The sequence below is a fragment of the Spirosoma aureum genome (genome assembly GCF_011604685.1).
In the GTDB taxonomy this organism is placed as follows: Bacteria; Bacteroidota; Bacteroidia; order Cytophagales; family Spirosomataceae; genus Spirosoma; species Spirosoma aureum.
The window spans coordinates 230,685-288,355 of record NZ_CP050063.1 but is presented as its reverse complement, the minus strand read 5'-3'; the positions used below and the strand labels follow the sequence as shown (position 1 = coordinate 288,355).

Annotated in this window: 50 protein-coding genes (2 of these 50 cut by a window edge); 30 read left to right on the top strand and 20 right to left on the bottom strand. The window is 46.9% G+C overall.

Features of this window, described 5'->3' with window-relative positions:
• Positions 1–890: the 3' portion of a nucleoside hydrolase gene (locus tag G8759_RS01210; RefSeq protein ID WP_167204458.1), read on the top strand. Its footprint begins 67 nt before the window's first position; the window shows 890 of its 957 coding nt (coding positions 68–957); the start codon falls outside the window, past its left edge; it ends in the stop codon at positions 888–890.
• A gap of 42 nt (positions 891–932) precedes the next feature.
• Here the strand turns inward: G8759_RS01210 and G8759_RS01205 are convergent, their stop codons facing one another.
• Positions 933–3,362: a TonB dependent receptor gene (locus G8759_RS01205; protein WP_167204456.1), complete on the bottom strand. Its 2,430-nt coding sequence runs from the start codon at positions 3,360–3,362 to the stop codon at positions 933–935.
• A 137-nt stretch (positions 3,363–3,499) separates the two neighbouring features.
• On the opposite strand from G8759_RS01205, the gene G8759_RS01200 reads away from it, so the two are divergent.
• From G8759_RS01200 to G8759_RS01190, 3 genes are all read left to right on the top strand, one after another.
• Positions 3,500–3,676 (top strand): hypothetical protein, encoded by a 177-nt coding sequence (locus tag G8759_RS01200; protein WP_167204454.1) that lies wholly within the window; start codon positions 3,500–3,502, stop codon positions 3,674–3,676.
• 82 nt (positions 3,677–3,758) lie between these two features.
• Positions 3,759–4,739, top strand: coding sequence for a pyruvate dehydrogenase complex E1 component subunit beta (locus tag G8759_RS01195; protein WP_167204452.1), 981 nt, complete (start codon positions 3,759–3,761; stop codon positions 4,737–4,739).
• A gap of 196 nt (positions 4,740–4,935) precedes the next feature.
• Positions 4,936–5,295 carry a hypothetical protein gene (locus tag G8759_RS01190; RefSeq protein ID WP_232074090.1) on the top strand — a complete coding sequence of 120 codons (360 nt, stop codon included), beginning with the start codon at positions 4,936–4,938 and terminating at the stop codon, positions 5,293–5,295.
• Positions 5,296–5,454: 159 nt separating this feature from the next.
• Here the strand turns inward: G8759_RS01190 and G8759_RS01185 are convergent, their stop codons facing one another.
• The 5 genes from G8759_RS01185 to G8759_RS01165 form a co-directional block, all read right to left on the bottom strand.
• On the bottom strand, positions 5,455–6,855 hold the full coding sequence (locus G8759_RS01185; protein ID WP_167204450.1) for an MBL fold metallo-hydrolase: 1,401 nt from the start codon (positions 6,853–6,855) through the stop codon (positions 5,455–5,457).
• A gap of 31 nt (positions 6,856–6,886) precedes the next feature.
• The gene (locus G8759_RS01180) at positions 6,887–7,690 is read right to left on the bottom strand and encodes a sulfite exporter TauE/SafE family protein (protein WP_162388587.1); all 804 of its coding nucleotides are present in this window, start codon (positions 7,688–7,690) and stop codon (positions 6,887–6,889) included.
• A gap of 109 nt (positions 7,691–7,799) precedes the next feature.
• Positions 7,800–9,299: an APC family permease gene (locus G8759_RS01175; RefSeq protein ID WP_167204448.1), complete on the bottom strand. Its 1,500-nt coding sequence runs from the start codon at positions 9,297–9,299 to the stop codon at positions 7,800–7,802.
• Between the two features lie 165 nt (positions 9,300–9,464).
• Positions 9,465–12,545 (bottom strand): protein translocase subunit SecDF, encoded by a 3,081-nt coding sequence (gene secDF, locus G8759_RS01170; protein WP_167204446.1) that lies wholly within the window; start codon positions 12,543–12,545, stop codon positions 9,465–9,467.
• Positions 12,546–12,697: 152 nt separating this feature from the next.
• Positions 12,698–13,084 (bottom strand): hypothetical protein, encoded by a 387-nt coding sequence (locus G8759_RS01165; RefSeq protein ID WP_167204444.1) that lies wholly within the window; start codon positions 13,082–13,084, stop codon positions 12,698–12,700.
• A gap of 210 nt (positions 13,085–13,294) precedes the next feature.
• Here G8759_RS01165 and nadC point away from each other — a divergent pair, with 210 nt between their 5' ends.
• Entirely contained in the window at positions 13,295–14,128 is an 834-nt protein-coding gene (nadC, locus tag G8759_RS01160) for a carboxylating nicotinate-nucleotide diphosphorylase (RefSeq protein WP_167204442.1), read from the top strand.
• 51 nt (positions 14,129–14,179) lie between these two features.
• Here the strand turns inward: nadC and G8759_RS01155 are convergent, their stop codons facing one another.
• From G8759_RS01155 to G8759_RS01145, 3 genes are all read right to left on the bottom strand, one after another.
• Entirely contained in the window at positions 14,180–15,934 is a 1,755-nt protein-coding gene (locus tag G8759_RS01155; protein ID WP_167204440.1) for an amidohydrolase family protein, read from the bottom strand.
• 165 nt (positions 15,935–16,099) lie between these two features.
• The gene (locus tag G8759_RS01150; protein ID WP_167204438.1) at positions 16,100–16,846 is read right to left on the bottom strand and encodes an ABC transporter ATP-binding protein; all 747 of its coding nucleotides are present in this window, start codon (positions 16,844–16,846) and stop codon (positions 16,100–16,102) included.
• A 74-nt stretch (positions 16,847–16,920) separates the two neighbouring features.
• On the bottom strand, positions 16,921–17,652 hold the full coding sequence (locus G8759_RS01145) for an MlaE family ABC transporter permease (protein ID WP_162388580.1): 732 nt from the start codon (positions 17,650–17,652) through the stop codon (positions 16,921–16,923).
• A gap of 165 nt (positions 17,653–17,817) precedes the next feature.
• Here G8759_RS01145 and G8759_RS01140 point away from each other — a divergent pair, with 165 nt between their 5' ends.
• A complete protein-coding gene (locus G8759_RS01140; protein WP_167204436.1) occupies positions 17,818–18,492 on the top strand; it encodes an SDR family oxidoreductase in 675 nt (224 codons plus the stop codon).
• Positions 18,493–18,649: 157 nt separating this feature from the next.
• Positions 18,650–19,564, top strand: a complete 915-nt coding sequence (locus G8759_RS01135; protein ID WP_162388578.1) for an ROK family protein — start codon at positions 18,650–18,652, stop codon at positions 19,562–19,564.
• 61 nt (positions 19,565–19,625) lie between these two features.
• Here G8759_RS01135 and murB read toward each other — a convergent pair whose 3' ends face one another.
• Together murB and G8759_RS01125 are read right to left on the bottom strand one after the other, a co-directional pair.
• A complete protein-coding gene (murB, locus tag G8759_RS01130; protein ID WP_167204434.1) occupies positions 19,626–20,651 on the bottom strand; it encodes a UDP-N-acetylmuramate dehydrogenase in 1,026 nt (341 codons plus the stop codon).
• 603 nt (positions 20,652–21,254) lie between these two features.
• Entirely contained in the window at positions 21,255–21,797 is a 543-nt protein-coding gene (locus G8759_RS01125) for a hypothetical protein (RefSeq protein WP_167204432.1), read from the bottom strand.
• A 408-nt stretch (positions 21,798–22,205) separates the two neighbouring features.
• On the opposite strand from G8759_RS01125, the gene G8759_RS01120 reads away from it, so the two are divergent.
• Both G8759_RS01120 and gmd read left to right on the top strand, forming a co-directional pair.
• Positions 22,206–22,799 carry an SPOR domain-containing protein gene (locus tag G8759_RS01120; RefSeq protein WP_167204430.1) on the top strand — a complete coding sequence of 198 codons (594 nt, stop codon included), beginning with the start codon at positions 22,206–22,208 and terminating at the stop codon, positions 22,797–22,799.
• 81 nt (positions 22,800–22,880) lie between these two features.
• Positions 22,881–23,993, top strand: coding sequence for a GDP-mannose 4,6-dehydratase (gene gmd, locus G8759_RS01115; protein ID WP_162388552.1), 1,113 nt, complete (start codon positions 22,881–22,883; stop codon positions 23,991–23,993).
• Positions 23,994–24,074: 81 nt separating this feature from the next.
• Here the strand turns inward: gmd and G8759_RS01110 are convergent, their stop codons facing one another.
• From G8759_RS01110 to nadA, 7 genes are all read right to left on the bottom strand, one after another.
• Positions 24,075–25,598 (bottom strand): Do family serine endopeptidase, encoded by a 1,524-nt coding sequence (locus tag G8759_RS01110; protein ID WP_167204428.1) that lies wholly within the window; start codon positions 25,596–25,598, stop codon positions 24,075–24,077.
• A gap of 219 nt (positions 25,599–25,817) precedes the next feature.
• Positions 25,818–26,264: an Hsp20/alpha crystallin family protein gene (locus G8759_RS01105; RefSeq protein WP_167204426.1), complete on the bottom strand. Its 447-nt coding sequence runs from the start codon at positions 26,262–26,264 to the stop codon at positions 25,818–25,820.
• A 250-nt stretch (positions 26,265–26,514) separates the two neighbouring features.
• Entirely contained in the window at positions 26,515–27,276 is a 762-nt protein-coding gene (gene rnc / locus G8759_RS01100) for a ribonuclease III (protein WP_162388549.1), read from the bottom strand.
• Positions 27,277–27,279: 3 nt separating this feature from the next.
• Positions 27,280–28,530 carry a beta-ketoacyl-ACP synthase II gene (gene fabF, locus G8759_RS01095; RefSeq protein WP_162388548.1) on the bottom strand — a complete coding sequence of 417 codons (1,251 nt, stop codon included), beginning with the start codon at positions 28,528–28,530 and terminating at the stop codon, positions 27,280–27,282.
• Positions 28,531–28,588: 58 nt separating this feature from the next.
• Positions 28,589–28,828, bottom strand: coding sequence for an acyl carrier protein (locus G8759_RS01090; protein WP_009284998.1), 240 nt, complete (start codon positions 28,826–28,828; stop codon positions 28,589–28,591).
• A 374-nt stretch (positions 28,829–29,202) separates the two neighbouring features.
• Positions 29,203–30,789, bottom strand: coding sequence for an L-aspartate oxidase (gene nadB / locus G8759_RS01085; protein WP_167218603.1), 1,587 nt, complete (start codon positions 30,787–30,789; stop codon positions 29,203–29,205).
• A gap of 226 nt (positions 30,790–31,015) precedes the next feature.
• A complete protein-coding gene (nadA, locus tag G8759_RS01080; RefSeq protein WP_167204424.1) occupies positions 31,016–32,005 on the bottom strand; it encodes a quinolinate synthase NadA in 990 nt (329 codons plus the stop codon).
• A gap of 229 nt (positions 32,006–32,234) precedes the next feature.
• On the opposite strand from nadA, the gene G8759_RS01075 reads away from it, so the two are divergent.
• The 3 genes from G8759_RS01075 (at position 32,235) to G8759_RS01065 (ending at position 35,094) form a co-directional block, all read left to right on the top strand.
• Positions 32,235–33,290: a ferredoxin--NADP reductase gene (locus G8759_RS01075; RefSeq protein WP_167204422.1), complete on the top strand. Its 1,056-nt coding sequence runs from the start codon at positions 32,235–32,237 to the stop codon at positions 33,288–33,290.
• 66 nt (positions 33,291–33,356) lie between these two features.
• Positions 33,357–33,926, top strand: coding sequence for a DUF1349 domain-containing protein (locus G8759_RS01070; RefSeq protein WP_232074089.1), 570 nt, complete (start codon positions 33,357–33,359; stop codon positions 33,924–33,926).
• The gene (locus tag G8759_RS01065; protein ID WP_167204420.1) at positions 33,919–35,094 is read left to right on the top strand and encodes an MFS transporter; all 1,176 of its coding nucleotides are present in this window, start codon (positions 33,919–33,921) and stop codon (positions 35,092–35,094) included. The genes G8759_RS01070 and G8759_RS01065 overlap by 8 nt, the downstream gene beginning before the upstream one ends.
• On the opposite strand, the gene udk is transcribed toward G8759_RS01065, so the two are convergent.
• Complete coding sequence (gene udk / locus G8759_RS01060; protein ID WP_167204418.1) at positions 35,063–35,683, bottom strand: uridine kinase; 621 nt, start codon at positions 35,681–35,683, stop codon at positions 35,063–35,065. The genes G8759_RS01065 and udk overlap by 32 nt on opposite strands.
• 51 nt (positions 35,684–35,734) lie before the next feature.
• Positions 35,735–36,460 (bottom strand): MIP/aquaporin family protein, encoded by a 726-nt coding sequence (locus G8759_RS01055; RefSeq protein ID WP_167204416.1) that lies wholly within the window; start codon positions 36,458–36,460, stop codon positions 35,735–35,737.
• 131 nt (positions 36,461–36,591) lie between these two features.
• On the opposite strand from G8759_RS01055, the gene G8759_RS01050 reads away from it, so the two are divergent.
• From G8759_RS01050 to G8759_RS00965, 18 genes are all read left to right on the top strand, one after another.
• Positions 36,592–37,566 carry a zinc-dependent alcohol dehydrogenase family protein gene (locus tag G8759_RS01050; protein WP_167204414.1) on the top strand — a complete coding sequence of 325 codons (975 nt, stop codon included), beginning with the start codon at positions 36,592–36,594 and terminating at the stop codon, positions 37,564–37,566.
• 214 nt (positions 37,567–37,780) lie between these two features.
• A complete protein-coding gene (locus G8759_RS01045; RefSeq protein ID WP_167204412.1) occupies positions 37,781–38,491 on the top strand; it encodes a MotA/TolQ/ExbB proton channel family protein in 711 nt (236 codons plus the stop codon).
• A gap of 85 nt (positions 38,492–38,576) precedes the next feature.
• Positions 38,577–38,969 (top strand): ExbD/TolR family protein, encoded by a 393-nt coding sequence (locus G8759_RS01040; RefSeq protein WP_162388541.1) that lies wholly within the window; start codon positions 38,577–38,579, stop codon positions 38,967–38,969.
• Between the two features lie 313 nt (positions 38,970–39,282).
• Complete coding sequence (locus tag G8759_RS01035) at positions 39,283–40,863, top strand: FAD-dependent oxidoreductase (protein WP_167204410.1); 1,581 nt, start codon at positions 39,283–39,285, stop codon at positions 40,861–40,863.
• 104 nt (positions 40,864–40,967) lie between these two features.
• The gene (locus G8759_RS01030) at positions 40,968–41,789 is read left to right on the top strand and encodes a 3'-5' exonuclease (protein WP_167204408.1); all 822 of its coding nucleotides are present in this window, start codon (positions 40,968–40,970) and stop codon (positions 41,787–41,789) included.
• Positions 41,790–41,949: 160 nt separating this feature from the next.
• Positions 41,950–42,294, top strand: a complete 345-nt coding sequence (gene nuoK, locus G8759_RS01025) for an NADH-quinone oxidoreductase subunit NuoK (protein WP_020597411.1) — start codon at positions 41,950–41,952, stop codon at positions 42,292–42,294.
• Positions 42,295–42,373: 79 nt separating this feature from the next.
• Positions 42,374–44,287, top strand: coding sequence for an NADH-quinone oxidoreductase subunit L (gene nuoL, locus G8759_RS01020; RefSeq protein WP_167204406.1), 1,914 nt, complete (start codon positions 42,374–42,376; stop codon positions 44,285–44,287).
• A gap of 72 nt (positions 44,288–44,359) precedes the next feature.
• A complete protein-coding gene (locus tag G8759_RS01015; protein ID WP_167204404.1) occupies positions 44,360–45,838 on the top strand; it encodes a complex I subunit 4 family protein in 1,479 nt (492 codons plus the stop codon).
• An 89-nt stretch (positions 45,839–45,927) separates the two neighbouring features.
• Positions 45,928–47,346: an NADH-quinone oxidoreductase subunit N gene (locus G8759_RS01010; protein WP_167204402.1), complete on the top strand. Its 1,419-nt coding sequence runs from the start codon at positions 45,928–45,930 to the stop codon at positions 47,344–47,346.
• 136 nt (positions 47,347–47,482) lie between these two features.
• The gene (locus G8759_RS01005; RefSeq protein ID WP_167204400.1) at positions 47,483–47,977 is read left to right on the top strand and encodes a GtrA family protein; all 495 of its coding nucleotides are present in this window, start codon (positions 47,483–47,485) and stop codon (positions 47,975–47,977) included.
• A 164-nt stretch (positions 47,978–48,141) separates the two neighbouring features.
• A complete protein-coding gene (locus G8759_RS01000; protein WP_167204398.1) occupies positions 48,142–48,336 on the top strand; it encodes a PG1828 family lipoprotein in 195 nt (64 codons plus the stop codon).
• 64 nt (positions 48,337–48,400) lie between these two features.
• Positions 48,401–49,015, top strand: coding sequence for a SprT family zinc-dependent metalloprotease (locus G8759_RS00995; protein ID WP_167204395.1), 615 nt, complete (start codon positions 48,401–48,403; stop codon positions 49,013–49,015).
• Entirely contained in the window at positions 49,012–52,458 is a 3,447-nt protein-coding gene (gene porU, locus G8759_RS00990; protein WP_167204393.1) for a type IX secretion system sortase PorU, read from the top strand. Before G8759_RS00995 ends, porU begins: the two co-directional genes overlap by 4 nt.
• A 113-nt stretch (positions 52,459–52,571) precedes the next feature.
• Complete coding sequence (porV, locus tag G8759_RS00985) at positions 52,572–53,822, top strand: type IX secretion system outer membrane channel protein PorV (protein ID WP_167204391.1); 1,251 nt, start codon at positions 52,572–52,574, stop codon at positions 53,820–53,822.
• 133 nt (positions 53,823–53,955) lie between these two features.
• Positions 53,956–55,236, top strand: a complete 1,281-nt coding sequence (locus G8759_RS00980) for a M16 family metallopeptidase (protein ID WP_167204389.1) — start codon at positions 53,956–53,958, stop codon at positions 55,234–55,236.
• Between the two features lie 160 nt (positions 55,237–55,396).
• The gene (gene plsY / locus G8759_RS00975) at positions 55,397–56,053 is read left to right on the top strand and encodes a glycerol-3-phosphate 1-O-acyltransferase PlsY (RefSeq protein WP_162388529.1); all 657 of its coding nucleotides are present in this window, start codon (positions 55,397–55,399) and stop codon (positions 56,051–56,053) included.
• A gap of 139 nt (positions 56,054–56,192) precedes the next feature.
• Complete coding sequence (locus tag G8759_RS00970) at positions 56,193–57,554, top strand: dipeptidase (protein WP_167204387.1); 1,362 nt, start codon at positions 56,193–56,195, stop codon at positions 57,552–57,554.
• 66 nt (positions 57,555–57,620) lie between these two features.
• Positions 57,621–57,671: the 5' portion of a DUF1207 domain-containing protein gene (locus G8759_RS00965; protein ID WP_167204385.1), read on the top strand. The gene runs 1,395 nt beyond the window's last position; the window shows 51 of its 1,446 coding nt (coding positions 1–51); its start codon is at positions 57,621–57,623; its stop codon lies beyond the right edge, outside the window.

The following is a 57,671-nucleotide window of genomic DNA, read 5'->3' as shown; positions in this document are numbered from 1 at the left end:
TGATCGGTATGAAAGATAAAACGCCCCGCGAGGTCGATGATGCCATCGCGCTCATTATGGCGCTTGAACATCCCGATAAAGTGGAGATCGTTGGAATTAGTACGATTACCTACGCCAATTATGCCTATGAGGTAACACAGAAAATTCTGGGTTGGTATAACAAAACGGGTCGGACGATTCCGGTATACCGGGGCTCTGATACAGCCAACGATGTTGGGGTGGAAAATGATGCTACGCGTGCGCTGGCTAATGCACTACGAAAGGAAAAAATGCCCATTCTGGCCATTGGGCCGGTCACGAATGTGGCAACGTTGATCAAAAATCATCCGGAACTGATCCCTCAGATTGAAGAAGTCGTCGTGTGTGCAGGCCGGACGCCGGGGCTACCCTTCAAGCCGGGCTTAGAGAAGCTTTCAGTCGGGGACTATAATTTCGAAATGGACCCGGAGTCCTTCCGGATTTTGTTCAATGCGGGCGTTAGAATGGTATTGTCGGGTTATGAGTGTAGCATTTATACGTTTCTGGGCAAAACAGACATCGATTTTCTGGCTAATGGTTCCGCAGATGACCAATGGGTTTATGATCAACTACGTCCCTGGCAGCAATTTAATGAAGAACTCTTCGGCGTAGATGGATTCGTTCCGTGGGATACCACCCCGCTCGGTTACCTGACTCATCCGAATTACTTCAAGTATTATCACGACATCCCGGTTCGGATCAACGTCCGCCAAAGTGATACGGAGCCTACCGGAACGAAACCTTATTTAGAAGTTTCTTACGATTACAACGACACGAACTGGCGGGCGATCTACGCTTATAAAACGCTGCCCGGCTTTGAGGAAATTGTAATCGAAGATTTAAAGCAGGCATCGTTGAAGAACCGGAGCTAATGCGTTTTCCTGGTTTCTCTAGTTGATCAGTAACCGTCGGTATCACTTCTTGTCATCATTACTAATTTTACGGCTTTGTTTTCCTCCCGAACTCATTTGCCCGAATTTGTAGCTGAGTGTCAGTCGGATAGAACGGTTTACGAATAACGATGTATTCTGGGCAGTGAATGAAGGCGCAAACTGATCCCCCGTTATTTTAACTGTTCGGTTAAATGGGTTGTTGAGGTTCATGGTCAGGCTGACTTTCTTGTCCATAAATTCCTTTTTGGCCGATAGACCATAATAATACCAGCCGGAATTTCTGCTCTGGAGCGATATCCAGCCTGATCCAACGTAACCATTGGCCTGTAGTGTTAAATCTTTGGGTAATTTATAGGAGATATTTGGGCTTGTACTCCATACCCAACCACTCGTGCGCTGATTGAGAGCAACGCTTGTGAGATCGACGTAGGTTAAATCGGAGCCAATGCTAAAATTGAGATTTTTGTTGGGCTGAAGCGTTAGATTGAGATTGGCCCCATAGCTGGCATTGCGGCCAATGTTTTGCGGTGACGAGAGTGCCGCGCCCTGTCCGTCGACCACGGCGAGCCATTCAATGGAATTGTTAGTCTGCCGCCAGAAAACGGCCGCGTTGAACGATGAACCTTCTTTGCCAAAGGTACTGTACGACAGCTCTGTCGCGTGAGTTAGCTCTGGATTTAGAAATGGATTACCTGTCTGAACGTTCTTCGGATCACTGTAATTCTTATATGGATTCAGATACCAGATGAGCGGTCGTGAAATCCGTTGGGTATAGCTGACTTTAAACGTGTGCTTCTTCCAAAGCGTTTTGGCAAGCGTAAAGCTGGGAATCAGATTCTGGTATTGATTGGTGAATCGACTTTGGTTTGTCACAAAATCACCTTCGATACGGGTGTGTTCCAGCCGTGTTCCGGCGGTTAGGTTCCATTTGCGTTTGGTGTCTATTTTCAGAGATGCGTAACCAGCCACCACCCGCTGGTTGTAGGTAAACTCATTAGATCGACCAGGGTCAACGGCATAATCGCCTTCCAGACCGGTCAATGCCTGCTCAATAACAAACTCACTGCCAATATCACGCAGGATCGCTTTTGCACCAGCCTCTGCCTTAAATGTCAGTGTGTCCCGCTTTGTTCGAGCTGTGAACGGGTGGGAATAATCCGTCTGGAAGGTATATTCGTTATTTCGACTCAGGTTAGTGCTGCGTTCCAGATACGTCGGCACTTCCGACGTCATATCCGTTTGCGTAATGGTGTAATAGTAGTTATCGGGCATTCGCGCATATTGAGTCAGAACAGCCAGCTCCTGTCCTGGTTTTTTGAATGATTTGGTCCAGCCGAGGTTAAACTCCGTATTCCCGTATGGATTTCGGAACCTGATGTCACGGTGATAGTTCTGCGATACGTTACCCTGCATATCAACCAGGCGACTGTCGAGCGTGCTATTCATCGGGAAATTACCGCCCCAGGCATTACCCGAAAAATTGATCCGGTTCGTTGAATCCGGGTCATAATCAAGACTCATCTCGCCAAAACCTCCCGTACCGGTGTTATCGCGGCTTGTACGCTGACGCAAAATACTCGTAGGCTTCCCATCTGTTAAGGCCGTACGCGTACTGCTATTTTCGCCAATGTTTCGGTACTGATAACCATTCAGAGAAATGGCCAGCCCAAGCTTTTTGCCTTTTACGTTCAGATTGCCGCCCAATGAACGGTTCATGTTACCACCCGTTGCATTCACCGTTCCATTTGTGCCCTGCACTCCTTTTTTTGTAATGATATTTATAACACCGGCTGAGCCTTCAGCATCATATTTCGCGCCGGGGCTGGTGATTACTTCCACCGATTTAATGATATTGGCTGGCATCTGTTTGAGGGCATCGGCCAGATTTCGCGCCATTATTGACGACGGCTTCCCGTTGACCAGTACTTTAATGTTGCCACTACCACGCATCTTCAGATTACCATCTAAATCGACCGTTAGCATCGGCACTTTGCGTAGTACATCTACGGCTGTTCCGCCGGTATTCGACACATCTTTTTCCGCATTATAAACAAGACGATCGCCTTTATCCTCAACCAGCGCTTTTTGCCCAACTACATTTACTTCCTTCAGATTGTGGCTGTCGGGTGATACAACGACTTTTCCTACATCTGTAACTGGCTTTTCGTTTGTGATCGCTACATTATTGAGCACACTCGTTCGATAGCCAACAAATGAGAAAACGAGCTTATAGGCGCCTATAGCCACTTTATCAATAGTAAAAGCTCCGTTCTCGTCAGTTGTTACACCAGTGATGAGTTTACTGTCGGCCGTTTGTAAAGCGACCGTTGCAAAGGGGATTGGTTTCGTTGTAACAGAGTCGGTAAGGAAACCGGTAATGCGTCCTGAATTTGATTGACCGAAGGCTATTAATGGAAAAGTTAAGAATAAGACCAGGAAAAGGTTTTTCATAACGAAGGGAAAGGAAAGATCACTGGTTTGTTGTGGGAGTAGTAGGGCAAAGCTAAGTCGTCACAAAAGAAGGTTACATGCCGTTATGGAAATTTAACATTTCGACCAACGCCCGATTTCTCTCGACTAACACTACAATGAAAAAGGCCAGCAGTAAAAGCGTGCATATGGAGTCATCGATTCAATACGATGATGCCGGAAACGGGAAGCAGGTTGCCCTCTTATGCCTATTTAACATGGGTGTAAGAGGGCATCTGATTAATATTGAAAGAAGCCGTAAACGATCATTTGACGAATCAGGGCATTTTGCCTAATTTTGATCAGTTTTTTAGCCAATGTCATCGATTAGTCGTACGATTGATCGAAGTGACATAAAACGAAATCAACCGATTCAGGATGAGAGAAATACAGTTCCGCGAAGCCCTGCGGGAGGCCATGTCGGAAGAAATGCGCCGGGACCCGAAAGTCTATCTGATGGGCGAAGAAGTCGCCGAATACAACGGAGCCTACAAAGTCAGTCAGGGAATGCTGGATGAATTTGGCCCGGAACGGGTGATTGATACGCCTATCGCCGAATTAGGTTTCGCCGGTATTGGCGTTGGTTCCGCGATCAACGGCCTTCGGCCGATTATTGAATTTATGACCTTTAACTTCTCGCTGGTGGCGATTGATCAGGTCATTAATTCAGCAGCTAAAGTAATGTCAATGTCGGGCGGGCAATATTCCTGCCCGATTGTGTTTCGGGGCCCCACGGGCAATGCCGGGATGCTGTCGAGCCAGCACTCGCAAAACTTCGAGAACTGGTTTGCCAATACATCGGGCCTGAAAGTTGTTGTTCCGTCAAATCCTTATGATGCCAAAGGATTACTCAAGTCCTGCATTCGTGATAATGACCCGGTCATTTTCATGGAATCGGAGCTTATGTATGGCGATAAGGGGCAAGTGCCGGAAGAAGAGTACCTGATTCCAATTGGGCTAGCTAACATTGTTCGTGAGGGCAATGATGTAACGATTGTATCCTTCGGTAAAATTATGAAGGTTGCGTTGGCTGCGGCTGAAGAGTTGGCAAAAAATGGTATTTCTGCCGAAGTAATTGACCTGCGCTCCGTTCGTCCGATCGATTATGCAACGATTATTAACTCGGTGAAGAAAACAAACCGCTGCGTCATCGTTGAAGAAGCATGGCCGCTGGCCGCTATTTCGTCGGAGTTGACGTACAATATTCAGCGGAATGCATTCGATTATCTGGATGCACCCGTCGTTCGGGTCAACAGCATGGACTTACCGTTGCCATACGCACCAACACTGATCGAAGCGATTCTGCCGAACGTTAAACGGACGTTGCAAGCGGTGGAGACAGTGATGTATAAAAAATAGAGCAACTCCCTGATGGCAGGGAGGCATAAAAAAGCATCGGTCGTTCGGGCCGATGCTTTTTTATGCCTATAAAAAAAGCCCGACCGTATTTTGGGGGAGCGTCTGTATTGGCGTAGTTGTTGTTATAACGACCTTACCTGGCAATTAGTTTAGGCTACGAAAAATAGTTAAATAATTTTTCGTAATATTCGTATCAATGAAGGAGATGCAGGAAAAAGTAGAAAAAGTGCCTAGAATTCGCCCGACAGGACGAATTATCTACGAAGTTACCATTCAGCATGTTGGTTCATTGAATGCGCTTCGACAGCGAGAGTCGAAGGTTATCTTCTTTTCGAATTTACGTAAAGCGGTTGATGCCATTACCGCTGAGTTGGCGCTTACGAATTGGCCACCCCGGATCAATTATACCGCAGTCTATAGGGGAATTAAGCAGCGGGAGTTTTACAGCTGCGACTTTGATGTGGCAGGAACACGTGTGTTTCGCATTAAAGTAGTAGCCCGCGTGTTAAATCCGGCCCTACCACGATTGGGAATCGATGACAATCCAACTAAATGATTTCTTGTGCCTAAAGCCGTGCCCAATATTGACACGGCTTCAGAAAAGAAGGCCACGATGAATTGTGTCTTTATCAGGGATTTTGCGAAAGCCCGTGCCACGGTTACTAATGAAGTGAAAGCAAACCGTGGCACGGCTTTCGCAAAATCCCTGTTTATATTACTTTCCAACGGGTTGCTCACTGACAACCGGAACAGTTGTCTTTTTAATCGCTGCCAGCCCACCTTCTACATTAACGACATTATCAAAGCCGCGGGCTTTCAGGATTGAATTGGCTACCATTGATCGATAACCACCGGCGCAATGAATGTAGACTGGTTGGTCACGACTAAGTTCAGCCAGGTAGTCATTCAGGTTATCAAGTGGGAGGTTTTCGGCACCATCGACATGTTCACTGGTAAACTCACTTGACTTGCGTACATCCACAACATGTGTTTGATTGGCCTGCCATTCAGCCGCAAACGCTTCCGCTGAGATTGAGTTGATCGTATCAACTTCTTTCCCTGACTGTTCCCAGGTATCGAATCCGCCGTTGAGGTAGCCAATACAATGGTCATACCCTACACGAGCTAATCGGAGAATTGTTTCCTGTTCGAGGCCTGCGGGTGTTACAAGCGCGATAGGCTGCACCAGGTCGGGAATTAAAGCGCCAACCCAGGGGGCGAATTGCCCATTTAAGCCAATATTGATAGCGTTCGGAATAAATCCTTTCGCAAAGTCAACGGCGTCGCGAACATCAAGAACCAAAGCCCCTGTTTCATTGACTGCTGTCTCAAAGGCATCGGCAGAAAGTGCATGACTACCACGCTTGAGTACTCGATCGAGGCTTTCGTAACCTTCTTTGTTGAGCCTGGCATTCTCCGCAAAATAAGCCGGAGCCGTTGTCAGGCCATCGAGAACCTGCTCAATAAATTCATTTCTGGACTTAGCCCGAAGCGCGTAATTGAATCGTTTTTGGTTGCCAAGGGAGTCCGTCGTTTCCTTACTCATATTCTTACCGCAGGCCGATCCGGCTCCATGAGCCGGATAAACGATAACATCATCGGCAAGTGGTATGATCTTGGTTTGCAGGCTGTCGTAAAGCATGCCCGCAAGGTCTCGTTCGCTTAATTCACCTTTAATCGCGAGGTCTGGCCGACCTACATCGCCAATGAACAGCGTATCACCCGTGAAGATGGCATGATCTTTCCCGGCTTCATCGATAAGCAAATAGGTAGTCGATTCGGGCGTATGGCCAGGAGTATGGAGTACCTTGATACGCACATTACCAAGCGTAAATGTTTCACCATCCTTGGCATGATAAGCGTTATAACTCGTATTGGCATTAGGGCCATACACAATGGCAGCCCCCGTTTTTTTTGCCAGATCAAGATGACCCGACACAAAATCAGCATGAAAGTGGGTTTCGAAAACGTACTTTATTTTCGCGCCCGCTTTTTCCGCTTTTCGAATGTAAGGAGAGGTTTCACGAAGCGGGTCAATGATGGCTGCTTCGCCATTGCTCTCGATATAATAGGCTCCCTGGGCCAGGCAGCCCGTATAGAGTTGTTCAATAATCATGGCCACAATTTTATCCAGGCTTATAGGCTATTCAGAGTGTAGATAATTCTTTCAGAATCATATAGCAGGCTACCAACAGTACGAACCAACCAAAGCCTTTTTTGAGTCGGTCGGGCGCAACAAAACGGGCTAAGTACATTCCGACGAAAATCCCAACAATGGATAAACCCGTAAATGGTAGTAGAAAATTCCAGTCCAGGTCGGTATGATGAATATCGCCCATAAACCCGACAAAGGAATTAACGGCAATAATCAGCACTGAGGTGGCCACTGCCCGATGAATGGGTAGGCCTGCCATCAGTACCAGCATCGGTACAATTAGAAAACCACCCCCGGCGCCGATCGTTCCGGTTAGTAAACCAACGGCTAATCCATCGAGGGCCAGCGCCCCATAGCGTGGATTTCCGTCGGCTGCTTCACCCTGTTCGGGCCGGGCGCTTTGAATCATGGCACGGGCCGCCAGAATCATTACCGTTGCAAAAAAGTATAAAATGGCGTCACTTTTAGGCAATACAAAGGTGTTGAACTGAAACAGCGGATCGGGTAGGGCAGGGACTAAAAAGCGACGACTTAAATAGATTGAAACAAACGAAGGAAGGGCAAATGTGGCCGTTACGCGCAAATCAACCTTTTTTTGCCAAATGTGATTTAGCGATCCAACCAGCGATGTTGCTCCAACCACGAATAGCGAGTAAGTGGTTGCCAGCACCGTTGGAATGCCGAATACGTATACAAAGATTGGTACTGTCAGAATAGAACCTCCACCGCCGGCCAGTCCAATAACCAGTCCAACCAGCAGTGCCGATGCGTATCCAATAAACTCCTGTCCACTCATTTCAGGGCAAAGGTACGCGTCCTGTTGAGATGTATAGTCTATAGACTAATGAAAAAGTCCCTTGGCAGCGTTACCAAGGGACTTTTTGAGGAGTATTACAGCGAAGAAATTAGTCCTGATGATTCAGATGACTATTCCGACGGCTGTAGGTGAAATAAACGATCAGACCCAATGTACACCATATGACGAAAGATATTTTGGTATCTGTCCGAAGATTATACATCAAATACAGATTAGCACAGATACCTAACGTGGCAATGACAGGCAAAGCGGGTGTCCGATAGGGGCGCTCCAGATTTGGTTCACGCACCCGAAGTAGCCAGACCGCTCCGCAAATCATAGCAAAAGCCAGCAGAGTACCAGAGCTACAGAGTTCGGAAACTTTATCGATAGGTGTCAGCGAAGCAACCGTTGCAACGATCAGACCGACCAGGATTGTGCTTTTCCAGGGCGTTTTGAAGGTTGGGTGAATAGAGGCAAACATGTTTTTTGGTAATAGCCCATCTTTAGCCATACCCAGGAAAATACGAGTCTGCCCAAGCATCATCACCAACATTACAGAAGTAAGTCCGCCCAGGGCTGCAATTGTGATGATATAAACGGCCCATGTTAATCCCTTATCCGCAAATGCCTGAGCTACTGGAGCTTTCAGGTCAAGATCTTTGAAAGGCACCATGCCTGTCAGTACGAGCGAAACGAGAATGTACAGGATTGTGCAAATGATAAGCGAGGCAATAATAGCGAAGGGTACGTCTTTTTTTGGATTGATAGCTTCTCCCGCCTGGGTCGACACGGCATCGAACCCGATATAAGCGAAAAAGACAATACTGGCAGCTGTGACAATACCATTAAAGCCATAGTGCTGCTGCCCTGAATTATCGATAACTGGTTGTGGAATAAATGGAGTCCAGTTGGTTGTATCGATATAAAATGCCCCTACAATAATGACGAAAATAACGACCGCCACCTTTACAATTACGATAATGTTGTTTGTGCTGGCGGCTTCTTTGATACCCCGTACCAAAATATAGGTAACGACAAGTACGATCAAAAACGCGGGCAAGTTTACAGCAAATGAAAAATCCGGGATAATTTCACCCGCAGCCCGTAGTTTTTCGGCTTTTTCCTGTGCCGTAATAGGGTCATTCATTAAATAGATAGGAGGGGTTATTCCAAACAGATGGAGTAACTTTTCAAAATAACCAGACCAGCTTACGGCAACTGTCGTGGCTCCCATCATATATTCCAGAATAAGATTCCAGCCAATAAGCCAGGCAAAAATCTCGCCCACCGTGCCATATGAATAAGCATAAGCAGAGCCTTCAACGGGTAGAATGGATGCAAACTCAGCATAGCAAAGAGCTGCGAATGTACAGGCGACACCGGCCAGTACGAACGAGAGCGCCAGCGCGGGGCCAGCCCAGTCGTGAGCGGCAATACCAGTGAGCACAAAAATTCCACCTCCAATAACGGCTCCGATCCCAAGCGATGTTAGCCCCCAGCGGGTTAACACACGTTTGAGTTCACTTTTTTTCATATCAGCTTCGTAAGCCGCAAGGGGCTTCTTACGCCAAACACTGGTATCAACTGGTTTTAGTTTGGTTTCCATGCAGGAAAAGAGAGTTTGGTGATTGTGTCTTTTAGAGAAATATTCTTAGGTTAAAACGTCTGGAAAGATACAAAAAATAAAGAGTGAAAGCGTAAAAGAGTGAAAGAGTGAAAAAATCTATTGGATTGTTCCGCTCTTTCACTCTTTTACGTTTCACTCGTTACCTTATGATTGCGATGGACGAATCAGAGGTGTTTTTACTTTCTTTTCTTTTTTTGCCGTAAACTCTTCGGGCGTGGCAGGTGCTGCGCTCGTAAAGTCAGACGGAATGGCATCGAATCCGGTTTTCTTTTCAATGGTGGCAGTTGGTGTTCCGTTATCTTTCTCCTGATCTCGGCTCAGCGCATCAACCACAATCGGGGTGGCCACAAACAACGACGAATAGGTACCGACAATGACACCAATCAGCATAGCGAACGAGAAACCCCGAATGGTTTCTCCACCAAAGATGAAGAGTACAAGTAATACCAGAATCGTTGAGAAACCAGTTACGGCCGTGCGACTCAATGTGCTGTTCAGGGCGTTGTTGATAATGGTCGGGATGCTTTCTTTTTTGCCCCGGTTTTCACTGAGGTATTCACGAACCCGGTCAAATACAACAACAGTATCGTTCATGGAATAACCCATAATCGTCAGCAAGGCACCCACAAATGCCTGGTCAACATCGAGCGAGAAAGGCAGCAGGCCGTTGAAGATCGAGAAGATAGCCAGAATGATCAGTACATCGTGGAACATGGCAACAACAGCACCATAACCAAACGCCAGTCGCTTAAATCGGATCAGAATATAAATAAATACGACTGCGACGGCCAATAAGATAGACCATAATGCCGATGTCAGAATATCGTACGCAATAGTTGGTCCGACTTTTTGCGAGCTTTCGATACGAGCCGGATTGCCGGTCAGGCTGCTTAAGCCTTTGTAGATAGCGGCTTCGGCCCGTTTGTCGGCACCCTGCGAATTATCATCAACCAGATAGGGCGTCGTTACTTTTACCTGATTGGCACCAATACCCGTGCCACCATAGGTTTTAACTTCGGGCGACGAACCTAATACACCTTCGAGCGAGTTACGAACGTCGTCGGTACTTACCGATTTTTCAAAGCGAACGACATACGACCGGCCACCTTTGAAATCGACACCCAGTCCGAATCCTTTGAAAATAACGGAGATGATACCGGCAGCAATGATAACGGATGAAACCGTGTAGTACAGTTTCCGCCGGGAAACGAAATCGAAGTTAGAATCTTTGAACAGGTTCTTTGCCCACGACGAGGTAAACGTCAGCGTTTGTCCATTCCGGATATAATATTCCAGAATGATACGGGTGATGAAAATAGCTGCGAATAATGAGGTCAGAATACCGATGAGAAGCGTTGTCGCAAAACCCAGGATTAAGCCCGTACCGAAAATGAACAGGACAATACCCGTCAGGAATGTCGTCACGTTCGAATCAATAATAGACGACATTGCATTCTGGAATCCATCCGTAACAGCCTGTTTGAACCCCTTGCCCAGCGCCAGTTCTTCTTTGATACGCTCGAAAATAAGTACGTTCGCATCCACAGCCATACCAATCGACAATACGATACCCGCAATACCCGGCATGGTTAACACCGCACCCAGTGATGCCATTACGCCCATCAGGAAGAACAGGTTAATAATCAGCGCTATGTCAGCAATAAATCCGGCCCGGTTGTAATAGAACACCACGAAGCCCAATACCAGCAGAATACCGACAATCGACGAAAGCACACCAGCACTTACGGCTTCTGAACCCAGCGTCGCTCCGACAACATTTTCTTCTACGATTGTGGTTGGCGCAGGGAGTTTACCAGCTTTCAGCACGTTGGCCATGTCTTTGGTCTCTTCAACGGTGAAGTTGCCTGATATGCTCGAACGACCATTTGGGATCTCGTTCTGCACGTTTGGCGCCGTATAAACCAGGTTGTCGAGCAGAATAGCTACCGGCCGACCAACGTTGGCAGCCGTCAGATTTTTCCATTTGCGACCACCTTCAGCGTTCATGTTCATCGTCACTTCCGGACGGCCACGGTCATCATAATCGTTGGCGGCATCGGTAATAACATCGCCTTCAAGCGGAGCGCGACCGCCTGGTTTTTTCAGGAAGTAGAGCGGCAGAATTTCTTTGCCATCCGTTGCTTTGAAGGTCTTACGATCCCAGGCGAAGATAGCGTCGGCTGGGAACAAGCTGCGCACTTCAGGAGCATTCAGAACGGCATTGGCGCGAGCTGTATCTTTCAGGTAAACACCTAGCTGATCCTGGCCAACTGGCAGGAACAATTGAGTAAGAGCGGTTCCCTGAGCAGCTGCAGCCGCAGTATCACTTTTAGCCGTCGAGTCTTTCTTTGACCCCTGAGCCAATTGCGATTCGAGGCTGTTTCCTTTGGTGGCCGTTCCGGCAGCAGGTGTTGTGGCAGTTGTTTTTATGGCTGCTTTACGGGCGGCCTCTTCGCGTAACAGATAAGCGCCCATTCCTTCGATGGCAGGAGCCAGTTCGTTCAGGCGGTAAACTTCCGTGAATTCGAGTTTGGCAGCACCCGTCAACAGACGACGAATCCGCTCGGGGTTATCAACGCCCGGCAGTTCGATCTGAATCCGGCCCGAACCGGGTAACCGTTGAATGTTTGGGTTGGCTACACCAAACTTATCGACCCGCGCCTGAATGATCTGGAATGCTCGCCCGAAAGCGCCATTCACTTCATCATTCAGTAATTTCCGCACTTCCGTATCCGACGACTGGAAGTTGATTTTGCTCCGGTTTGCACTCGTCGCAAAAACACTCGCCAGTTTGGTTTCTGGAGCAAGCTTCTTGAAGTTGTCAGCAAACAAGTCGACAAAGCTTGTATTACTTGTCTTCTTATCTTCAGCCGCTAGTTTCAGCGCTTCATTGAATTTCGGATCGCGATTGTTTCCCGACAGCCCACGTAGAATATCGGCAGGCGATACTTCCAGCACTACGTGCATACCACCCTGAAGGTCGAGGCCAAGGCCAAGCTCCCGTTCGGTAACTTCCTGAAGTGTGCTACCCAGATAGACGGGTTCTTTCCAGAGCGAATCAAGGTAGTGCTGCTTTTTAGAACGGTCGACCTGACCTTGCTTGTTAGTTGCGTAAGCCTCAGCATCGTCTTTGATGCCCCGCGAGACAAACGTAAATGACAGGAAGTAAACGCAGATAGCTGCAATTACGCCCGTCAGAATGAGTATTCCGGTTCGGTTTTGCATTGATTTCCACGGATTAGTGTCCGTGATTAGGATAAGTGGTACTGATAGATGAAAAAGAATATGTTATCTGGCATGAAATCCAGTAAACACGGTAGAGACGCGCGGGCTAAAACTGAAAAATCAGTCGGGTAAAGCACCTGCCCACCCGTACGTTAGGGCGCATTTGTGGCAATATGATGCCCAAAGACGAATTTGAAGTAAGAAAAATAGAAATGCGGGAGTGTAAAATGCCGGAGCAGGGGAACGCTCAACAGCAATAAAATCACGAGCGTCGGAGCTGGAAGCAGAAACGCAGTCTGGCTGCCTCCATCTAACGTAATGGCTGGGGTAACGACCGCTTCGAATTGGGCCGCACTCAGTTGGACATCCGACGAGTGAGAATCAGTCGTTTTGCCCGCTTTGCTTTCTTGAGCAATCGCTTTCGTTGTCGCTAGCGTCTGATGATTGACCAGACCACCACGTCCCCAAACTGCCGTGAATAGCAGTAATGAAGCCAGTAGAAGGCTCGAAAGACGTTGTATGACGCGTGGTTGCTTCATAAATTTCCTTAGCGGATGACAAATTTCGTACCATTTACGGAACAATGCAAGTGGTTCTTACAGGATTAGCCGTATTTACAGGAATAGAAGCTACCTGAACGCAAAATAAGTAATGACTCCAGGCACATAAAGGCAAACTACCACGCAGGAATGAGCGAAAAAGACATGGTTTCGATCCTGATGAAAAAATAATCTTGCTACCTTGCGCCCATGAATTTGCACGAATTTATCCGGCTGGCTCTGGCCGAAGACGTCGGCGATGGCGACCATACATCATTATCTACAATTCCGGCTGATGCGCAGAAACGCGCCCGGCTACTGGTTAAAGAAGCGGGTATTCTGGCAGGAGTGGAAGTAGCGCAGGCCATTTTTGCAGAAGTCGATCCGTCCTTTCAGGTTGATGTTCTGATGCAGGATGGAACAACGATCGAACCCGGCGATATTGTTTTGACGGTGAGCGGTAATGCCCGAAACATTCTGACTGCCGAACGGTTAGTGCTGAACTGCATGCAGCGTATGAGCGGCATTGCTACGCACACGCGTCAGCTCGTCGATTTGCTCGAAGGAACGCGGGCAAAACTGTTGGATACCCGCAAAACCACGCCCAATTTTCGTATCTGCGAAAAAATGGCGACTAAAATTGGTGGAGCCGTGAATCATCGGTTTGGCTTATATGATATGATCCTGATCAAGGATAATCACGTTGACTACGCCGGGGGTATTGAAGCGGCCATTACAAAAGCTGTTTCTTATTTGAAAGAAACCGGCCGGACACTGCGGATCGAGATCGAAACCCGCAATCGGGCTGAAGTAGAGGAAGTATTACGGGTCGGGCAGGTAGATATCATTCTATTGGACAACTTTGAGCCGGATGGTATTCGCGACATGGTAAGGCTTATCAATGGCCGGTTTATCACAGAAGCTTCGGGAGGCATTGATGAAACGAACCTGCGTGCGTATGCTGAAACCGGTGTTGATTTTATCTCGTCCGGAGCGCTGACGCATCAGGTAAAAAGCCTGGATTTGAGTCTGAAAGCGTACTGACAAGGATTTGCTACTACTCTTCGGATAACTAACTACCCGAAGAGTAGGCGTTTATCTTGTGAAATAAACTTTCGCAATCTTTCCTGCTTCGACCTTATAAATCGCTACAGCTTTTACGGGATCTTTGTCAGCAGCGAACGTAACACTTTCGTGGTCAATCAACGTACTGCCAACCACGATCCGGTTAACGAGTTCGCAATGCAGGTTCCTGGTCTTCTCAAACATGCCACTGTATTGCTTGCGCATGGCTTCTTTGCCTTTATACAATAGCTTATCCGGGAAGGTATAAACCTCTACATCGTCTGCGTAGGGCTCCAGAAACGCATCGATGTTGCGGGCGTTATAGGCGTTAAGTTGTTTCTGAACGAGATTTTCGGGCGAGTCCGGCAGGATTTTTTCCGGTGTTGTAATGAAACCCCGATTGACAATCGTTTCCAGACTTGTCAGCGCGTCAATATTCTCCAGCGGACTCTGTTTCAGTATCAGCACATTGGCCAGTTTACCTTCTGCCAGACTACCGATCTGAGCTTCTTTGCCGAAAATCTTCGCTCCATTGATTGTTGCTGATTTCAATACATCAGCGGTTGAAAGACCGGCACCCTGCATTGCTTTCAATTCATCCAGAAATGACGTACCATGAAACGTGCCGGGATTACCGGCATCCGTTCCGGCCACGACATTGATACCTGCATTCCAGACTTTTTTTAAGTTAACCCGCTTAATGGAATCCCTTTTGCTCGAACGTGCCTGAAATTCCGGGCTGGCCAGTAAGCTGGTATATCGTTTGCGGATTTCCGGCTCGGGTAAATGTTTGAAGTCAAATAGGGTACCCAGGACGTATGGATTGGCATTCGCAAATTCATAAGGAGTCAGCTTCCGATCGTCGCTGAAGAAACCTGTGATACCCCGGTTTACAATCATGGTTGGACCGTAACTTACCTTGTTTTTCCGCATCAGATCGATCAATTCAGCGTCGATAATGCCGTCTTCAGGACTATGAACCAGGAAGTCGGCACCGTATTTCACCCCTAGTTTAGCCGCCAGTAACTCCTGCGTATGAATAGCCAGCTTGAGTCCGTTTTTATGCGTTTCATCAATCGCAGCCTGCACAATTGGGATCATCTCTTCGCCCGGCTTCCCCATTCCCCGAATGATGAACCAAACCTTGATAAAGTCAGGTTTGTAGGCCAGCTGCCGGCGTACTAACTCGCGGGCTTCTTCGGGGGTATTGGCTTTGATGATCGGCGAATCCTCGACTTTAAACGCTTCCGGCTGGTAGGTTGAAACGAGCGGCCCGGTCATCAAAATCTGCGGGCTGGTGTAGAGTTTGTTGAAACGGTCGCGATAGGGGAACTGGTAAAGCGGTCCGCCAATGTCGATCACGGTTGTGATTCCACATGCCAGATACCGACGGAGCAAGTCGCCCATATTGTCGCGGAGCCATTGTCGTTCGGTTTCGTAAGGGCGGTATTTGGCCAGATTGATACCATCGGGCCGGGTATAAATGCTTCCCGATTGAAACAGGTGGATATGGCTATCGATTAGTCCAGGAAGCAGCCATTTGCCTTTGGCATCAATGACCGTCGTATTGTCGGGTACTTTTAGATTCTTACCAATCTTTTTGATTAGTCCATTCTCGATCAGCAGGCTGCTATTTTCGCGCACGTTGCCCGTCTCGACATCAATTAAATTGCCACCCAGAATTAAAACCGGTTGTTTGGGTAATAGTATACTATCAGAAGTACTGGATTGGCTGTTTGCGGCTATCGTTCCGAATAGGAATAGGCTAAATAAAAAGTATTTCATTGATTTGCCCGTATAAATCAAGCTTTAGCGATAATCCAGATTGCAGTCTATTATCCCAACTATATTTCCCCGCATAATTGCAGTGCGGTTTCCCAAATCGGCTTACATTTACCCTACTGCGAAAACTCGCTTTACAAGTATGTGATCACCGTATAAGTGCAGCATTTATTTTTCCATTTCACGCAGCAGCTTATTGGCATAAATGAACTCATTCAATTCGGCTACGTCAGATTGAGTGATTGTATTACTATCTCCTTCCCAAAGTTTTTTGCCTTTATAGAGGAACATAATCTTTTCGCCAATTTCCATCATCGAGTTCATGTCGTGGGTAATAACGACGGTTGTGATCTTATACTCATCCGTGATCTCTGAAATGAGTTGGTCGATCTTGATGGATGTAAGCGGATCAAGGCCCGAATTAGGTTCGTCGCAGAACAGATATTTAGGATTAAGGACAATGGCGCGGGCAATACCGACCCGTTTTTTCATACCACCACTGATTTCTGAAGGCATCCGATCCCCCGCTCCTTCCAGCCCTACGCGCCGTAGGCACTCCTTCGCCCGATCTACTTTCTCGCTTTCCGACTGTTCGGTAAGCATATCGAGTGGAAAGCGAACGTTTTCAAGTACGGTCTTGGAGTCGAATAAGGCCGAGCCCTGAAATAATACACCCATTTCCCGCCGGATCGTCTTTTGTTCTTCCAGATCGCCGGTCAGAAAGTTGCGTCCATCATAAAGAACCTCACCCGAATCAGGCTTGATCAGCCCAATCATACACTTTAACAAAACACTTTTGCCAGTACCGCTACCACCAATAATTAAGCTAGTATCACCCGGTTTAAACGAGCCACTAATACCCGCCAACACCTGCCGGTCGCCAAAGGTCTTCGATATATCTTTGATTTCAATCATGGGCAATGAGTGAAATCGTCAATGCGTAAACGACCGCAACGATTTATTGCGACACGCATTCACGCTTTCGCTAATTAGGTCAACAATACCTGTGTCAGAATAAAATCAGCTGCTACAATAGCAATACAACTGTTGGTTACGGCGGCTGTAGAAGCAGCACCTACTTCCAGTGCTCCACCTTGTACATTATACCCCTGAAACGCCGAGATTGTCGATACCAGAAACGCAAATACGACGGTCTTGATCAGGGCGAACGTAACACCAAATGGCTTATATTCAAGACGTAATCCGGATACATATTCTTCAGGAGAAATAACGCCCGCCAGAACCCCGGCAATATAGCCTCCCAGAATCGACAGGAATCCGGCCATAATAACCAGCAACGGAATCATGAGTATGGAGGCAATTACTTTGGGGAGTACCAGGTAAGAGCTTGAATTGATACCCATTACCTCTAAAGCGTCAATCTGCTCCGTTATGCGCATTGTGCCTAATTCGCTGGCTATATTAGAACCAACCTTACCGGCCAGCACGATGCAGGTCAATGTGGGAGCCAGTTCCAGAATCGTACTATCACGTACAATGAGTGCAATGATGTTGTGCGGCACAAAGGGGTTTGTGAGGTTATACGCCGTTTGAACGCAGGTGACGGCTCCAATGAACGAGTTAACAAGCGCCACAATAAAAACCGAACCGACGCCAATCGACGTACACTCGTTCAGAATAAGCCCCAGATAAACCCGCATTTTCTCCCGATTACGGAAGAGTGAACCCAGAAAAATGAAATATTGACCTAACCGTGACATAAATGCAAGATGCGAAGCAACTAGCCGCTCCAACTGCCGGACGCGACAACATCGAGAGAACCCCGGCAAAGATAGAATGGTTTCTAACGTAACTTGCGCCGTATCCTAAACCAACCGGGTTTATACACCGATACGAGTTATAATAAAAGAGTTTTATCCGTTTTTATGAATCCACTGATTGTTGTAACGGGTGGCACTAAAGGTATAGGCCGCGCTATTGTCGATCGATTTGTTGCCGAAGGGTTCGATGCCGTTGTGTGTGCACGGTCAATTGATGGGCTTCATGGTCCTGGTTTACTGCCTTTTACGGCTGATCTGTCAAACCGCACGGGTGTTAATGCTCTGCTGGACTATATTCACTCCCTCAACCGCCCTGTCGATGTGTTAGTTAACAACACAGGATTGTTTCTACCGGGGCAGATTCAGGACGAAGCTGAGGGTACGTTTGAACAACTGATGAATACAAATGTTGGTAGCGCCTACCATCTTACACGTGGCCTGGTTGGCAATATGGTATCCCGGCGTCAGGGGCATATTTTTATGATGTGCTCAACCGCCAGCATTACAGCCTACACCAACGGGGGTTCTTACTGCATCTCTAAATTCGCTTTATTGGGGATGAGCCGTGTTTTGCGGGAAGAACTGAAACCGAACGGGGTTAAAGTCACGGCTATTTTGCCCGGTGCAACGTTCACGGCAAGCTGGGAAGGAACCGACTTGCCAGAAGATCGCTTCATGAAGCCCGACGATGTTGCCAATAGCGTCTGGGCCGCATATTCGTTGTCGAAGAGTGCCGTAGTTGAAGAAATTCTGATCCGCCCTCAACTAGGAGATATTTAGTAAGCGGCACTTAAGGCCACTAATTAGAATTAATCAGTTGCTAATGGACGAGTGTTGACCACACGAGCGGGTCCCCGTAACGACTTTTTTGTATCTTGCGGCCCACTTCATCCATCCTAAACAATAACTGTTCACTGTTAACCGATTACTGTTACGAATGTCTTCTGTTGAATATTTGGGTATTGACGTCGGCGGAACGAACGTCAAAATGGGTATTGTTGATGCCAACACCGGCAAAATCTCCAATTTCTACAGCCACGATACCATTAGCTGGCGGCAGTCTGGCCACTTCGTTGAGCGGTTTGGCGATGCAGTTGCACTGCAATTATTCTCTAACAAGGATGTCAAGCAGGTTGGAATCGGTCTGCCGGGTATGCTTAGTCGGGATAGAACTGTGCCACTTGAAATTACGGCCATCCCCGAAATCAATGGAGTTCCACTGGTTGAAATGCTATCCAAACGGTTTGCGGGCGTTCAGTTTTTCCTGGAAAACGATGCGAATGCCGCTGCTTTAGGGGAGTATTACTTCGCAGAAGAAAAAATAACGGAAAATTACATTTTCATCACACTCGGTACGGGTGTTGGCGGAGCGGCCATTATCAATAAGAAAATCTTTACCGGTGGCGATGGTAATGCCATGGAGCCTGGTCATATTCCGTCGCGTCATGGGCGGGTGCTGGAGCGAAATATTGGAAAGAAAGAACTGCTCGATCTGGCTATCGAACGCCGGAAGGAATATAAAGGCGAAACACACCTACCCGATGATGGGGATATTTCTACGACTGGATTGGTTGCTGCGGCTGCTGAGGGTGATGAACTGGCCCTTCAAATCTGGACGGAAGTAGGCGAGATTTTAGGCGAAGGCCTCGCAGCTCTTATCAAGATCCTGGACATTAAACAGGTATTGATCGGTGGTGGCCTGTCGGCTTCCTTTGATTATATCCTCCCTGCTGTCGAAAAAACACTTGATTACTGGCTCAATGATTACTACAAAAACGGGCTGGCCATTAAGCGGGCAACGTTAGGCAACGATGCCGGGTTGCTCGGGGCAGCATCACTCTGTTTTGAATAAAGAAGACTGCATAAATAGGAAAATGGAGTGTAGTCCCACTTCTTGTGCATGTAGTAATTTTCTATACAACATTTACCTCTGGCGAAATTTTTATACCAAACAAGTCCAGGACTGACTTCTGGATTTGTTTGGCAAGGGCCAGAACCTCATTCCCTGTTGCGTTGCCGTAATTTACCAGGACCAGAGCCTGTTTGGCATGTACGCCCACATCGCCTGAACGATAGCCTTTCCAGCCAGCCTGTTCAATAAGCCAGCCAGCCGGGACTTTTACGAGCGTATCGCCAATTGGGTAACCTGGGAGTGTAGGGTATCGTAGTTTAAGTGAATCGAATTGTTCCTTTGGAATTTCTGGATTTTTAAAAAAACTACCAGCATTACCAATTTGGACGGGATCAGGAAGTTTACTGCGCCGGATCTGGATAACTGCGTCACTGATGGCCTTGATGGTCAGCCTATCTTGAGAAACGCCCATTTCGGTGAGCGTTTCCTGAATGGCACCGTACCGTGTATGAAATGTGGGGTGCTTGTCTAGTTGAAACGTTACGCCCGTAATAATATATTGGCCTTTCAGCTCCTTCTTAAAGATACTTTCCCGATAGCCGAACGCACAATCTGCATGATTGAAGGTGCGTTTTTGGCCTGTCAGGACGTGAACGGCTGTTAGTGATTCAAATACCTGCTCCAGCTCGACTCCGTAAGCGCCAATATTCTGCATGGGCGCAGCGCCAACGGTACCCGGAATAAGCGATAGGTTCTCTAGCCCTGCATAGCCCTGCTGAACACAAAACACAACCAGCTCATGCCAGGTAACACCAGCTCCTGCTTTCAGATAAACATGGGCATCATCTTCGCCAGTGACGTTGATACCCTGAATGTTCATTTTGACAACTAATCCGTTGAAATCATGGCAGAGTAAGACATTGCTGCCTCCGCCGAGAATCAATTTAGGTGTATCAACGAAATCAGTTAATTGTAAGAGTGTCTGAATATCGTCTTCGTGATTAATTTCAACCCAATACCGCGCAGAAACGTCAATCCCGAATGTATTATGGGGCTTGAGCGACACGTGGCTTTCTATTGTCAGCATGTGTTGTTCGTAATAAGCTGCCAAAATTAACCAAAATATATGTCAGGTTAGCGTACAGTTGCCGGGCTTGCACTGGAAGAATAACAAAAGTTCTATTTTTCTTTACTCCGGCCTTCCAAGCGAATGACTGCATATCGAGACCGTATGAGAGAGCCTATCTCTAGCAAGCAATAAATGAGCATTGCTCACTTTTTAGCTCATGCGCAGATGTTTACTAAACAATTACACCCGGAACCAGACGAGAAACATTTGACGATGATGGCTCGAATAGCATGAAGGTTTCTAACGAGAGACCGGTAGCGATATTAGGTCATACGACAACAGGAAAGTAAATAAATACAGATGAATGTCAATAAATCGAATAATTGTAGAGTGTAAAGAATAATCATTCAGGCACATTAATGACCCTCCGTAATAATGAAGAATAACGCTTTTATACACTCCTGTTCTATTAGGTTCAAATAGCTGTAAAAAGGGCGAATCCAGCCTCGTTTAAACAAAAACAGAGCGGCATTAATTGAGCCGCTCTGTTTTTGCTGAAAAAATGTTTATCGCTTTATTCAATTCAGAACCGACATCCCATACACTCAGTCAGGATTGGCCTCAATGAAATCCCTGCTGCGACAAGTACACTTTATCGGCCTCATCCCGAGGATGCACTCCGACGACAATACCACCGCTTTTCAGCCCCGATTCATAGGCCTTGGCTGTTTCCTCCGGAATTCCCGAATTTACTAAAGCCCCTATCAAGCCGCCAGCTAGACCTCCTGCTCCAGCACCGGCTAAACCAGCTGCCAGCGGACCAGCAATCAGTAAACCCAAACCAGGTAAGGCCAACGTTGTACCGATGGCAGCTATAGCCGCAGCTACCGCTCCCACTGTACCGCCAATGGCAGAACCTTTGCCCGCACCCTCCATTGCTTTATCTGTTAGAGCAGAATTATCCGAATCACTGTGGTCAAAATGCTGTTTACGGGTTTCATCAGTCATAACGATGTTCACATCATCTTTCGCAAAGCCATGAGCTAACAGCGCGTTGTATGCCGTCTCAGCCGCGTCACGATCGGTAAAGATAGCCGTCATTAGGGTAGATGATCCGGTAGTTGATGAGCTATTGAAGCTGGTATTGTCTGTTTGATTTGTCATGGCACTTATTTGGTTTTGTTGTGTAAACCAACCAAGATAACCTGGTTGGTTACAAACTAACCCTGCAAGCAAGAGCTATGTTTAAATAATGTGAGGGAGTGGTAACGGGCTGGCACTGGAAGGATCTTTATTCAGTGTCCACCAACTGCTAATCCTCAATTACACTCTCTCACTCCTTAATCATAAGAGCTGATAAATAAAGATTCCTTCAATTGAGGTGCGTTTAAGGTCGTTTAATCACTTTGCAATGTATTTTTTATATTTGAATGGGTCATTCTCGAAATAGTCACTGAATAATTTGTTGCCCGGATGATAATCCTCTAACTCACCTTATTTAAGAATTTCACCATCAATTTTCTCATCTATTGAAGCAATACGATATTTTTGTTGCCTAATTCAACTATGCCTATGCGTTTCGGACTGAGTGGAATTTCTGTGATCGCTTTTCTGATTTTGACAGGTTGTGCCGCAAGCCGTCCGACAGTGTCAACCAAATCATCTGTAGACTATAATAGCTACGACGAAGATCTATCGTCTTCTCGGCCAGTATATAATTCGACCACTACTAACCGACCATCAACGACAACCCGGCCAACTACATCTACACCGCCCCCAGTAACGACCCCCGCCCCTCGTAAGAATGAGCCTGTTAAGCCACCTGCTCCAGTAGAAGCGTTGCACGTGAATCGTAAGCTGGATGCAGTAATGGATACAATTGCCGTTAAAAATCGTGCTGTGCGCTATGCCGCCGGTTATCGTATTCAGGTATATGTAGGAAATCAACGACAAGAAGTGGAGGCAGCTAAGTTACTGATTTATCAAAATTTTCCCGAACTTAGCCCATATTTGAGTTACAACCAGCCAACTTATAAACTTAAAGTAGGAGACTTTATGCGCCATATTGATGCGGAACGCTACTACTCATCAATTCGTCAATTATTGCCATCGGCCCAGCTGCAAGCAGACAAAATAGATGTTCGGCGTAGCCTGTCAATAAAATAATTTATATGTTTTACGTGTTTTAATGTAGCTTTGGTGAGTTTTGTACAATTCAGACGGCAATTTTTCTCCGTGTAACGAACTATGAAAAAAGCATTAATAACCGGTATAACCGGACAAGATGGAGCCTATTTGACCGAATTGCTCTTAGCTAAGGGATATGAGGTACACGGCATCAAGCGCCGGAGTTCGCTGTTCAACACACAGCGGATCGACCACATGTATGAGGATCCACACGAAAAAAACGTGCGCTTCAAACTGCATTATGGTGATCTGTCCGATTCTACCAATATCATCCGGATCATTCAGGAAGTACAGCCCGACGAAATTTATAACCTCGGAGCTATGTCGCACGTGCAGGTAAGTTTTGAGGAGCCTGAATATACAGCACAGGTAGATGGAATCGGAACGCTCCGGATTCTGGAAGCTGTTCGTTTATTAGGTCTGACGGAGAAAACCCGTATCTATCAGGCGTCGACTTCAGAGTTATATGGTGGAGTTCAGGGCCATGCGCAATCCGAAACAACACCATTCTATCCACGTTCGCCTTATGCCGTAGCCAAACAATACGGTTATTGGATTACAGTGAACTATCGCGAGGCTTACAACATGTATGCCTGCAACGGTATTTTGTTCAATCACGAATCGCCCCTCCGTGGCGAAACGTTCGTGACTCGCAAAATTACTCGTGCTGTAGCCCGTATTGGCCTGGGACTTCAGGATAAAGTTTATCTGGGTAATCTTGACGCGCAGCGCGATTGGGGCCATGCTAAAGATTACGTTGAAGCTATGTATCTGATTCTCCAACAGGAGAAACCGGAAGATTTCGTTATTGCTACGGGCGTTACGACTCGTATTCGTGATTTCGTACGTATGTCATTTGCTGAAATCGGTGTAGAGCTTGAATTCAAAGGAGAGGGCGCATCCGAAACGGCAGTAGTCGTTAGCTCATCCAATGCAGATTTCCCCGTTGAAGTCGGCAAAGAAGTGGTTGCTGTTGACCCTCGCTATTTCCGTCCAACAGAAGTTGACCTGCTTCTTGGCGATCCAACCAAGGCAATGACTCAGCTAGGCTGGACACCCAAGTATGATCTGCCAGCACTTGTTAAGGATATGATGACGGCAGATATTGACTTGTTCCGCCGTGATCAATTGCTTGCTCAGAGCGGCCATCAGGTCCTGAACTATTACGAATAGGCATAAGACTATAATTAGTTATAATGCAGAAAGGCCATCCTGTTGAGGATGGCCTTTCTGCATTATAACTATTAGCCCTTATTAAACAGGAACAGCGTAGTAGTACATCCGTGAACTGTTGGGGTACATGCCAATCAACATCAGCCCTTCGCCTTCTTTTACAGAAGACAGAATCGCTTGCAGATCTTTCGTCGTTTTGACGTTTTTGCCATTGGCCTTAACGATTATGAAACCTTCTTCAACATCGGTTTCGGCCAATTTACCATCCACAATTTTCTTTACCCGTACACCACCTGTAACGCCTAATTGCTTGGCATCCTGAGCGCTAAGCTCTTCGAAGTCGGCACCTAATGAGCTAAGAGCTGCATTTGCCGTTGAAACGTCAGCTTTCTTGATGACATCGCGGCCGCCATTCCGATTACGAAGCTCAATCTTAACATCGCGTTCGGTGCCATTGCGGTTAATGGTAACGTTCAGAATATCTCCCGGACGACGACGACCAATGATTTCACGCATTTGAGCGTCTGAATCAAGGGGCTGACCTTCCATCTTCACGATTACATCACCCTTCTCTAGGCCGGCAGTTTTGGCAGCACCGTTATCAACTACGCTTTCTACGTAGATACCACGGCCAACTTTAGAACCTTTTTCTTTGGCAACCGTACTGTTCAGTTCGATGGGTATAATACCCAGATAGCCGCGTTGTACGTTACCATATTTCAGCAGGTCGGCCGATACTTTTTTCACAAGCGATACAGGAACGGCAAAGCCATAACCACTGTAGTAACCCGTTGCCGATGCAATGGCCGAGTTAATTCCCACTAACTCACCACGAAGGTTTACCAGTGCACCGCCCGAATTACCGGGGTTGATGGCCGCATCGGTTTGAATAAAGGCTTCGATTGGCGTATCGGCTTTTGGGTCGTTTTGCTGACGGGCATTCTGATTCAGAATACCAATGCCACGTCCTTTAGCACTAACGATACCAGCCGTAACGGTCGATTCGAGATCGAGTGGATAACCCACAGCTAAGACCCATTCGCCCAGTTTCAGCGCATCGGAGTCGCCAAGCGTAATAGCAGGCAGGTTATTCGCTTCTACCTTGATAACGGCTAAGTCTGTCAGTGGGTCGGTGCCGATAACTTTAGCTTTAAAGCTACGTTTATCAGTCATAATTACTTCCACTTCGTCAGCATCCTGAACAACGTGGTTGTTTGTTACGATGTAGCCATCTTTGCTGATGATAACACCCGAACCTGAAGCCTGACCTTGCTGACGGCGTGGGCGCTGGTTTCCACCAAAATCATCACCGAAGAAATCCCGGAAAATATCAGGTACCTGTTGCTGGCGAACGGTTCTGGTCATGGTTGTGCGAATATGAACAACCATTGGTGTTACGGCTTCGGCTGCGGTGGAGAAGTCGCCGGGAGTGGCCGTTGGACCATTACCCGTTAATGCGGCTAACCTCCCCGTAATCGTCGGTGTTGGCGACGATTCATTGAAAATTACGTCCCGCTTATTGAACCCCAAAAGGTTATAAGCAGCCAGCGTGACTACACTCGATAAGAGTGCCATCAACGCCAATAGTTTCCAGTTGCTTTTCATGATTAATTTGGGAAAATCTAAAATTGCTGTCCTTATGTGTAAGACGTGTACTAATTTACTTCTACTTGTCGATATAACGGAAACTTAGTAACGAAAAATTCGGGGTTTATCCTCCTTAACATATTTTAACAACGCTTTGTTAGGGTGGGCTTTTGGCAATGAAAAGCCCATGAGAACCTACCTCACAGGCTTTTGCCGTCTCTGTACGTAAACAGCCGATTAACCACCAATTTCGATCTGGCGGGGGGGCTTTACTTTGGCCTCCTCACGTTTGGGAATCTCGATTTTAAGTACGCCATCTGTGTATGATGCCTGTATATTATCTGCATCTACCGATGTTGGGAGCGTAAACGTCCTTTGGAAAGAGGAATAGCTAAATTCCCGACGCGTGTACTTTTCATTATTCTTATCTGACTCTTCCTTCTTTGTTTCCTGATAACCCGAAATGGTCAGGTTGTTGTGATTCAGGTTGAGCTTGAAATCGTCTTTTTTCAAACCAGGGGCTGCCACTTCAATACGAAAGCCATCCTGATGCTCGACTACATTTACTGCTGGAACGTTGCTTACTGACGCAGCATTCGCATTAAACAAGTCATTCACGTCGCGACCGAAAAAGTTCTCGATCAACGACGGTAGGTTGTTGTTCGTGCGCATTAACGGATTCATGACTATTTGTTGGGTTTTGTGTTAGAAAATAAGTTAACATGTTATGCTACATTATTTTTCAAACTTTGTGCCACGTCAATAGCTCCTCAGCAATAACGGCCATAATGTCATTATTCTGACTTTTTATAGGCTTGAAATTGACAAAATGGCGCGGGAGCATGTCATAATTTGCTCCTAAAGCAAATGCTGGCAAGGAGACAATTAAGCTAATGCGGTAAAGAGTCTACAGATGATGGGGAAGAACGACGACTTATTTAGCGTCTAAAAGCTCAAGGGCTTTCTCGGCGGCTGCCTGCTCAGCTTTCTTTTTGCTATAGCCGCTACCAGTAGCAAATTGCTCTTCGTCGATCGTGACCTGCGCAATGAATTCGCGGAAATGGCTATTGCCTTTTTCGGACAAAATTTCGAAACGGATTTCTTTGCCCGCCCGTTGCGCCCACTCGATCAGGCGGCTTTTAAAGTTTACGTTATTCTGAACGACCGAATCAATGTCGTAATGAGAAAGCAATTCTTTCAGAATAAACCGGCGTGAAAACCGAAAGCCTTTGTCCAGATAGACTGCGCCAACCAACGCTTCCAGCGCATCACCGTACATGGATGTACGAGCAGGAAGACTACGTGTTCGGCTACCGTCGTACTCAATGAGGTGATCGAGACCTATTTTTCGCGAAATTCCGTTCAGCGTTTCGCGATTGACAATTCGTGAGCGAATCTCGGTTAAGAAGCCTTCGTCTTTGTAAGGATATTTTTTGAACAGGAACTCTGCAATAACCATCCCTAAAACAGCATCGCCCAGGTATTCTAACCGTTCATTAGATTCACGAAAGCCCTCAATAGCTGTAGCCTTCGAAGCCGAGGTATGCCGTAATGCCAGTTGGTAAAGGCCTATGTTTGACGGACGTTCCCCAATGATATGAGCGATCGACCTCCGCAAATTTTTACGGGGGTTAGCATCGCTTGACCGGAACCAGTCGAACGGATTGAACAAACTACGGGGCAGCGCGAGTTGCACGACTCAACTTAGTTTACGGAAAATAACGATGGCATTATGACCGCCAAAACCGAACGCATTACTCATCACAGTGGTCAGTGAACGAGTCTGTGCTTTTAGCGGTGTCAGGTTGAAACGAGAGTCTATCTCCTCGTCCACATTAAACAAGTTAATGGTAGGCGGTACAAGCTGATGCTCCAAAGCCTTAATACTGGCAATTGCTTCAACGGCTCCAGCCGCCCCCAGCAAATGGCCCGTCATAGACTTGGTGGAGCTGATATTTATCTTAAACGAATGATCACCAAACAATTGATGAATCGCTTTCAGTTCCTGCGGATCACCAACAGGGGTCGATGTACCATGCGTATTGATATAATCAATCTCCGTTGGCGCAATACCCGCATCGTCGAGTGCATCTTTCATGGCCAGGTAAGCACCGAGTCCTTCTGGATGGGGAGCTGTGATGTGATAAGCGTCTGACGACATACCACCGCCGATCAGTTCGGCATAGATCTTGGCTCCTCTTGCTTTAGCGTGCTCATATTCCTCCAGAATGAGTGATCCAGCCCCTTCGCCCAGCACAAAACCATCACGATCTTTATCATAAGGTCTTGATGCCGTTTCGGGAGAACTGTTTCGTTCCGAAAGAGCGCGGTTCGCATTGAACCCACCAATACCGGCTCGGGTAACGGCGGCTTCAGAACCGCCTACAACGCACATAATCATCCTGCCTAACCGAATGTAATTAAATGCGTCGATAATGCCGTTGTTCGTTGAAGCGCAGGCAGAAACGGTAACGTAATTAGGACCACGGAAACCGTATCGCATGGAAATCTGACCCGACGCGCTGTCGGCGATCATACGAACGATAAAGAATGGATTGATGCGGGGAGTGCCATCGCCTTTGGCATAATCGATCATTTCGTCTTCGAACGACTTCAGACCACCTATACCCGACCCCCAGATGACACCAACTTTGTTGCGATCAATTTTTTCGAGGTCCATTCCGGAATCCCGGATGGCCTCGTCGGTAGCGATGAGTGCATAATGGGTAAACGCATCCATTTTGCGGGCATCCTGCCGAGGGATGAACTGCGTGACATCGAGCCCTTTTACTTCACAAGCGAACTGCGTGCGAAATTTGGAGGCATCAAATTTCGTGATCGGGCCGGCACCGCTTACGCCGGCTGATAAGTTGTTCCAATAGGTCGGTACATCATTACCAATCGGCGTAAGTGCGCCTAAACCCGTTACGACTACTCGTTTTAACGTCATACAGTTTAACTGCGGGGGTAATTAGATGAGGAAAGCGTTTGTCGCTATGCCTCGGGGATTATTTACCGGCGTTTTCTTCCAGGTAGGTAATAGCCTGACCAACCGTACCGATATTTTCGGCCTGATCGTCTGGGATAGAAATGTTGAATTCTTTCTCAAATTCCATGATCAGCTCAACCGTGTCGAGGGAGTCCGCGCCCAGGTCGTTCGTGAAGCTGGCCTCAGGCGTCACTTCCGACTCTTCTACACCCAGTTTCTCGACAATGATATTCTTGACCTTTTGTGCAATTTCTGACATTTTAGTAGTCCTTTGGGGTTGAAAAACTGCGCAAAGAAAAGGATTTACCTTGGCATTGTCAAACAATTTTTTGAACCAGACAACGTTCGTCCATGCTGACGGAATAATATTATACTATTGATATTCAATAGATTGGCCTTTCGCAGGGCAAGCATGTTGATACTGGATAGAAATGCCTGAGTCGCTGTTTAAACAGTCATAAACAGCTTTTACAGCTATTAAACACTTTACTTATTCGTGTAAATAGGCCTGCTTTTTTCTGCCTATTATCGTGAATTGGGTCTCAGCATCAGTGAATAACCAGTATCGGTTACTCCTGAACAGAGGCAACGGTAACGCGTGTTCGGATACTGAAATCGAGGTAGCCCCGCCCGTTACTTCAGATTATCAAGATTAAAATGCAGACCCCGGTTTTCGCGCCGGGCCATCGCCATTTTAATCACCAGATAAGCAACCTCAATCATGTTACGTAGTTCGCAAACAGGAACAGAAACTTTCGATTGTCGATATAGTTCTTCATGTTCCAGATATATCAGCTCAAGTCTATCCATTGCCCGTTTTAAGCGCCGGTTTGAGCGTACGATACCAACGTAGTTGGACATAATTGATTCCAGTTCTTTCTTCATTTCGGTCACCAAAACCAGTTCTTCCGGATGCGTTGTGCCGGCATCATTCCAGTCTGGAATATTGTCGGGTAAAACAGCCTGCCCGAACAGTTCGGTGGTTTTTTGGTAAGCCCGGTGGCCGAACACCACCGCTTCGAGCAATGAATTCGATGCCAATCGATTGGCTCCATGAAGGCCCGTGCAGGAACACTCACCGACGGCATACAGAAACTGGATATTTGTCTGCCCCCATTCATTGACCCGAATGCCTCCACAGAGATAGTGTTGTGCAGGAACGACCGGAATATAATCTTTCCGGAGGTCAAGGCCCAGGTGGTCGCGACAATAGGCCGTAATGTTTGGAAAATGTTCGATAAATTTATCGTAGTCGCAGTGGGTCACGTCCAGATAAACGTGCGGATCACCGGCCTTTTTCATTTCTGAGTCGATAGCCCGAGCCACAATGTCGCGCGGGGCCAGCGACAGGCGTGGGTCGTAATTCTCCATGAAAGTCTCTCCTTTGCGGGTACGCAATATCCCCCCGAAACCTCGTACGGCTTCAGAAATGAGGAAGTTTGGCTTTTTGCCGGGTTCATACAGAGCGGTTGGGTGGAACTGAATGAACTCCATATCCTTGCCAATGCCTTTCGCACGGTAAGCCATGGCAATACCATCGCCCGTAGCAATATTTGGATTGGTCGTATTTTGGTAGATGTTGCCAATGCCGCCCGTAGCCAACAAGGTTGTTTTCGCCAGGAATTGCTCCACTTCACCCGTTCGTGTGTTTAGCACATAGGCACCAAAACACTTATTATCGGTGTCATAGCGATGAACCGTTTCGCCAAGCTGGTGACGAGTAATAAGCTCAACGGCGTAGAAGTGGGTGAAAATCTCGATGGATTTCAGCGAATTAGCCTTTTCAAGCAAAGCGCGCTCTATTTCGGCTCCGGTAATGTCTTTGAAATGCAGAATCCGGAAGTCGGAGTGGCCACCTTCTTTAGCAAGATCGTAATCTTTACCACCGTGTTCTTTATCGAAGCGGGTGCCGTAACTGATCAATTCCTGAATGCGCCCCGGCGCTTCACGAACAACAATTTCAACAATATGACGGTCGCTCAGAAAATCACCGGCAACCATAGTATCTTCAATGTGCTTCTCAAAGGAGTCGGCTTCTGACCATACGGCTGCAATACCGCCCTGAGCGTATTTCGTATTGGTTTCGTCGGCCTGTACTTTGGTAATAACGCCAATGCGGACAGTTTGCTGTTGGGCTTCAAAGTGCATCGCCAGCTTAGTGGCGTAACTCAGGCCCGCGATACCGGAGCCAATAACCAGAAAATCGAATTGATGGGGCATTGGTGTCAGAATAATCAGAATAAGTCGGCATTTCGTCGCCGACATTCAATATATTTTTAGTCAATCAATTAACCTGCTTGACTTTGTCTATTGTTACTTCAATGTAAGCATATCGCTGGCTGATTTCAGTTAGATAGATCAGCACAAAGCAGTGTTCACGTCTTTAGTCGTCACATCAGAGAGCCATAATTAGACGGCTTTACGGCTTGTGCATAGGCCAATTCGTTTACTTACTCAACTCCAGCATCCGCGCTACCGATTCATACGCTTTCAATCGTATATCTTCCGGAACAATGATTTCTGGCTGTTCATAAACCATAGCATTATAGACTTTCTCCAGGGTGTTCATTTTCATGTAGGGACACTCTGAGCAGGCGCAGGTATTATTCTGACTGGCCGGGGCCGGAATGATTTTTTTATGCGGAACGGCCTGCTTCATCTTGTGCAGAATACCCGCTTCCGTTCCCACAATGAACGTCTGTTCGGGGCTATCTACTACGTACTTCAGCAAAGCCGTTGTCGAACCTACATAATCGGCTTGGCTCAGAATGTGTTCCTGACATTCGGGGTGAGCAATAAACTTCGCTTCGGGGTATTCCTGACGGAGTTTCTGGAGCTTTTCGAGCGAAATGTCGATGTGTACGATGCAGGCACCATCCCAGAGTACCATATCACGACCCGTTTTTTTCGAAACGAAGCGGCCCAGGTTGGCATCGGGCGCGAAGATGATCTTTTGATCTTTGGGTAGACTTTCGACAATTTTTAACGCATTCGATGAGGTAACAATAATGTCGGATAGCGCCTTGATTTCGGCTGAGCAGTTGATGTATGACAGAACGATATGGTCGGGATACTGCGCTTTGAAAGCAGCAAACTTGTCGGCGGGGGCAGAGTCGGCAAGTGAACAGCCCGCGTTGAGATCCGGAATGACAACTTTCTTTTGAGGAGACAGCACTTTCGCCGTCTCGCCCATAAAATGCACACCACAGAACACAATCATATCGGCGGGTGTAGCGGCTGCCTGCTGCGACAATCCAAGGCTATCACCAATGTAATCAGCGAGATCCTGAATGGCCCCATCTACATAATAATGTGCCAGTATGACGGCATTTTTTTCTTTTTTCAACCGATTAATTTCGGCGACTAAATCTATATCGTCCGCAACGGGTTTGTTTACATAACCCACGCGTTGAACTTCTTCCAGCAGTGCTTCCATCGATGATATGACAGGTGGTTTTTTAGTAAACAACGAATAACAGCAAAATGTCACTGCATCCGTCGGTAAGCTTATGCCAATTAGGTAATACCGGCGCGAGGAAAGCTGTCAATTCAGCGATAGATAATCCTCCACAAAGGCGAACCGGCGGGGCGAATTTCAGTAAATCGTCTGGGCTTTCAAACAACGGCCCGTATTTGGTTAGTTTTGGCATAAAGTCAACCTCTTCATGACCGACGATTTTCTTAAACTTCGTATTGTTCGTATTCATTCCGAAACGTCAGATACCAGAAGTTACTATCTGGAATCCCTGGACGGACGACGGGTACAACATCGTGCAGGACAATTTCTGACGCTTATTTTACAACACCATACCGGCGGATCGAATATCCACGAAGTACGCCGATCCTATTCACTCAGTTCGGCAACGGATGAGCCGTTACGCTTAACGATCAAGCGCATTCAGAATGGCGAAATCTCCCGGTATCTGCACGATACATTAACGGTTGGAGATGTATTGACAAGCTTACCGCCTGCCGGTCGCTTTACCGTTGATGAGAACTTGCCTGGCGATCTGGTGCTTTTAGGCGCTGGCAGCGGCATTACACCGTTATTGGCGATTACGAAACAGGTGTTACGAACAGAGCCACACCGTCGGATAACCTTGCTTTACAGCAATTCCAGTGAACGAACAATTATTTTCCGGGAGGAGCTGAATGACTTACAACGGCAGTTCCCCGACCGCTTTCGATTGCTGTACTTGTTGAGTAATCCATCCGAAGATTGGTCTGGCCTTCGGGGGCGGCTGAACAATGTCATGCTTGAACGGCTGATTCCCGATCTGGCTGGAGGATCTGATCCACAGACCCTTCATTTTTACGTATGCGGCCCTGGCGATTATATGCGTATGGTGCAGTTTACGCTCGTGTTCAGTGGCTTTCGGCCCGACCAGATTCGGCGGGAAAATTTTGTGGTCGAGCCGGTCGTCTTATCGCCACCTCCTCTAATCGCGCAGGATCGAACGGTAATGATTCAATATCGAGGGCAAAAAGTGGAGATTCAGGTTCCGGCCTACAAATCTATTTTACAGGCTGCTTTGGATGAAGGTCTCGCACTGCCTTATAGTTGTCGGGGTGGGCGTTGTTCAACCTGCGTTGCCCGGAGTTTATCGGGAAGTGTACACATGACCATTAATGATGTACTGACCGAGCGTGACCTTCGCGAAGGCTGGGTCCTTACCTGTACGGGCTATCCCGAAAGTGATGATGTCGTTTTAGACGTATGAGCTAGCGGGGGATTTTGTTATGTTTTACTTTGTGAATAGATTGACAATCATTTATTGCTGCCATCTATGTCGATTGATCTGAGTGCCATGAATTGGCTAAACGAGCCCACCCATTGGTCGTTTAACGATGGTTCACTGCATGTTTTGACGGATGCCAGCACCGACTTCTGGCAGATAACGCACTACGGATTTGCCCGGGATAATGGTCATTTTTGTTATGGGGTTCAGGCCGGAGATTTTGAAGCCGGGGTCTGTATAACCGGACAGTATCGGTCCCGATACGATCAGGCCGGGCTAATGGTTCGGGTCGATGCTCAACATTGGATTAAAACAGGTATTGAGTATGTTGATAAAATTCAGCAAGCCAGTGCCGTCGTGACCCGGACGTTTTCTGACTGGTCGGTCAGGCCTTACCAGCTGGCGCCTGAACGAATTTGGTTAAAACTGACCCGGCAACGTGATTTTGTCGAGATAAACATCTCGACTGACGGACAAACATTCGACTTGCTACGGCTGGCATATTTTCCTCCAGATATACCTCTTCAGGTAGGACCCATGTGCGCCAGCCCCGATGGAACCGGCTTCGAAGTCCTTTTTACCAACTTTTATACAAAGCCATTACTTAATCATGAGTAAACCTCGTTTGGCTGTAAGCCTGATTTTTTTCGTGTGCGGCTTCATTTACACCAGTTGGAGTTCCCGATTACCTCGTTTACAGGACTTACTGGATATGGATAATAAAACCCTTGGCCTGATGCTGCTTGCTTCGGCCATTGGTTCATTGTGTTCAATGCCGCTCGCGGGCTGGCTCACCGTTCGCCAGGGAAGCCGCTTTGCCACTACACTATCTGTTGGGTTGTTTTGCGGATCACTGCTTCTGCTATCGTTAGCAACGACGACCTGGGAGTTATTCGCGGCCTTTTGGGTAGTAGGGGTTTGTACTGGTGCACTCGATGTTTCGATGAATGCACAGGCGGTTCTGGTAGAGAAACAGCAAGATCGCCCATTGATGTCTACTTTTCATGCTACATTTAGTGTCGGCATGATGATTGGAGCTTTGGCCGGATCGTTATTTATCGAGTTATCGCCTTCGCTATTCGTGCATTTTGGTGCTGCCAGCCTTTTCTGTGCCATTTTATCTGTTTGGGCTGTTCAGCAGCTTATCACAGATGCACCAACACCGGTAGATGATCAGGCTACGAGCAGTTTTCAACTGCCCAGCCCAGCCTTATTGGGCCTTGGCCTGATTGCGTTCAGTGCTATGCTGAGTGAAGGGGCCATGGCCGACTGGAGTACGAACTACTTCAAAAATGTGGTTGGTGCCAGCGAAGCTGCGGCTCCTTTGGGTTTAACGGTCTTTTCGGGAGCAATGATGGCGGGCCGGCTCATGGGCGACTGGGCGCGACAACGGTTGGGGGATCGTTTTTTACTGCGATATGGGGCAGCATTGGGCGCAATCGGATTGACTTTAGTTCTGCTGATTCCACTTTATATTGTTTCGCTGGCTGGATTGGCGGTGGTGGGTATTGGCTTATCAACCCTTGTGCCCATTGTGTACAGCATGGCTGGTCACCGTACCGATTATGCCCCAGGAGTGAGCCTGGCTATGGTCACAACAGTGGGCTACTTTGGCTTTCTGGTTGGCCCGCCTTTCATTGGCTTTCTGGCCGACTGGCAGGACTTACGATTTGCCCTGGGTATCGTTGTCCTATTATTGATTGGTACCGTTATTGTTAGTGGCCTAAGCCAGCCAATCAGAACCAGCCCAGCCGTTAACGTACCTTCGTCTTCAAAAATGCAATGACTACGTCCAGCCCTTTCTGGTAGTGATTATTATTGGGGATGACAATATCGGCTTCGTCTTTGTGGGGTTTAACAAACTCCTGGTAAGCCGGGCGAACGTGATGCTTCCACTGATAATGAATCAACTCTTCGGTCAGACCCCGTTCAGCCTGGTCCCGTACAAGCCGCCTATCAAGTTTAATTCTATTTTTAGCTGTAATATATACTTTAAGGTCGAGTTGACTAGCTACGTCAGGAAAGTGAAACACAAATAACCCTTCAACAATAATGATGGGTGTTGGGCGATATATCAGCGTTCTGGCCACCGCATTCGGATTGTTAAACGTGTATTCGGGTGTTTCAACCGTTTTCCCGGCATGCAACAGGCTTAAATGCTCCGCAAAGAGTTCGTGATTAATAGTACCTGGCTGGTCAAAATTGTAAACGCCATTCTGATCGATCGGTATATGATCGAGAGTCCTGTAATAATTATCCTGCGAAATCAGGCAAATCTCGTCCTCTGAGAATGCATTGATAACATCTTTCAGAAACGATGTTTTGCCGGAAGCACTGCCGCCGGTAATACCAACGATAAACGGTTTGGTGGTCATAATAAGACAAAGATACGGAGCGTACAAAAATAGTTTACTTCTCCGATTGTCCTACAATGTGAAAAAACGAATCAATAATCCACCAATTACGGCTCCCGCGAGTGGCCCAAGCACAGGTACCCAAGCATAGCCCCAGTCAGAATTTCCTTTTTGTGGGATCGGAAGGATCGTGTAGGCCAGTCGCGGACTTAAATCGCGGGCGGGATTAATTGCATAGCCGGTGGTTCCGCCCAGCGAAAGGCCAATACTCCAGACCAGAATACCGACCAGGTAGGGTCCAACACCAATGGCTAATTCACCTAAATTTTTCGAAGAGATACCCGCTAAGCCAACAATAAGGACAATTGTGGCCAGTGTTTCGCTGAGGAAATTAGCCCCCGGATTGCGGATAGCGGGGCCAGTGGCGAAGCAGGCGAGTTTAGAGGCCGGGTCGGGCGTTGCAGCCCAGTGTGGGTAATAGTGTAACCAGACCAGCGTTGCTCCCAAAAAACCACCAATCAGTTGGGCAAGGATATAGGGAACAACATGCGTGTAGTCATTGGTAGCGACGGCAAAAGCAACCGTAACCGCCGGATTCAAATGAGCGTCTGTACTTCCAAAGGCTTTGGCTACGAAAACGCCCATTGTGACAGCAAATGCCCAACCTGCCGTAATGACGATCCATCCGGCAGATTCGCCTTTAGTTTGTTTTAGAACGACATTGGCCACCACACCGTTGCCCAATAGGAGTAGTACAGCCGTACCAATTAATTCGCCAAGAAAGGGGGAGGTTTGCATAAAAGAGATTAATGGCTAACGACAAATAAGCAGAAGGACCTGCCACAAGCCGTTGTAATCAGGGTTTAGGAATAGTTTGTGCGAATTAAGTCATATTTTTGGCACATACACAACAGAAGGCTTCATCGCTTATGAAAAGCATCATTTTTGAACAAACCGGCAAACCGGCTGATATTCTTAAAGCTACAGAAATACCCATGCCCGAACCAGGTCCGAACGAGGTCCGGATAAAAGTCATTGCTTCTCCCATTAATCCGTCGGATATTACATTCGTACAAAATCTTTATGGTATCCGGCCCCATTTGCCGTCAGGAGCGGGGTTTGAGGGAGTGGGGATTGTCGATGCCCTGGGCGAAGGAGTTCAGATGCGGACAGGAATGCGGGTAAGCTTCACAAGCATTGGAACCTGGTCGGAATATGCCATTGCGCACCAGCGGAGCCTGATTCCTGTGCCTGATGCCATCTCCGATGACGTTGCCGCTCAGTTGTTTGTCAACCCGTTTACGGCCTACGCCATGGTTCAGGATTCGGGTGTACCAGAGGGTGGTTGGCTAATGCTGACAGCTGCCGGATCGGCATTCGGAAAAATGGTGATTCAATTGTGCAAAATGCGCGGGATCAATACAATTGGTACTGTTAGGCGCGATGATCTCAACAATGATCTTAAAGCATTAGGTCTGACAGAGGTCATCAATATAGAGACTGAAAGTTTAACCACACGTGTAAAGCAAATTACGGATGGTGCTGGCGTTTCGTGCGTGCTCGATGCTGTAGGTGGACATACGGCGACTGAATCCCTCAAATGCCTCGCTAAAGGCGGGACGATGATTATTTATGGCGTATTAAGTCTACAGGACCCAGCCATTAATGCTGGACTGCTTATTTTTCGGGAACTGACCCTAAAGGGTTTCTGGCTGACTGACTGGATGCGCAGGGTGGATAGCCAGACCCGGCAGGATGTTGCTCAGAATGTGATTAGTCTCTTGGCATCGGGTAAAATTCAGCTACCTGTTGAAGCTTCCTATGCACTTGACCAGATTACTGAAGCCGTTGAGCATGCGGAGCGGCACGGGCGATGGGGAAAGATTCTGGTGAAACCTTCGTGAGATTTCAGAGTTAGTGTAGGAGTTAGAGTGATAAGCCAATCAGTCCCAGTAATTAATTTGGCAATGATCAGGAACGAAGTTGCACTTCTATTCACTAACTTTCTCTTTCTCATAAGGCAGGCTTCATTATCTTTGGAACAATATCCGAGGAAACCGGCTCGTTTGTTCCAAAACAACTACTGGTCAAACTCATCCACTTACCCGTCTCGTTCGTATGCTCTTGCTTCAGGTTCCGGCCGTTGACACTACGGCCGCATCGCTGTCGGCCACAGCGGCTGCTCAACCCCAAAGTTTACAATTGTTTGATCTGGTAGCCAAAGGCGGTTGGGTCATGATACCCATTGCGTTTTTGTTCTTCTCGGCTCTTTACCTGATTTTCGAGCGCTATTTCGTGATCCGTTCTCAAACGAAATCAGATCCGAATTTTATCGACAATATTCGGGATATGGTGGCGCAGGGAAATATCAAATCAGCGGAGTCCTTTGCCAAGAATCAACGTACGGCAATGGGACGTGTTTTTGAAAAAGCCATTGGCCGGATTGGTTCACCGATCAAGGAAATTGAAAGTACGGTCGAAACCGTTGGGCAGATCGAATTGTCCCGGTTGGAGCGGAATATGGGTTATCTGGGAATCATTGCCGGTATTGCGCCGATGATGGGCTTTATCGGAACTATCTCCGGGATCATTCGTATTTTCTATGACATCTCCCTTTCCGATAATATCAGTGTCGGGATCATTGCCGGTGGTCTTTACGAAAAAATGATTACATCTGGCGCGGGTCTGATTGTCGGCGTTATTGCCTACACCGGCTACCACCTGCTGAATATGATGATTGAGCGGTTTACGCTGGCGCTCGAAATAAACGCCTTTGAGTTTATCGAAGTGCTTCAGAAACCAACTGCCGAGCCAGCCCGGATGCGTTAGTATACTGATCCGGACTCAGGATGTTAGTGAATAGGTCACCGGGCCAGTTGCTAGCGTATCTACTGTCTAATAGCCAGTTCTTTCTATGAAAATCAGAAGAAAAACTAAGTTTGCTGCCGAAGTTGCAACGTCTTCGCTGAACGACATCATGTTTTTCCTGTTGTTGTTCTTCCTGATCATTTCGACGGTAGCAAATCCGAACGTTATAAAACTCCTGTTGCCCAAGGCTGCGTCGACGCAGCAGTTGAGCAAGAAGCAGGTAACGCTGTCGGTAGACGAGAAAAAGCAATATTACATCGATAAAAAACCAGTCGATCCGGCCAATCTGGAAACAGAACTGAAAACCATCATGGCCGGTATTGCCGAACCGACCGTTGTTGTGCGTTTTGATAAAACATTGACGGTTCAGGATTTAGTCGATGTGCTCCAAACGGGTGCTAAACTGAATATTAAGATGGTTATGGCTACCTCGAAGTAGTCTGAAACGATATATAACGGTTATAACAATTAAAAAGCCGATGTACTTGCTACATCGGCTTTTTAATTGATTGTCAAGGCGAATTCTTGGCCTTTGTCTTCGATCCATGCCACGGTTAACAGGATCAGTAACCGTGGCATGGATCGAAGACAAAGGCCTAATTCCTTAACGCCGGAAGTTTCTCTACCAAGGGGCGAGCTTAAACGCTTTTTACGACTTAACCGACAGCTTGATTTGTAAATTGGCCCAGTGTCAGCAATCAATCTGTCCTGCTTTGTAGTTTATAGCACAAACTCATTCATCCTTGCTGATTATGATTGCTGACTACACCGAAGCCGCCGTTTGCCGCGTTGATGATCTTGTCGATGGTCAACTAAAAGAAGTTCGCGTTGGTGATACCGACGTGTTATTAGCTCGCGCTGATGGACAATTCTACGCGCTTCATCCTAAATGTGCTCATTATCAGGCTCCTTTGGCGAAAGGGCTACTCAATGGCCACCGGCTCATTTGCCCCTGGCATAATGCCTGCTTTGATGTCAGAAATGGGCACCGACTCGAAGCGCCAGCTCTGAATGGTCTACCTACGCATGAAGTGCGCATTGAGGGTGGTCAGGTGTTCGTGCGGCTAACGACTGATAAGGAAAGTCTTGAAAATCCGATGGTTGCACCTGATCCGTCTACTGAAGAAACCTATGTCATCGTTGGTGGGGGAGGAGCCGGGGCATTTGCGGTAGAGGGCTTGCGGGAAGGCGGTTTTATCGGTAAAATCGTGATGCTCACTGCCAGCCAGGAAGCGCCTTATGACCGGCCTAATTGCTCAAAAGATTACTTGCAGGGAAAGGCTCCCGATGAATGGATGCCACTCCGTTCGGATGAGTTCTATAAGGATTATGGCATTGATATTCGTACCAATCAACACGTAACGTCGCTTGATGCCACCACCCGGCAAATTGAACTGGCTTCTGGAGAGACCCTTACGTATGATAAGGCATTGATTTGCTCGGGCGGTAAGCCCAATCCATTGCCAGGGCTAGATCCCGAATTGAAAGGAGTTTATACATTGCGTAGCCTGCACGATAGCCAAAAACTGCGTGAAATGGGTCAGCAGGGAAAGCGGGTTGTTATTGTGGGGAGTTCCTTTATCGGATTAGAAGGCGCGATGAGTTTACGAAAACTGGGTAGTGATGTAGACGTTGTTGGTATGGATGACGTGCCATTTGCAAAAATAGTAGGCGAAAAAATTGGTCGGCTGATGCAGGGCTGGCACGAAAAAGAAGGTATTCGATTTCATTTAGGACGCAAAATAGATCGCCTGGAAGGTAGCGGTGCGGTTAATGCGGTTTTGCTTGATAATGGCCAACGCCTTTCGGCTGACTTTGTCTTGCTGGGATTGGGAGTAAAACCGAATACGGACTTTTTGAAGGCCATTCCACGCGAAAAAGACGGAGGTGTTAAAACTGATAATTATCTAAAACTGGCTGATGGACTCTATGCGGCTGGCGACATCGCTCATTATCCCATAACAGATGGTACGCAGCGGATTGAGCACTGGAAAGTGGCTGGTTTACAAGGATATACTGCTGGAATGAATATGGCAGGGAAAGAGCAGTCCTATTCATCTATCCCTTTTTTCTGGACAAATCAGCAGGGGAAACGAATCAATTACGTTGGCCATGCGGATCATTTCGATGCTATTATCTACGACGGAGACCCTGAAACAGACGAAGCGTTTCTGGCATTGTATGTTCTGAATGATCAGATAAAAGCCGCTGCCGGACTCAAGCGTGATCAGGACATTATTGCCATTCGGGAACTGTTGCATGCCGGGCGAATGCCTTCGGTTGAGGATGTTCGGCAAGGTATAAACTGGGTCGACGAACTGAAAAAAGCCTAAACTGAATTTAAGCCAAGTCATGCTTTAACCTATATGGGTGGCATAACTTGTCCGCCAAACGTTTTACCTTTGTGTCCTGACCGTGCTAAATACTCGGTTTGGTTATGACGCATCAACTTGTACTCAAAAAACCGCTGGCCTTTTTCGATCTCGAAACAACCGGCATAAACGTCGCTAAAGACCGTATCATTGACATTTGCATCATTAAAGCATTGCCCAATGGTGAGGTTTCCAGCAAAAATCAGCGCGTCAATCCGGGTATGCCCATACCATTGGAGTCCAGCATGATTCATGGTATCTATGATGATGATGTGATCGATGCTCCTCCCTTTAAATCGGTTGCGCGTACGCTTGCCCAGTTTATGGATGGCTGCGATCTGGCAGGTTTCAACAGTAATCGTTTCGACGTTCCCCTTCTGGTCGAAGAATTTTTGCGGGCAAATGTCGATTTTGATATGAAAAACCGGCGGATGATCGATGCCCAGCGTATTTTTCATCTGATGGAGCCGCGTAATCTTTCGGCCGCCTATCGATTTTATTGTAACAAAGAATTGGTGGGTGCACACGGCGCTGAAGCTGATACGATTGCATCGCTTGAAGTACTCAATGCACAGGTGCAGCGCTATCATGGCATGGTCGCCAAAACCGATAGCGGTCAGGATGTCGTTTTTGAAAACGATGTTGACATGCTACACAGTCTGACTGCCAACAAAAACGTTGATCTGGCTGGTCGGATCGTTATCAACGAAAAAGGCGAAGAAGTTTTTAATTTTGGTAAACATAAAGGGTTTCCTGTGTTGGACGTGCTGAAGAAAGAACCCTCGTTTTATGACTGGATGTTAAAGGGTGAGTTTCCGCTCGATACGAAACGCCGGCTGACCGAAATTCGACTACGGATGTTTAGTAATGGTAACGGAAGGAAATAGATAATTGGGTAGGTAGAGCAACCCGGAGCTGAAAATAAATGCCCGGATTAAGGTTAAAGCTTTATTAATTACCCGAATTCCCTATCTACCTTAATCAACCAAATTTGAGCAAGCCCGAATAATCTTTACATTTGCGGCACTTTCTATTAACCGGCAAGCCATGCAACCCACGCAGGACGTCCTCATTCCGGAAGTCATTCAGCAGATACCGCTCACGTATTACCTGATTCTCAGCACAGCGCTGTTTGTCATCGGCATCATCGGCGTATTGACCCGACGCAACGCCATTATCATCTTCATGTCGATCGAGTTGATGCTTAATGCCGTCAACTTATTGCTCATCGCATTTTCGTCCTATCGTTCCGACTCTGCGGGGCAGGTATTCGTCTTTTTCATCATGGCTGTGGCGGCCGCCGAAGTATCGGTCGGGCTGGCTATTATTGTCATGATTTATCGCAATACCCGATCGATCGACGTTGGGCTGCTTAATAAGTTGAAATGGTGAAATAAGTTTTCAGTTCACGGTTTGCGGGCTGAATAGGACCGTAGGCCGTAATTGCAAACCGTAAACGTCAAACAATTTCATGCAAATAGAATTACTCTGTGCGTTAATTCCGCTTTTCCCGCTGATCGGTTTTCTGATCAATGGCGTTGGCTTTCGTCGAGTACCTAAGGGCCTGGCCGGGGGCCTGGCTACGGTTGCCGTATTAGCTTCTTTTTTGACATCAATTTATCTGTTCGGAGCCTTCCAGACGGGTAACAGCCAAACCATCGTTGCAACGCTTTTCGATTGGATCAGCGTTGGCGATCTGCATATCAATTTCTCGTTCCAGATCGACCAGTTGTCTTTATTGATGCTGCTGGTCGTAACGGGTGTTGGAACGCTTATTCACTTGTATAGTATTGGCTATATGAGCCATGATGAAGGATTTGGCAAATTCATGGCCTTCCTGAATCTGTTCATATTCTTCATGCTCTTGCTGGTAATGGGCTCCAACTACGTCATTATGTTTATTGGCTGGGAGGGAGTTGGACTGTGTTCGTATCTGCTCATTGGCTTCTGGAACAAAAACACCAGCTATAACAATGCGGCCCGGAAAGCTTTTGTCATGAACCGTATTGGGGATCTGGGCTTTCTGCTGGGTATATTCATGCTCATTAATACGTTTGGCACAGTTGAATATCTTGACATTTTTAAGCAGGCTACGAGCTTAGAGATCGGCGATAAAACGATTCTTCTGATTACCATGCTGCTATTTGTTGGCGCAATGGGTAAATCGGCTCAGATTCCGCTCTATACCTGGCTGCCCGACGCTATGGCTGGCCCAACGCCGGTATCGGCACTGATTCACGCAGCCACGATGGTGACAGCTGGTATTTATATGGTTGTTCGCTCGAATGTACTTTACACGCTGGCACCGCTTACCCTGGAAATTGTTGGAATCATCGCCATCGCCACTGCATTACTGGCGGCTTCGATCGGCTTATTACAAAACGATATCAAGAAGGTACTGGCTTACTCGACTGTTTCGCAGTTGGGCTACATGTTCCTTGGTTTAAGTGCAACAGCCTATACCGCGGGCATGTTTCACGTCATTACGCACGCATTCTTCAAAGCCTTGCTATTCCTCGGGGCTGGTAGCGTTATCCACGCGATGTCCGATGAACAGGACATTCGAAAAATGGGTGGCTTACGGAAATCGTTGCCCATAACATTTATTACGTTCTTAATCGGAACGATTGCTATTTCGGGTTTACCTCCATTTGCCGGGTTCTTCTCGAAAGATGAAATTCTGGCGCATGTTTTCGAACACAACAAACTTTTGTGGGTGCTCGGTGTAATTGGGTCCGGTCTGACTTCTTTTTATATGTTCCGGTTGCTGTTCCTGACCTTCTTTGGTGAATTCCGGGGAACGGAAGAACAGCGGCACCACCTTCATGAATCACCCGCAACGATAACTGCGCCACTGGTTGTGCTGGCAATCCTGTCAGCCATTGGTGGAGTTTTAAATTTACCGGGCTCAGGTTGGTTAGGCGATTTCATGGCTCCTTTGTTTGAAGGATCACGTCAGGTAAACCCCGAAGCGTTCGCTGAATCGACCATTGAACACACAACGGAATACATTCTCATGGCCGTTTCGGCGGGTGTGGCTCTGGTGGCTCTGGTCATCGCTTATGTGATGTATATTAGCCGCGGAGCGGTTCCTGCTCCTGAAACCGCCGACCGGTCGTTGCCCGAACAGGTCGTTTATAACAAATATTACGTAGACGAATTATACGAGGCTATCATTATTCGGCCAATTCGTGGCCTGGGTGACACCTTATATAGTTTTGGCGAAGGAATTATTGACGGCGTTGTCAATGGTGTAGCGTGGCTGGTTCGGCAAAGTTCAGCTCAACTGCGACTCCTGCAAAATGGCTCGATTGGTTTCTACGTATTTGCGATGGTGCTTAGCATTGCCGCCATTTTTGCCCTACGGTTTTTTATTCGGTTCTAGAACGATATACGGTATCCAGATTCCGGTGTTGCATTTTATCGCTTAACCGAAAACTGAAAACTTGTTTAAAAAATGCTTACACTATTTTTAATCCTTTACCCCGCCCTTGCGGCCACATTGATTCTGTTGTTTCGGGGAGAACGGGTAAAACAAGCGGCTTTAGTGGCTGCGCTGGTTGAATTAGTTTTGGCTGGCTTTGCTTTTTTTAGTTTTCAGCCGGATGCCACCTCTCAATTTGGCTTCGATTATCCCTGGCTTGGTACGCTAGGCATTCGGTTTAGTGCTGGAATTGATGGCATAAGTGTTCTGCTGGTGTTGCTGACAGGGCTACTACTACCCTTTATCATACTGTCTACATTCAATCGCAGTTACGACCGGCCAAGTACGTTCTATGCGTTGATGCTTTATATGCAGGCTGCGCTGGTAGGTGTTTTCACCGCTCGCGATGGCTTTTTGTTTTACTTGTTTTTCGAAGCAGCCCTGATACCAATTTACTTTCTGGCGGCTATGTGGGGGGGAGAAAATCGGATTCCGGTTACCTTTAAATTCTTCGTATACACCATTTTTGGTAGTTTATTTATGCTGGTTGCTCTGGTATATCTGTATTACCAAACACCGGCTACCGGCCTCATTCCGCATTCGGCTGCTATCACTGATTTCTATAAACTTAAGCTGACTCCCGAAGCTCAAAACTGGGTGTTCTGGGCGTTTTTTATCGCCTTTGCGATCAAGATGCCTGTATTCCCCTTTCATACCTGGCAACCTGATACATACGTTGAATCGCCGACCCCAGCAACCATGTTACTTGCCGGAATCATGCTGAAAATGGGGGTTTATGGATTAATCCGATTCATTCTGCCTATCGTGCCGCTTGGTGTTGAAACGTGGGGAAAAACGGCAATTATTCTGTCGGTAATTGGCATTATTTACGGCTCTATTATTGCCATTCGCCAGCGCGATATGAAGCGGCTGATTGCGTACTCGTCGTTCTCACACGTTGGCTTGATGGCCGCGGGTGTATTCTCACAAACCGAAACAGGGATGCAGGGGGCATTAGTACAAATGCTGGCACACGGTATAAATGTGGTAGGAATGTTCTTTGTTGCCGACATTATTTTCTCGCGCACCAACACCCGCCAGCTCGACCAATTAGGCGGCATTACGCAAACAACCCCTAAGCTGACCGTTTATTTCATGATTATGCTGTTGGGGAGTGTCGCCTTGCCGCTTACTAACGGATTCATCGGTGAGTTTCTGTTGCTGCATGGTGTTTTCACCTATAACCACTACCTGGGTCTGGCGGCTGGCTTTACGATCATTTTTGGGGCAGTCTATATGCTCCGGATGTTCCAGAAGAGCATGTTTGGGCCCACATCATCCCGTACCGAATCCTTTGCTGATCTAACCAGTTCCGAAAGCTGGGTATTTGTTCCGCTGGTTATTATGGTTTTCTGGATTGGCATATACCCACATACATTTTTAAAAGTAACTGAACCAGCCGTTGCTAACCTGATGAAATACATCGGAACCACAGCGGTATCAATGAAATAAGTTTGAAAAAGTTTCCCTTTGGTCAGTTTGACGGTAGCAAGCAGAAGCAACTGAAAATCGACTAACGGAAAACGGAAAACTCAAAAATTATGCTTCCCATCGTTCTGTTATCAGTTTTTGGTATTGTGCTGTTATTCCTTGGCTTCCTGAAGTCGAAGGCTGTATTATTACCAGCTGCATTACTTTTTCTGCTGATTACGCTAGCTGCCAATTTTCTCGACTGGAACAAGTCGTACTTGTACTTCAACGACATGTTGAGGACCAATAACCTGTCCATGATCTTTACAGCTATTGTGCTGGGATCAGCGTTTATGGTGGTGGCTTTATCAAGTAGCTTTATTGAAGATGAATCAGCGCAACCCGCTGAATATTATGCTTTAATACTATTCTCGCTGGTTGGCGCGATCATGATGGTCAGCTTCGAGAACCTGATTATGCTGTTTGTTGGTGTCGAAATCCTCTCGGTTGCCATGTATGTACTGACAGGAAGCGACAAACGAAATCTGCGATCGAATGAGGCAGCGCTGAAATATTTCCTGATGGGGGCTTTTGCTACGGGCATTATGCTTTTCGGAATGGCATTGCTTTATGGCGCTACAGGTTCATTTACATTAGCTGGCCTCGATTCCTACACGGCTAATCCACAGGCAGGTCTATCGCTGCTCATTTACGTGGGCCTACTCATGCTGTTGATTGGCCTGCTGTTTAAAGTTTCGGCGGCACCGTTCCATTTCTGGACCCCCGACGTATATGATGGAGCTCCCACAATCTTCACGGCATTCATGTCGACGGTTGTTAAGACAGCCGGTTTTGCCGCCCTATTTCGGTTACTGTCTGTTTCATTTGAGGGTGTATATAGCTTCTGGTGGGTCATTTTGGCCATTATTACAGCAATAACACTCGTCATTGGTAATATCACGGCAGCTTATCAGAATAGCTTCAAACGAATGATGGCTTATTCCAGCATCTCTCATGCGGGCTACTTACTGATTGGCCTGGCAGCATTAGGTGCACAAACCAAGCAAGCCATCGTATTTTATTCGCTGGCGTATTCGGTGGCTACCATTTCCGCGTTCGGCGTTCTTCTGTTAGTTGCACAGCAGCGTAGTACCCAAACATTTTCCAGTGAAGGCGCTAGTGATGGTGTCACCAGCGAAAATTTTGATGCGTTTAATGGACTGGCCAGAAAAAATCCATTATTAGGCTTTGCCATGGCAGTCTCAATGCTTTCGCTGGCTGGAATCCCGCTGACAGCTGGCTTCTGGGGGAAATTCTACATGTTTTCAACGGCCGTTGAGCGGGGGCAAATCTGGTTATTGGTCGTTGCAGTACTGATGTCAGCTGTTGGTATTTATTATTACTTCCGCGTAATCATTGCCATGTACTTTCGGGAAGGTGCTCTTGAACCAATTCGGGTTGCCCCATTTTACCGATACGTGCTGCTGGCGGCTACTATTCTGACATTAGGTTTAGGAATTGCACCTGGTTTGTTACAAGGTCTCTTTTAGTTAGTGAGAAATAGATTTCCAACCATAGCCTAAGTAATAAGACTGGATTATATAGGCGTTTGACATCTAAATTGTACTTTTGAGGAATTGGGTGATAAATTGATCGATAAATAGAGCGTCTCTTCTCAGGTAAAACGTGAACGTGAGCAGCATTAACCAGACAAAACCTAAAGAATTTAAGGATATTTTCTCGTTCTTTCTAACGGCTTTGCTGGGTGCGTCCATCAACTTCGTCAGCCAAATTTTTTATCGCAACTATTTCGATTACGCTACCAGCGTACTTTGCGGGTATCTAACAGCTACAGTTCTGACCTTTATTCCCACCAAACGGTATGCGTTTTCGGCGGGGAAAACAGGGAACACAGGCCGCGAAGCCGTCAAATTTTTAGTTATTGCCCTAGTCGCCCTCATTGTTCAGGTCTATGTAGCCAAATACACGCTCGAATGGGTTGCTAATCCGCTCTTTCCTACGGCCTCAAAACTTTGGCGTGAAAAAGGCTCACACGTGGTTGGTATGGGCATGAGCTTTATGGCTAATTATTTTGGACATAAACTTCTCACATTCCGCAGTACAGGAATGTATGATAAACTGCGTTCGCGGTCACCTCGGGAAAACGAAGAGCAGTTTTAACGACCGGGTTCGCCTACTTCAATCACATCTTCGATTCGTTTTATTTGTTAGTGGATTTTTCTTAGACGCAAAGCTCTTTATTGTAAAATAATAAGGTAACGTTTGCACTATTAAGAAAAAAGGTATATTTGCCACCGCAAACCTTAAAATACCACCAAAGGGCAATGAAAAAAATATTCGCTTTACTGTTCGTCGGCAGCATGCTGACTTTCGCTGCTTGTCAGAGCAAACCTAAAACAGAAGAATCTACTACCGATTCAACGGCTACCTTATCTACAGACACCACCACGATGGCTACGGATTCGGCAACGACTGTTGTTGATTCTGCTGCTACAGCGGTTTCTGACAGCGCGAAGTAATCAGTTTGCTTCCCAACAGAAAACAAAAAAGCCTTATTTTTATAAGGCTTTTTTGTTTTAGATCTTGACAGACGTATTCACATCCTATTTCCCACTGGGAACCGACATTTATTGTCGACAGCTTTGGCAGCAATATGAATTCTATTTTCGGGTTGTAAATCCACGGCGAACACGTCTGGGCGATTTTCGCGCTTTCCCGGACGGTAAGACTCAAATTACCGTTAATGCTAATCTGAATCCATATGCTTTTCTGATTACATATGTGCATGAAGTTGCTCATGCCGATGTGAATCGTACGTACAGACGGCGTGTTCAACCACACGGAAAAGCCTGGCAAACAGCCTTTCAGCGTCTCATGCAACCGCTCCTAACCGAGGCAGTTTTTCCAGCCGACATTCTTCTTCCACTTCAGCGATACATGGTCAGGCCGGCAGCAACAACCTATGCAAACCCTGCTTTAATGCTGGCTTTGCGAAAGGAAGATACGAAATACAGCAGTCCCGCTGAGCCGGGCCGCATACTTCTGCGCGATGTGCCAGAAGGTGAAGCATTTCAATTTGATAAAAAGACGTTCGTTCGGGGTACGTTACGCCGGACTCGTATCGTTTGTAAAGAGGTGTCGACAGGTAAGTCATATGCCATTTTAGCACATGCCTGGGTGGAAACGAATGGAAAATGAATACTGATAAATATATGATTGGATGCGCTGTAAAGCCAGCTTATCTGCCCTGCATAAAGGTGATAAGTCTCATCATTATTTATTGTTCGTTAGCTGTAGTTCACGCCAGAGCACAGTCTGTGCTTAAAGAAGGAGTATGGATAAAAATCGGCGTAACAGAATCTGGCGTTTATCGATTGGATCAGGCAACATTGGCTCGATTTAATCCCGCTTTCGCTACTGCCGACCCACGTAAGTTAAGGCTTTATGGGAATGGAGGAGCAGTATTACCACAACCGAATGCAACATCCCGAGCGGCTGATCTGACCGAAAATGCGATTCAGGTAATCGGAGAAGCCGATGGTAAGTTTGATTCGGGAGATGCGATGTTATTCTTTGGCCAGAGCCCCCACGCTATTCGCTATGATTCGTTGGCCAGACGGTTCAACCATCAGCTTAACTCCTATTCTGATACAACATTTTATTTTTTAACCATTGGTAATACGCCAGGACTACGCATTGCGGAACGTCCGGCGGGTACATTGACTACAACACCTTCGGTCACCGTTTTTGACGATTACCAGTTTCATGAGCAGGATTTATTGAAAGTACCCGCAGTGCATTCGGGCCGCGAGTGGTTAGGAGAGTACATGACCAATGATACCATAAAGAATATATCCTTCGATATGCAGGGGGTGGTAGGGCAAACGCCTGTTCGATTGACATCGTCTGTAGTAGCTGGTGCACTGTCGCCAACGCAGTTTCGATTACAATTGAACGGCCAAACTGTGGGCACTCAGTTTGTGTCAAGTATATCAGGGTATGAATATGACTATCAGGGTATTATCCGAACTGATACCTTTTTCGTTAAACCGGCTTCTGTTGCCAGTCCAGTACAAATTGCCCTTACATTTCAGAAAAATGGACAGTCGTTCGCGCAAGGTTACCTGAACTATTTAGGCGTTCAGACCCGACGCGAGTTGCGGCAATATGATAAGCCGATTTGGGTACGTCGATTAGATCCGGGACAATGCGTCATTCGTCAGGCTACAGCTGGGTTGCGAATCTGGAATATAAAGAATCCTTTAATTCCGTTAACGCAAGCCTACACATTATCGACTACAGCAGAGGCCCGATGGACTGCAACAGATCGGGCAGATTATTTTTTGTTCACGGATAATCAACTGCTTACACCCGTTTCGCTTGCAGCTGTAGCGAATCAAAATGTAAAGGGTTTATCAACACCTAATTTATTAATTATTACAGCGACAGCCTGGCGCGATGAAGCCGAGCGACTGGCAACGTTTCGACGCGAACATGATCGGCTGGCCGTAGAGGTCGTCACGATACAGCAGATTTACAATGAATTTGGCTCTGGACAAGGCGATCCAACGGCCATTCGGGATGCTGCTCGTTTTTTTTATCAGAAGCAACCTAATCAGCTCCGTTACCTACTATTGTTCGGTGATGCCACCTTCGATTACCGGAACATAAATCAACAACTCAGTCCAACTCAATTAGCCAATACAATACCCGTTTATGAGAGTTATGAGTCGTTGCATCCTGTTTTGAGTTACTCGTCAGATGATTATTTCGGTTTCATGGATATATCTGAAGGCGAATGGCCTGAAACCGATAAGGGCGATTACAAAATGGATATTGGCGTGGGCCGCCTGCCAGTAAAATCAGCGGACGAAGCGAAAACGGTTGTCGATAAATTAATTCGTTATAGTTCCGATCCATCGCTCGTCGGTGACTGGCAAACACGGGTGATGTTTGTGGCCGACGATGGTGACTATAACATCCATCAGCAGGACGCCAACTCGTTAGCTACAACCGTAGAATCAAAAGATCCTTCCTATCGGCCCGAGCGTATTTTCCTGGATGCATATCCGCAGGAATCTACATCAAACGGCCAGAAATCTCCAATTGTCAATCAATTAATCAATCGGGGTATTGCCGACGGAAGGCTAATTATTAATTATAGTGGTCATGGGGGAACAGAAACGCTGGCTGATGAACAGGTTGTTACGCTTCAGGATATTTTATCCTGGAAAAATCGTCGGCTACCCTTATTTGTAACGGCTACCTGCCAGTTTGGTCGATACGATGATCCTGGTAGCAATTCAGGTGCTGAATTAGCCCTACTGAGCCGGCTTGGGGGAGCCATCGCATTATTGACGACCACTCGCCCAGTGTATGCCAATACGAATCTGGTACTGAATAAATCATTTTATAAGGCGGTTTTTGCGCCGGTCAATGGACAGATGCCCCGACTTGGCGACGTTATGAGGCTTACAAAAAATGATAGCTTAGTGGGACCAGTGAACCGTAATTTTGCTTTATTGGGCGACCCATCCATGCGTCTGGCTTATCCTCAGGCTCAGGTTATGCTAACAAAAGTAAATGGCCATGCTGTGAGTTCAAGTAAGCCAGATACATTGCATGCGTTAGAAACAGTTGAATTATCCGGCGAAATTCAGCAGCATGGGCAGCGACTGACGGATTTTACCGGTACACTTCGACTCACACTTTATGATAAATCAACAACGCAGACAACACTTGGCACAGAAAGTGCTAAAATGAATTATAAGGCGTATACTAGCACGTTATTTGCTGGACAGGCAGTTGTGCAGAATGGCCAGTTTACCGTTCGCTTTGTCATGCCCAAAGACATTGACTATACTGTTGGGCTGGCTAAATTATACGCCTATGCGGTTCGGAACGATAGTTTGTTTGATGCTTCCGGAAGTTATGATAGCTTACGGGTAGGTGGTAGCCTGATTGTCGATAGTCTTGATACACAGCCACCTGTTTTGCAATTGAGTATTGAGGGTGGCATTGCCGAAGGTGAACAGATTCATGTAGCAGGCCCCGATGTAACTCTGCATGTCGGTTTACGCGATAATCAGGGAATTAATACCGCTCGTGCTGGTTTAGGGCACGAGCTGACCGTTCAACTCAATGATCAGGCGCCAGTAATTCTGAATGATGTTTATGTTGCTGTTGGTAATGATGGGAAACAGGGAGAAGCCGTTTATACTTTCCGTGATGTCACTCCGGGAGCTTATATAGTCCGGGCAAAAGCATGGGATATAAACAATAATTCAACAGAAGATACGTTGAGCATAGTAGTCTCCGGCAAACCAGCGTTGGGTCTTGGTGTACTACAAGCCAGCCCAAACCCGATAACAACACATTCGACTATAACTGTTGAACATAATCGGCCCGGTGAACCACTTGACTGGATGTTGCAGATTTTTGATCTGAATGGCCGATTGTTTAGTCAACAGAAAGGCCAGTGCAGCGACTGTCCGTCTAAACTCGAAATAGGTACATGGTATGGATTGACCGATGCCGGTCAAACAGCACCGAATGGACTATATATTTTCAGAATACACATGCAATCAGCGGCCGATGGCTCGGTGATTGATGGGAGTGGCCGATTAATTTTACTAAAATGATTGCCGGGTTAAGGTAACCCGTTTTTTCTAATCCAACGAATCGTGTAATTTTGACCGCTCAGGACTGCCCTATTCACTATAACCAGTCGCTGTTGTTGACCAACACACTTTGTATGAAGCGCAACTTTTTCCGTGTTCTTCTCGGCGTTTGCAGTTTTTTTCCCTTCGTCGTTTTTTCACAATCCAATCTAGCAGGACAGAATCTAGGCATCCCTACATCGGCAGTCCCCTTCCTGAATTTTACGCCAGATGCCCGCTCGGGCGCATTGGGTGAAGCAGGAGTGGCTTTGGGCGATCCTGATGCAAATGCTATTTTCTGGAATCCATCCAAATTAGTTTTTGCCAAACAGTCGAAAGGGGCGTCTATTTCCTATACACCCTGGCTCCGTGAATTAATTGGTGATATGTATTACACCTATTTATCCGGTTATTCTAAAATTGGCAAAAACTCGGTTGTTGGCGGTTCCCTTATGTATTTCGACCTGGGGACAGTGAATTTCACAACCGCAACCGGTGTTGCAGCGGGTACGTTTAATTCGCGGGAGTATGCAGTTACGGCAACGTTTTCGCAACGCCTGTCTCAGAATTTTTCACTAGGCGTCGATTTGAAGTACTTAAACTCGAATCTTGCCTCTGGTTCTTCTAATCCGGGCTTAAAGCCAGGTGGAACGGCTGCTGCTGATATTAGCGCCTTTTATCGGAACGAAGCGCGCGATAATGCAACTGGCAGAGGCCTTGGCTGGGCTTTTGGGGGTATGCTTTCTAATCTCGGTGGGCGTATCAATTATGGAGGTCAGGAACGCTATTTCATTCCAACAAATTTGCGTTTGGGAACAGCTCTAACGTATTATGTCGATCAGTATAACAAGTTTAACATCGTTGCCGATGTGAACAAGCTGATGGTTCCAACACCACCCGAATACGCACGGGATGCCAATGGTAACCTGATCCCGATTGCTGGAAGCAGCCCTACGAAATATCAGATTGCCAAAGGTCAGGACCCTGACCGAAATTATTTCAGTGCTGTATTTGGCTCATTTGCTGATGCGCCGGGTGGTTTCAGTGAAGAACTCAGAGAGTTTACCATTTCGACAGGTGTCGAGTATTGGTATAATGAGCAGTTTGCTGTTCGGGCCGGTTATTTTGGCGAATCGAATACAAAGGGTGGCCGGAAATACTTTACAACAGGTATTGGCCTACGCTTGCAAGAACGATTCGGCGTCGATTTCTCTTATCTCCTACCTGTCAAACAGGGGAATCCGTTAGCCAATACATTCCGTATTTCGCTTCTTTTTAACTTCAACGGCTCGAATGCAGTAGGCTCCGAAGACGATGAGCCTTTAAGTAATGATACCAATAACTAGATGCCATTAATTTTTGGATAACTGTACTGGTTATTGAACTAAGTTAATTGGAGACTAGTAAATCAATTTAAATACCGTCAATTAGAAATGGCATTTCGAGCTGAGATGCCATTTTCTTTATAGCATAAATCAAATGGTACTCGATAGAACACAATCACCAGCTTTTCAGGTAATTCAGGAAGTACGGCTTCCGGCTGTTCAGACGCATAAACTGGACAATGGCATTCCACTTCACCTGATCGCCGTTTCTCACCAGCCTGTGTTGAGAATAGAGTGTATTATTGAAGCCGGTACGTGGTATGAGCAAGTGCCAGGAACGTCATTTTTCGCACTAAAAATGCTGGCTGAAGGAACGCCTGGTCGTTCGTCGGCTCAAATCAGCGAATATCTCGACCGCTATGGAGCCTTTCTGGAACTGAATAGCGGGCCTGATCGGGCAAGTATAGTGGTTTATTGCCTGACGAAGTTTCTGCCCAATGTTCTGCCAATTCTTCGCGAATTACTAACAGAGCCTACATTTCCGCAGAAAGAATTAGACGATCTCCGTAATATCACGCTTCAGAATCTTCGGGTTAATTACGAAAAGAATGCCTATCTCGCTGGTGTACTCTTTCGGGAGAAACTGTTTGGCCAGCAGCATCCGTATGGGCGTAGTCAGCGCCCTGATGCCATAGAACACCTCACCCGGCAGAACATCGTCGATTTTTACGAGCGCGTAATTCGTAACCGTCCCTATAAGCTTTTGCTGGCTGGCGAAGTATCCGAGAATGAGATTATTATGATCAATCGTGAGCTGGGCCAGTTACCTATTTATGACGAAGTTGTGCCAGCGTTTGGCGCAGAGGCTATTGCCGACGATGGCCTGCCCGTATTGTCAGAAAAGGCAGACAGTGTTCAGTCATCGATTCGATTAGGCAGAAGGCTTTTTACCCGATCTCATCCCGATTTTTTCAAGATGCTTGTAACAAACGAGCTGTTGGGTGGTTATTTTGGCTCCCGGCTTATGAAAAACATTCGGGAAGAAAAGGGCTTTACATACGGTATTTCATCGAATATGCCATCGTTCCGGCGGGATGGTTATTTCCTGATCGGGACGGATGTCAATAAAGAGAATACGCAACAGACGCTGGACGAAATCCAGAAAGAAATCCGGATTTTGCAGACGGAGCCTGTTCCACAGGAAGAGCTAGAAACCGTAAAGAATTTTATGGCCGGGGAATTCGTGGGTTCGCTTAACACGCCCTTCGAAATTGCCGACCGCTTTAAGGTTATTTTGCTGGATGGCATGCCGGCTGATTTCCTGACGACCTATATAGAAAAGCTGCGGTCAGTAACACAGGAGGATATTATGTCGACAGCAAGCAAATACCTGGCTGAAGGCAGTTTACGGGAAGTTGTGGTCGGAGGAAAATAGGACCATTTAGAAATTTATTTAGTAACTAAAATGTTATAAATAACGTAAAGTTGTTGAATCCATAACAATCACCTAATTTTGGGGTCACATTGCTTTAACTCACCGCGCACTTCTCGTCTCTTGTCCGCTTTACTAACAACCGTTTACTAAATTCGCGTTAATGAACGTTTTATTAATTAGTATTACCACAATAGTAGCGTATTTGCTCGGGTCGATTCCAACGGCTGTATGGTATGGGCAAGGATTTTTTGGTATTGACATTCGTCAGCATGGTAGCGGGAATGCTGGTGCAACAAATACATTTAGAGTACTGGGTAAACGAGCTGGCACGATTGTAATGCTGGTTGATGTCTTGAAAGGCTATACGGCAGCGATCATGGCCAATCTGCTATGGCATTTCGATGTGATTACGCACAATGAGATAATGACCTTTGAAATTGTGTTTGGGCTGGTTGCCGTAATCGGCCATCTTTACCCAGTTTTCGCTGATTTTAAAGGCGGCAAAGGAGTTGCCTCGTTATTGGGCATGGTACTGGCCATCCATCCCGAAATGGCTTTAGTCTGTATCGGTATTTTTCTATTGGTTGTCATAGCCTCCCAGTATGTTTCGCTAGGCTCTATTTTAGCGGCCCTGGCCTTTCCAGTGCTGCTATTGCTGCGCGTTTTTGGCGAAAAAGAGAGCCCATTACTCATTGTTTTTGGCTTTGTTGTCTTTCTGATGGTTGTTTTAACACATCAGAAAAATATTGGCCGATTAATGCGCGGTCAGGAAAACCGAACTGTGCTGATCCGTTTGCGGAAAAAGCGTGAAGAATAAGAAACCTATTTACTGACTATACGGAAGGCCCCGAGGTTGCGCAAAATGTGCTTAACTTCGGGGCAAACTTTTTTACGTATGATCTAATGTGTATTCAGTAAAAGCCATACACCCACGATCATACAGCCAATAGCCTGCTATGACTACTTACCTTGACGCTAACAAACAACGGTTTCTGGATGAACTCCTGGAACTGCTGCGTATTCCCTCGGTTTCGGCTGATTCGAACTTCAAAGGAGATGTTCGGCGAGCGGCCGAGTTTGTCAGAGAAAAATTAACCGCAGCCGGACTTGACAAGGCAAGCTTATACGAAACACCCGGACATCCGGTTGTTTATGCCGAAAAGATTGTCGATCCTGACCGCCCAACTGTTCTGGTCTATGGCCATTACGATGTTCAGCCCGCTGATCCGTATGAACTTTGGTTGTCGCCACCATTTGAGCCCACCATTCGTAACGAACGGATTTATGCACGGGGTGCATGCGATGACAAAGGGCAATTTTACATGCATGTGAAAGCCATTGAAGCCATGATCGCTACCGATGGGCTACCATGCAATGTAAAAGTGATGATTGAAGGGGAAGAAGAAGTTGGTTCAGATCACCTTGGTACGTTTGTGGCCGAGCATCGCGACATGCTCAAAGCAGATGTTATCCTAATTTCGGATACCAGCATTATTTCAAATGAGACACCCTCGCTTGAAATGGGACTTCGTGGCCTTTCTTACGTAGAGGTTGAAGTAACTGGCCCCAATCGCGATTTGCACTCGGGTGTTTATGGCGGTGGTGTGGCCAACCCGGTAAATGTTCTGTGTGAAATGATTGCGTCGCTCCATGACGAAAACGGCCGTATCACAATTCCCGGTTTTTATGATAAAGTCGTGGATCTGAGTGAGTCCGAACGCACGGAGCTAGCCAAAGCTCCCTTCAATTTAGATGAGTATAAACAGGATCTGGGTATAAATGATGTGGCAGGAGAGACTGGCTATTCGACCAACGAACGCACGTCGATTCGACCAACGCTCGATGTGAACGGGATTTGGGGAGGATACACGGGTGAAGGTGCTAAGACGGTATTGCCGTCGAAAGCATCAGCGAAGATCAGTATGAGGCTGGTGCCTAATCAGACACCGGATGAGATCACGGAAATATTCACAAAGCACTTCACTGCGATTGCACCTGCCAGCGTATCGGTCAAAGTAACTCCTCATCACGGTGGTTTGCCTTATGTAACGCCCGTCGATTCAATTGAATTTGAAGCGGCCAGTAAGGCTTTTGAAGACGCATGGGGCAAGAAACCAATTCCAACACGGGGTGGGGGCAGTATCCCCATTGTTGCATTATTTGAACAGGAACTCGGCGTTAAGTCTATTCTGATGGGTTTCGGCTTGGATAGCGACGCACTTCATTCCCCGAATGAAAGCTATGGCTTATTCAATTTTTATAAGGGAATAGAAACCATTCCATATTTCTATAAAAATTACGCAGAACTTAAGCACTAATCATAATCCTGCTTTACCCGGCGCGGTTCTTTACTGACCGCGCCGGTATTAACTTGTTCCGATTCTATGAAGAAAGTGCTACTAGCCTTCCTATTGAGTGTTCAGGTAGGAACATTG

Coding starts and splice junctions, on each gene's coding strand:
- G8759_RS01075 (WP_167204422.1), top strand. CDS start 32,235: ATGACCGACGATTTTCTTAAACTTCGTATTGTTCGTATTCATTCCGAA.
- G8759_RS01135 (WP_162388578.1), top strand. CDS start 18,650: ATGTCTTCTGTTGAATATTTGGGTATTGACGTCGGCGGAACGAACGTC.
- G8759_RS01165 (WP_167204444.1), bottom strand. CDS start 13,084: ATGAAGCAACCACGCGTCATACAACGTCTTTCGAGCCTTCTACTGGCT.
- udk (WP_167204418.1), bottom strand. CDS start 35,683: ATGACCACCAAACCGTTTATCGTTGGTATTACCGGCGGCAGTGCTTCC.
- G8759_RS01040 (WP_162388541.1), top strand. CDS start 38,577: ATGAAAATCAGAAGAAAAACTAAGTTTGCTGCCGAAGTTGCAACGTCT.
- gmd (WP_162388552.1), top strand. CDS start 22,881: ATGAAAAAAGCATTAATAACCGGTATAACCGGACAAGATGGAGCCTAT.
- G8759_RS01070 (WP_232074089.1), top strand. CDS start 33,357: ATGTCGATTGATCTGAGTGCCATGAATTGGCTAAACGAGCCCACCCAT.
- G8759_RS01180 (WP_162388587.1), bottom strand. CDS start 7,690: ATGAGTGGACAGGAGTTTATTGGATACGCATCGGCACTGCTGGTTGGA.
- G8759_RS01140 (WP_167204436.1), top strand. CDS start 17,818: ATGAATCCACTGATTGTTGTAACGGGTGGCACTAAAGGTATAGGCCGC.
- G8759_RS01055 (WP_167204416.1), bottom strand. CDS start 36,460: ATGCAAACCTCCCCCTTTCTTGGCGAATTAATTGGTACGGCTGTACTA.
- G8759_RS01030 (WP_167204408.1), top strand. CDS start 40,968: ATGACGCATCAACTTGTACTCAAAAAACCGCTGGCCTTTTTCGATCTC.
- G8759_RS01200 (WP_167204454.1), top strand. CDS start 3,500: ATGAAAAAGGCCAGCAGTAAAAGCGTGCATATGGAGTCATCGATTCAA.
- G8759_RS01065 (WP_167204420.1), top strand. CDS start 33,919: ATGAGTAAACCTCGTTTGGCTGTAAGCCTGATTTTTTTCGTGTGCGGC.
- G8759_RS01205 (WP_167204456.1), bottom strand. CDS start 3,362: ATGAAAAACCTTTTCCTGGTCTTATTCTTAACTTTTCCATTAATAGCC.
- porV (WP_167204391.1), top strand. CDS start 52,572: ATGAAGCGCAACTTTTTCCGTGTTCTTCTCGGCGTTTGCAGTTTTTTT.
- G8759_RS01050 (WP_167204414.1), top strand. CDS start 36,592: ATGAAAAGCATCATTTTTGAACAAACCGGCAAACCGGCTGATATTCTT.
- nadA (WP_167204424.1), bottom strand. CDS start 32,005: ATGGAAGCACTGCTGGAAGAAGTTCAACGCGTGGGTTATGTAAACAAA.
- G8759_RS01150 (WP_167204438.1), bottom strand. CDS start 16,846: ATGATTGAAATCAAAGATATATCGAAGACCTTTGGCGACCGGCAGGTG.
- nuoL (WP_167204406.1), top strand. CDS start 42,374: ATGCAAATAGAATTACTCTGTGCGTTAATTCCGCTTTTCCCGCTGATC.
- G8759_RS01045 (WP_167204412.1), top strand. CDS start 37,781: ATGCTCTTGCTTCAGGTTCCGGCCGTTGACACTACGGCCGCATCGCTG.
- G8759_RS00970 (WP_167204387.1), top strand. CDS start 56,193: ATGACTACTTACCTTGACGCTAACAAACAACGGTTTCTGGATGAACTC.
- G8759_RS01110 (WP_167204428.1), bottom strand. CDS start 25,598: ATGAAAAGCAACTGGAAACTATTGGCGTTGATGGCACTCTTATCGAGT.
- G8759_RS01035 (WP_167204410.1), top strand. CDS start 39,283: ATGATTGCTGACTACACCGAAGCCGCCGTTTGCCGCGTTGATGATCTT.
- nuoK (WP_020597411.1), top strand. CDS start 41,950: ATGCAACCCACGCAGGACGTCCTCATTCCGGAAGTCATTCAGCAGATA.
- G8759_RS01175 (WP_167204448.1), bottom strand. CDS start 9,299: ATGGAAACCAAACTAAAACCAGTTGATACCAGTGTTTGGCGTAAGAAG.
- G8759_RS01010 (WP_167204402.1), top strand. CDS start 45,928: ATGCTTCCCATCGTTCTGTTATCAGTTTTTGGTATTGTGCTGTTATTC.
- G8759_RS01090 (WP_009284998.1), bottom strand. CDS start 28,828: ATGTCAGAAATTGCACAAAAGGTCAAGAATATCATTGTCGAGAAACTG.
- G8759_RS01120 (WP_167204430.1), top strand. CDS start 22,206: ATGCGTTTCGGACTGAGTGGAATTTCTGTGATCGCTTTTCTGATTTTG.
- porU (WP_167204393.1), top strand. CDS start 49,012: ATGAATACTGATAAATATATGATTGGATGCGCTGTAAAGCCAGCTTAT.
- fabF (WP_162388548.1), bottom strand. CDS start 28,530: ATGACGTTAAAACGAGTAGTCGTAACGGGTTTAGGCGCACTTACGCCG.
- G8759_RS01185 (WP_167204450.1), bottom strand. CDS start 6,855: ATGATTATTGAACAACTCTATACGGGCTGCCTGGCCCAGGGAGCCTAT.
- G8759_RS01145 (WP_162388580.1), bottom strand. CDS start 17,652: ATGTCACGGTTAGGTCAATATTTCATTTTTCTGGGTTCACTCTTCCGT.
- secDF (WP_167204446.1), bottom strand. CDS start 12,545: ATGCAAAACCGAACCGGAATACTCATTCTGACGGGCGTAATTGCAGCT.
- G8759_RS00980 (WP_167204389.1), top strand. CDS start 53,956: ATGGTACTCGATAGAACACAATCACCAGCTTTTCAGGTAATTCAGGAA.
- G8759_RS01155 (WP_167204440.1), bottom strand. CDS start 15,934: ATGAAATACTTTTTATTTAGCCTATTCCTATTCGGAACGATAGCCGCA.
- G8759_RS01195 (WP_167204452.1), top strand. CDS start 3,759: ATGAGAGAAATACAGTTCCGCGAAGCCCTGCGGGAGGCCATGTCGGAA.
- plsY (WP_162388529.1), top strand. CDS start 55,397: ATGAACGTTTTATTAATTAGTATTACCACAATAGTAGCGTATTTGCTC.
- G8759_RS01000 (WP_167204398.1), top strand. CDS start 48,142: ATGAAAAAAATATTCGCTTTACTGTTCGTCGGCAGCATGCTGACTTTC.
- nadB (WP_167218603.1), bottom strand. CDS start 30,789: ATGCCCCATCAATTCGATTTTCTGGTTATTGGCTCCGGTATCGCGGGC.
- G8759_RS01105 (WP_167204426.1), bottom strand. CDS start 26,264: ATGAATCCGTTAATGCGCACGAACAACAACCTACCGTCGTTGATCGAG.
- G8759_RS01190 (WP_232074090.1), top strand. CDS start 4,936: ATGAAGGAGATGCAGGAAAAAGTAGAAAAAGTGCCTAGAATTCGCCCG.
- G8759_RS01015 (WP_167204404.1), top strand. CDS start 44,360: ATGCTTACACTATTTTTAATCCTTTACCCCGCCCTTGCGGCCACATTG.
- G8759_RS01125 (WP_167204432.1), bottom strand. CDS start 21,797: ATGACAAATCAAACAGACAATACCAGCTTCAATAGCTCATCAACTACC.
- nadC (WP_167204442.1), top strand. CDS start 13,295: ATGAATTTGCACGAATTTATCCGGCTGGCTCTGGCCGAAGACGTCGGC.
- murB (WP_167204434.1), bottom strand. CDS start 20,651: ATGCTGACAATAGAAAGCCACGTGTCGCTCAAGCCCCATAATACATTC.